General features: G+C 71.6%; 36 protein-coding genes and 1 tRNA gene. 23 read left to right on the top strand and 14 right to left on the bottom strand.

Going from position 1 to position 46809, the window contains the following annotated elements; all coding sequences use genetic code 11:
* Nucleotides 1-79: 79 nt before the first annotated feature.
* The 3 genes from AB0F40_RS18985 to AB0F40_RS18995 form a co-directional block, all read right to left on the bottom strand.
* A complete protein-coding gene (locus AB0F40_RS18985) occupies nt 80-3895 on the bottom strand; it encodes a multifunctional oxoglutarate decarboxylase/oxoglutarate dehydrogenase thiamine pyrophosphate-binding subunit/dihydrolipoyllysine-residue succinyltransferase subunit (protein WP_357470941.1) in 3816 nt (1271 codons plus the stop codon).
* Nucleotides 3896-4321: 426 nt separating this feature from the next.
* Complete coding sequence (locus AB0F40_RS18990) at nt 4322-5527, bottom strand: HAMP domain-containing sensor histidine kinase (RefSeq protein ID WP_357470944.1); 1206 nt, start codon at nt 5525-5527, stop codon at nt 4322-4324.
* A gap of 4 nt (nt 5528-5531) precedes the next feature.
* Nucleotides 5532-6305 carry a response regulator transcription factor gene (locus AB0F40_RS18995; RefSeq protein WP_357470946.1) on the bottom strand — a complete coding sequence of 258 codons (774 nt, stop codon included), beginning with the start codon at nt 6303-6305 and terminating at the stop codon, nt 5532-5534.
* Nucleotides 6306-6524: 219 nt separating this feature from the next.
* On the opposite strand from AB0F40_RS18995, the gene AB0F40_RS19000 reads away from it, so the two are divergent.
* The 3 genes from AB0F40_RS19000 to AB0F40_RS19010 all read left to right on the top strand — a co-directional run bounded on the left by AB0F40_RS19000 (nt 6525) and on the right by AB0F40_RS19010 (nt 10103).
* Nucleotides 6525-8018 carry a hemolysin family protein gene (locus tag AB0F40_RS19000; RefSeq protein WP_357470949.1) on the top strand — a complete coding sequence of 498 codons (1494 nt, stop codon included), beginning with the start codon at nt 6525-6527 and terminating at the stop codon, nt 8016-8018.
* Entirely contained in the window at nt 8015-9061 is a 1047-nt protein-coding gene (locus AB0F40_RS19005; RefSeq protein ID WP_357470952.1) for a hemolysin family protein, read from the top strand. Before AB0F40_RS19000 ends, AB0F40_RS19005 begins: the two co-directional genes overlap by 4 nt.
* A 160-nt stretch (nt 9062-9221) precedes the next feature.
* Nucleotides 9222-10103, top strand: a complete 882-nt coding sequence (locus tag AB0F40_RS19010) for a M15 family metallopeptidase (protein ID WP_357470955.1) — start codon at nt 9222-9224, stop codon at nt 10101-10103.
* A 13-nt stretch (nt 10104-10116) separates the two neighbouring features.
* Here the strand turns inward: AB0F40_RS19010 and AB0F40_RS19015 are convergent, their stop codons facing one another.
* Together AB0F40_RS19015 and AB0F40_RS19020 are read right to left on the bottom strand one after the other, a co-directional pair.
* On the bottom strand, nt 10117-10782 hold the full coding sequence (locus AB0F40_RS19015) for a CYTH domain-containing protein (RefSeq protein WP_357470958.1): 666 nt from the start codon (nt 10780-10782) through the stop codon (nt 10117-10119).
* 82 nt (nt 10783-10864) lie between these two features.
* A complete protein-coding gene (locus AB0F40_RS19020) occupies nt 10865-11425 on the bottom strand; it encodes an STM3941 family protein (RefSeq protein ID WP_357470960.1) in 561 nt (186 codons plus the stop codon).
* Nucleotides 11426-11507: 82 nt separating this feature from the next.
* On the opposite strand from AB0F40_RS19020, the gene AB0F40_RS19025 reads away from it, so the two are divergent.
* Together AB0F40_RS19025 and AB0F40_RS19030 are read left to right on the top strand one after the other, a co-directional pair.
* Nucleotides 11508-12131, top strand: a complete 624-nt coding sequence (locus AB0F40_RS19025; protein ID WP_357470963.1) for a TetR/AcrR family transcriptional regulator — start codon at nt 11508-11510, stop codon at nt 12129-12131.
* A complete protein-coding gene (locus tag AB0F40_RS19030; RefSeq protein ID WP_357470966.1) occupies nt 12128-14452 on the top strand; it encodes an arylsulfatase in 2325 nt (774 codons plus the stop codon). Before AB0F40_RS19025 ends, AB0F40_RS19030 begins: the two co-directional genes overlap by 4 nt.
* A 157-nt stretch (nt 14453-14609) precedes the next feature.
* On the opposite strand, the gene AB0F40_RS19035 is transcribed toward AB0F40_RS19030, so the two are convergent.
* Both AB0F40_RS19035 and AB0F40_RS19040 read right to left on the bottom strand, forming a co-directional pair.
* Nucleotides 14610-15029, bottom strand: a complete 420-nt coding sequence (locus AB0F40_RS19035; RefSeq protein WP_357470968.1) for a hypothetical protein — start codon at nt 15027-15029, stop codon at nt 14610-14612.
* Between the two features lie 165 nt (nt 15030-15194).
* Nucleotides 15195-15270: transfer RNA gene (locus AB0F40_RS19040), tRNA-Arg, on the bottom strand.
* A 177-nt stretch (nt 15271-15447) separates the two neighbouring features.
* On the opposite strand from AB0F40_RS19040, the gene argS reads away from it, so the two are divergent.
* Both argS and lysA read left to right on the top strand, forming a co-directional pair.
* Nucleotides 15448-17109 carry an arginine--tRNA ligase gene (gene argS / locus AB0F40_RS19045; RefSeq protein ID WP_357470971.1) on the top strand — a complete coding sequence of 554 codons (1662 nt, stop codon included), beginning with the start codon at nt 15448-15450 and terminating at the stop codon, nt 17107-17109.
* Nucleotides 17106-18467 (top strand): diaminopimelate decarboxylase, encoded by a 1362-nt coding sequence (gene lysA, locus AB0F40_RS19050; protein ID WP_357470974.1) that lies wholly within the window; start codon nt 17106-17108, stop codon nt 18465-18467. The genes argS and lysA overlap by 4 nt, the downstream gene beginning before the upstream one ends.
* A gap of 80 nt (nt 18468-18547) precedes the next feature.
* Here the strand turns inward: lysA and AB0F40_RS19055 are convergent, their stop codons facing one another.
* The 3 genes from AB0F40_RS19055 to AB0F40_RS19065 all read right to left on the bottom strand — a co-directional run bounded on the left by AB0F40_RS19055 (nt 18548) and on the right by AB0F40_RS19065 (nt 22554).
* Nucleotides 18548-20158 (bottom strand): D-alanyl-D-alanine carboxypeptidase family protein, encoded by a 1611-nt coding sequence (locus tag AB0F40_RS19055; protein ID WP_357470977.1) that lies wholly within the window; start codon nt 20156-20158, stop codon nt 18548-18550.
* Nucleotides 20159-20246: 88 nt separating this feature from the next.
* Complete coding sequence (locus AB0F40_RS19060; protein ID WP_357470980.1) at nt 20247-20810, bottom strand: hypothetical protein; 564 nt, start codon at nt 20808-20810, stop codon at nt 20247-20249.
* Between the two features lie 82 nt (nt 20811-20892).
* Nucleotides 20893-22554 (bottom strand): PHP domain-containing protein, encoded by a 1662-nt coding sequence (locus AB0F40_RS19065; protein WP_357470983.1) that lies wholly within the window; start codon nt 22552-22554, stop codon nt 20893-20895.
* Between the two features lie 410 nt (nt 22555-22964).
* Between AB0F40_RS19065 and AB0F40_RS19070 the strand changes: the two genes are divergently transcribed.
* Nucleotides 22965-24446, top strand: a complete 1482-nt coding sequence (locus AB0F40_RS19070) for a DUF222 domain-containing protein (protein ID WP_357470986.1) — start codon at nt 22965-22967, stop codon at nt 24444-24446.
* A gap of 118 nt (nt 24447-24564) precedes the next feature.
* On the top strand, nt 24565-25137 hold the full coding sequence (locus AB0F40_RS19075; RefSeq protein WP_357470989.1) for a GNAT family protein: 573 nt from the start codon (nt 24565-24567) through the stop codon (nt 25135-25137).
* 109 nt (nt 25138-25246) lie between these two features.
* Here AB0F40_RS19075 and aceB read toward each other — a convergent pair whose 3' ends face one another.
* Both aceB and aceA read right to left on the bottom strand, forming a co-directional pair.
* Nucleotides 25247-27067, bottom strand: coding sequence for a malate synthase A (aceB, locus tag AB0F40_RS19080; protein ID WP_357470992.1), 1821 nt, complete (start codon nt 27065-27067; stop codon nt 25247-25249).
* Nucleotides 27067-28416 (bottom strand): isocitrate lyase, encoded by a 1350-nt coding sequence (aceA, locus tag AB0F40_RS19085; protein WP_357470995.1) that lies wholly within the window; start codon nt 28414-28416, stop codon nt 27067-27069. Before aceA ends, aceB begins: the two co-directional genes overlap by 1 nt.
* A gap of 279 nt (nt 28417-28695) precedes the next feature.
* Between aceA and AB0F40_RS19090 the strand changes: the two genes are divergently transcribed.
* The gene (locus AB0F40_RS19090; protein ID WP_357471039.1) at nt 28696-30174 is read left to right on the top strand and encodes a helix-turn-helix domain-containing protein; all 1479 of its coding nucleotides are present in this window, start codon (nt 28696-28698) and stop codon (nt 30172-30174) included.
* 16 nt (nt 30175-30190) lie between these two features.
* Here AB0F40_RS19090 and AB0F40_RS19095 read toward each other — a convergent pair whose 3' ends face one another.
* The gene (locus tag AB0F40_RS19095; RefSeq protein WP_357470998.1) at nt 30191-31483 is read right to left on the bottom strand and encodes a PHB depolymerase family esterase; all 1293 of its coding nucleotides are present in this window, start codon (nt 31481-31483) and stop codon (nt 30191-30193) included.
* A gap of 245 nt (nt 31484-31728) precedes the next feature.
* Between AB0F40_RS19095 and AB0F40_RS19100 the strand changes: the two genes are divergently transcribed.
* From AB0F40_RS19100 to AB0F40_RS19135, 8 genes are read left to right on the top strand one after another with little or no spacing between them, the layout of a single operon-like run.
* Nucleotides 31729-32931: a substrate-binding domain-containing protein gene (locus AB0F40_RS19100; protein ID WP_357471000.1), complete on the top strand. Its 1203-nt coding sequence runs from the start codon at nt 31729-31731 to the stop codon at nt 32929-32931.
* An 11-nt stretch (nt 32932-32942) separates the two neighbouring features.
* Nucleotides 32943-33728 carry an ABC transporter ATP-binding protein gene (locus AB0F40_RS19105; protein ID WP_357471003.1) on the top strand — a complete coding sequence of 262 codons (786 nt, stop codon included), beginning with the start codon at nt 32943-32945 and terminating at the stop codon, nt 33726-33728.
* Entirely contained in the window at nt 33725-34525 is an 801-nt protein-coding gene (locus AB0F40_RS19110; RefSeq protein ID WP_357471006.1) for an ABC transporter ATP-binding protein, read from the top strand. The genes AB0F40_RS19105 and AB0F40_RS19110 overlap by 4 nt, the downstream gene beginning before the upstream one ends.
* A complete protein-coding gene (locus tag AB0F40_RS19115) occupies nt 34522-35397 on the top strand; it encodes a branched-chain amino acid ABC transporter permease (protein WP_357471009.1) in 876 nt (291 codons plus the stop codon). The genes AB0F40_RS19110 and AB0F40_RS19115 overlap by 4 nt, the downstream gene beginning before the upstream one ends.
* On the top strand, nt 35394-36470 hold the full coding sequence (locus AB0F40_RS19120; RefSeq protein ID WP_357471012.1) for a branched-chain amino acid ABC transporter permease: 1077 nt from the start codon (nt 35394-35396) through the stop codon (nt 36468-36470). Before AB0F40_RS19115 ends, AB0F40_RS19120 begins: the two co-directional genes overlap by 4 nt.
* Nucleotides 36467-38032 carry an AMP-binding protein gene (locus AB0F40_RS19125; RefSeq protein ID WP_357471015.1) on the top strand — a complete coding sequence of 522 codons (1566 nt, stop codon included), beginning with the start codon at nt 36467-36469 and terminating at the stop codon, nt 38030-38032. Before AB0F40_RS19120 ends, AB0F40_RS19125 begins: the two co-directional genes overlap by 4 nt.
* A 50-nt stretch (nt 38033-38082) precedes the next feature.
* Nucleotides 38083-38691, top strand: a complete 609-nt coding sequence (locus tag AB0F40_RS19130) for a TetR/AcrR family transcriptional regulator (RefSeq protein ID WP_357471042.1) — start codon at nt 38083-38085, stop codon at nt 38689-38691.
* Nucleotides 38688-39632, top strand: coding sequence for an alpha/beta hydrolase (locus AB0F40_RS19135; protein ID WP_357471018.1), 945 nt, complete (start codon nt 38688-38690; stop codon nt 39630-39632). The genes AB0F40_RS19130 and AB0F40_RS19135 overlap by 4 nt, the downstream gene beginning before the upstream one ends.
* A gap of 736 nt (nt 39633-40368) precedes the next feature.
* Here the strand turns inward: AB0F40_RS19135 and AB0F40_RS19140 are convergent.
* A complete protein-coding gene (locus tag AB0F40_RS19140) occupies nt 40369-41286 on the bottom strand; it encodes a LysR family transcriptional regulator (protein ID WP_357471021.1) in 918 nt (305 codons plus the stop codon).
* Between the two features lie 293 nt (nt 41287-41579).
* On the opposite strand from AB0F40_RS19140, the gene AB0F40_RS19145 reads away from it, so the two are divergent.
* The 5 genes from AB0F40_RS19145 (at nt 41580) to AB0F40_RS19165 (ending at nt 46682) form a co-directional block, all read left to right on the top strand.
* Nucleotides 41580-42329 (top strand): 3-hydroxybutyrate dehydrogenase, encoded by a 750-nt coding sequence (locus AB0F40_RS19145; RefSeq protein ID WP_357471024.1) that lies wholly within the window; start codon nt 41580-41582, stop codon nt 42327-42329.
* Nucleotides 42330-42446: 117 nt separating this feature from the next.
* A complete protein-coding gene (locus tag AB0F40_RS19150) occupies nt 42447-43817 on the top strand; it encodes a TIGR00366 family protein (protein WP_357471027.1) in 1371 nt (456 codons plus the stop codon).
* Between the two features lie 25 nt (nt 43818-43842).
* On the top strand, nt 43843-44709 hold the full coding sequence (locus AB0F40_RS19155) for a CoA transferase subunit A (protein WP_357471030.1): 867 nt from the start codon (nt 43843-43845) through the stop codon (nt 44707-44709).
* A 3-nt stretch (nt 44710-44712) separates the two neighbouring features.
* Nucleotides 44713-45363, top strand: a complete 651-nt coding sequence (locus AB0F40_RS19160) for a CoA transferase subunit B (RefSeq protein WP_357471033.1) — start codon at nt 44713-44715, stop codon at nt 45361-45363.
* A 59-nt stretch (nt 45364-45422) separates the two neighbouring features.
* Nucleotides 45423-46682, top strand: a complete 1260-nt coding sequence (locus AB0F40_RS19165; protein WP_357471036.1) for an acetyl-CoA C-acyltransferase — start codon at nt 45423-45425, stop codon at nt 46680-46682.
* The last annotated feature ends 127 nt before the right edge of the window (nt 46683-46809 follow it).

Consider the following 46809-nt stretch of genomic DNA (forward strand, 5'->3'; position numbering starts at 1 on the left):
CTCGGCCAGGACCTCGAAGACCGGCGAGATCAGCGCTCCGGCCCCAGTTCTATCTCGCCCCAGTTCTACCTCGGCAAGCTCAGCGCGTGAAGGCCTGCTCCAGGAGCGTCTGCTGCTGGGCCGCGTGCAGCTTCGCGGTACCGGCGGCCGTCGATGCCGACGCCGGGCGCGAGACCACCTTGACGTAGGGCACGTCCACCGGCAGCGCCAGGTGGATGAAGCTCCAGGCGCCCTGGTTCTGCGGCTCGTCCTGGACCCAGACCACCTCGGCGTCGCCGTACTTGGCGATCTCCTCACGGAGCTGCGCCTCCGGGAACGGGTAGAGCTGCTCGAGGCGAACGATGGCCACGCCCTCGTCGCCGCGCTTGGCGCGCTCCGCGAGGAGGTCGTAGTACACGCGTCCCGTGCACAGGAGCACCCGGTCGACCTTCGCAGGGACCGCCGTCGGGTCGGTGATGACCTCCTGGAAGGTGCCCGAGGTGAAGTCGTCCACCGAGGAAGCGGCCGCCTTGAGGCGCAGCAGCTGCTTCGGCGTGAAGACCACCATCGGGCGGCGCGGGCGGGCGTAGGCCTGACGGCGCAGCAGGTGGAAGTACGACGCCGGGGTGGACGGCTGCGCGATCGTCAGGTTGTTCTCGGCGCCGAGCTGGAGGAACCGCTCGATGCGAGCCGACGAGTGGTCCGGCCCCTGACCCTCGTAGCCGTGCGGCAGGAGCATGACGACCGAGGACGACTGGCCCCACTTCTGCTCGGCGGACGAGATGAACTCGTCGATCACCGTCTGGGCGCCGTTGACGAAGTCGCCGAACTGCGCCTCCCAGAGCACCAGGGCGTCCGGGCGCTCCACCGAGTAGCCGTACTCGAAGCCGAGCGCCGCGTACTCCGACAGCGAGGAGTCGTAGATCCAGAACTTGGCCTGGTTGCCGGACATGTACAGGATCGGGGTCCACTCGGCGCCGGTCTCCCGGTCGTGGAGCACCGCGTGCCGCTGCACGAAGGTGCCACGGCGTGAGTCCTGGCCGGCGAGGCGCACCGGGGTGCCCTCCGCGAGCAGCGAGCCGAAGGCCACGAGCTCGCCGAAGCCCCAGTCGATGCCGCCTTCCTTCGCCATGAGCTGGCGCTTCTCGAGCAGCTGGGCGAGCTTGGGGTGGACCGTGAAGCCCTCCGGCGGCGAGGTGTGCACGTCGCCGACCCGCTGCAGCAGCTCCGGCGAGATCGCCGTCTGCCAGCCCACCATCGTCCCGGCGTCCTCACGCTGGGACTCGGGGCGCTCCAGGCCGGCGATCTGCTCGGTCTGCGGCGCCGGGGTGAACCCGCCCTTGGTCTCGGTGAAGACCCGCTCGAGCTGCGACTGATAGTCCTGTAGCGCGCCCTCGGCCTCCTCCACGGTGATGTCACCGCGCGCGACCAGGTTCTCGGTGTAGAGCTTGCGCACCGAGCGCTTGGTCTCGATGAGGTTGTACATGAGCGGCTGCGTCATCGACGGGTCGTCGCCCTCGTTGTGCCCGCGGCGGCGGTAGCAGATGAGGTCGATGATGACGTCCTGGCCGAACTGCTCGCGGAACGCGAAGGCGAGCTCGGCGGTCCGCACGACGGCCTCGGGGTCGTCGCCGTTCACGTGCATCACCGGGACCTGGTAGCCCTTGGCGACGTCCGTCGCGTACGTCGTCGAGCGGGACGCCGTCGGACCGGTGGTGAAGCCCACCTGGTTGTTCACGACCACGTGGATGGTGCCGCCGGTGCGGTACCCGCGCAGCTGCGACAGGTTCAGCACCTCGGGAACCACGCCCTGGCCCGCGAACGCCGCGTCGCCGTGCACCAGGATCGGCAGCACGGAGAAGCCGTCCCCACCGAGGTCGATGCGGTCCTGCTTGGCGCGGACGATGCCCTCGAGCACCGGGTCGACGGCCTCCAGGTGCGACGGGTTGGCCGCGAGGTATACGCGTGTGGTGGCGCCGGACTCCGACGTGAACGTGCCCTCGGTGCCGAGGTGGTACTTCACGTCGCCGGAGCCCTGGACGCTCTTCGGGTCGAGCTGGCCCTCGAACTCCTTGAAGATCTGGCCGTAGCTCTTGCCCGCGATGTTCGCCAGCACGTTCAGGCGGCCACGGTGGGCCATGCCGATGCCGACCTCGTCGAGGCCGCCCTCGGCGGCACGGGACAGGATCGCGTCGAGCAGCGGGATCAGCGACTCGCCGCCCTCCAGCGAGAAGCGCTTCTGCCCGACGAACTTGGTCTGCAGGAACGTCTCGAACGCCTCGGCGGAGTTGAGCCGGCGCAGGATGCGGAGCTGGTCCTCCCGCGGCGTCTTGGCGTAGCCCGCCTCGAGGCGCTCCTGGAGCCACTTGCGCTGGGCCGGGTCCGCGATGTGCATGTACTCGATGCCGATGGTGCGGCAGTACGAGTCGCGCAGCAGGCCGAGCACGTCGCGGAGCGTCGCCTTCGCCTTGGGGCCGAAGCCCGCCGTCGGGAACGTGCGGTCCAGGTCCCAGAGCGTGAGGCCATGGGTCTGGATGTCCAGGTCCGGGTGCTTGCGCTGGCGGTAGGCGAGCGGGTCGGTGTCGGCCATGAGGTGGCCACGCGAGCGGTACGCCTGGACGACCTCGGCGATCTTGGCCGGCTTGGCGGCCTCGACGTCGGCGTCGACCGTGTTGTCACGAACCCAGCGGACGGGCTCGTACGGGACGCGCAGCGCCGCGAAGACTCGGTCGTAGAACCCGTCCAGGCCGAGCAGCTTCTCCGAGATGATCTTGAGGAACTCGCCGGACTGCGCGCCCTGGATGATGCGGTGGTCGTATGTCGACGTGATCGTCATGACCTTCGAGACGCCCATCCGGGCGAGCTGCTCCTCGGACGCGCCGGCGAACTCCGCCGGGTAGTCCATGGCGCCGACGCCGACGATGGTGCCCTGGCCCTGCATCAGCCGCGGCACCGAGTGCACGGTGCCGATGCCGCCTGGGTTGGTCAGCGAGATCGTGGTGCCCTGGAAGTCGGGCACGCCGAGCTTGCCGCCGCGGGCCTTGCGGACCAGGTCCTCGTAGGCGGCCCAGAACTCGGCGAAGTCGAGCTCCTCCGCCTTCTTGATGCTCGGCACGAGCAGCTGGCGGGAGCCGTCCGGCTTGGCGAGGTCGATGGCGAGACCGAAGCCCACGTGCGCGGGCTGGTTCACGCCCGGCTTGCCGTCGATCGGCTCGTAGTGCGCGTTCATGACCGGCATGTCCGCCAGCGCCTCGATCAGCGCGAAGCCGATGAGGTGCGTGAACGAGATCTTGCCGCCGCGGCCGCGCTTGAGGTGGTTGTTGATGACGATGCGGTTGTCGACCATCAGCTTGGCGGGCACGGCGCGCACGGAGGTGGCGGTGGGGACCTCGAGCGAGGCCTCCATGTTCGTGACCACCCGCGCGGCGGGGCCGCGCAGCTTCTGGATGTCGTCGACGGCGTCCGGGTGCGCCACGGGGCGCTCGAACGTGTCCGCGTAGTGCGTGGTGGGTGGTGTGGCGATCGGGTTGGCCGGGTTGACCTTCGGGTCGGCCGGCAGGACCTTCTCGCGTACCGGCTGCACAGCCTCCGAGGCGGCGGTGCCGCCCGTCACCGGTGGGGCTGTCTGCGGGGGAGCGGCCGGAGCAGGCGCCGGCCGAGCGGGCGCCTGCTGAGCAGGTGCCGCCGGGGCGGAGGCTGGGCTCGCCGTGGCCTTGCCCGTGTCACCGGAAGCCTTGTCGGCGGTAGCCTTCGGGGCGGCCTCAGCAGTGCCGTCCTTGGTGGAACCGTTCTCGCTCGGGGTGTAGTCGGCGAAGAAGTCCCACCACGCGGGGTCTACCGCGTTCTTGTCCTTCAGGTACTGCTGGTAGAGCTCGTCCACAAGCCATTCGTTGGCTCCGAATGACGAGCTCGCCACGCTGATCGACTCTGAACCAGCCTTAGCTGACACGCGCGGATCGCCCACCTTCACCACAGTTGCGTTCTCAGCGCGCCACCCTTGTCGCAGCGCGCACAGCCCGAATGTTTTCGGACCCTCCAAGGGTAGGCCCTTCGGGCCCCTCGGTGGGCGTGATCCTGCGGGTGCCGCGGACCGTCCGGGCGCCAAAGAAGTTGGTTCGTCATGTTTCTCGCACCTAGAGCAAAACTCGGGCAACGTTGGGCCTGGAAGTAGCCAACGCGGCGTTACGGGGTTTGTCGTAGGGCAGACAACCTTTGGCGCGTGTGACTGAAATCACGGGACTCAGTCTCACACTCTGGCCGTCACCACCCCTAGGCTTCTCGGTTTCTCGCAGGATCCGTTCTCGGCCGCAGCTGCCGGGAGCGGGGGGCGCCGGGCGCCGGGTCAGTCCGAGTGAGTGGTCGAGACGCCCGGCGCCGGGTGTGCCCGCGCCGGGAGGGTGACCCGCATCGTCGCGCCGCGCTCGGAGTCGACCACCTGGACGTAGCCCCCGTGCAGCTCGACCGCCCAGCGGACGATGGCGAGGCCTATCCCGGTCCCACCGCTCGAACCGACGGTGCCGCCGACGGCGCTGTCCGGCGCCTCCGAGAAGGCAGTGTGCGCGCCGCTGTCGCGCGCCCGGCCGCCGTCGCGCGCCCGGCCACCGCCGTCGCGCCCCCTGCCGTCGCCGCCCCGGTCCGCCGTCGACCCCGTGCCACGGACGAACCGCTGGAAGATCCGCTCACGGTCCGCCGCGGCGATGCCCGGGCCCTCGTCGCTGACCTCGAGCACGACGTCGGACCCCTCCGTGCCGTCCACCGGGTAGGCGTCCAGGCGGATGACGCCGCCCTGCGGCGAGTGCCGGATCGCGTTCTGCAGCAGGTTGATGACCACCTGGTGCAGGCGTTCGGCGTCGCCCTCGATGGCGAGCTCCTCCGGCGTGACGTCGACGACGTAGTGGAGGTCCTTCGCGGCGTCGACCATCGAGAGGTCCTCGGCGCAGTGCTCGAGGAAGTCGCCCACGGCGATCGTGCCGACGTTCAGCGCGGAGGCGCCCGCCTCGATGCGCGAGAGGTCCAGCAGGTAGGTGACGAGCCGCGTCAGGCGTTCCGTCTGCGCGTGTGCCTGCTCCAGGGCGCCCGGGGTGGGCTCCACGACGCCGTCGACCATGTTCTCCAGCTGGGCCTTGAGCGCGGCGACGGGGGTGCGCAGCTCGTGCGACACGTTGGCGATCAGGTCGCGGCGCGTCTGCTCGACCGAGGCCAGGTCCTCGGCCATCCGGTTGAACGCGTGCGCGAGCTGACCCACCTCGTCGCTGCTCGTCGCACGGACCCGCCGGGTGTAGTCGCCGTCGGCCATGGCCTGGACCGCCTCGGTGATCTCCCGTAACGGCGACGTCATGCCGCGGGCCAGGACCTGCGTGACCAGCAGCGACAGGATGATCGCCAGGGGGAACGTGCGGCTGGGCCCCAGGGAGGCCTGCAGGCCGAGCCAGGTGATGAGCACAGCGGCGGTCACGGTGGCCGCGACCAGCACGCCGAGCTTGATCTTCAGGGAGCGCAACGGATCGAGCGGCCGCACGTCGGGGACGCGGGGCACGTGCGGTCTCATCGGGTCACTGGTTCGCGGGCGGCTCGAACGCGTACCCGACGCCGTGCACGGTGCGGATCAGGTCCGGGCCGAGCTTGCGGCGCAGCGCTTTGATGTGGGAGTCGACGGTGCGCGTGCCGCTCGCGTCGGCCCAGTCCCAGACCTCGGCGAGCAGGCGCTCCCGCGTGAGCACGGTCTTGGGCGAGCCCGCGAGCATCACGAGCAGCTCGAACTCCGTGGGGGTCAGGTGGACCTCCTCGCCACCGCGGTAGACGCGCCGCTGAGCCCGGTCCACCGTGACGTCGCCCATCATCATGGGCGGGTCGGCGGGGGTGGTCGCCGCGGCCTGTGCCGCACGGTCCACGCGCCGCAGGAGCGCCTTGATCCGGGCCACGAGCTCGCGCATCGAGAACGGCTTGGTCATGTAGTCGTCCGCGCCGACGCCGAGGCCGACGAGCATGTCGGTCTCGTCGTCCCGCGCGGTGAGCATGAGGATCGGCGTGGGGTGCTCGGCCTGGATGCGCCGCGTGACCTCGAGCCCGTCGATGCCGGGCAGCATCACGTCGAGCACGACGAGGTCAGGGCGTAGCCGGGAGGCGGCGTCGACGCCGGACAAGCCGTCGCGCGCTACCTCGACGCGCCAACCCTCGGCGGACAGCCGCTGAGCGATTGCTGTGGCGATCGTCGGCTCGTCCTCCACCACGAGCACGGTCGCGCTCTGCTGACCGGTCGAGGCTGCGGCCGACGCCGTACCGGGCTGCTGCGGGGCCCCAGGCGACTGGGGGATACCAGATGACATAGGTCAATCATGCCTGCACCTACCTGATAAGACACTGAGGCAAGCCTGAGAGTCGGGCCAAGGATGCCTCCGTGCGGTGCTCCGCAGAGCGTTTCGACCGTGCTCCCGCAGCCGGGTGCACGCTGTTCCCGCTACGATCGTTGGCACGATGACCGAGCGATATCCCGACCGAAATCCCTGGCATGCACCGGACTCTCCCAGTGCCCCCCGGAGCGCACGATGACCGGCGACTGGATCATGGTCGCCGTCGGCGTTCTTCTCACAGCAGGTACTGCTGTCTTCGTGGCGGGGGAGTTCTCCCTCGTCACCATCGATCCCGCCGTGATCGGCGACTCCGACGACTCGGAGGGAGACAGACCCGGCCGGACCAGGTCTGATTCTCGCTCCACTTCTCGCCCCACGGTCACGAACGCTGCCCGGCCGGGTCTCGGCCAGAGCGTCCGGGACCGCAGTGTGCGCACCGCGTTGCGCCACCTCTCCACGGAGCTGAGCTCCGCCCAGGTCGGCATCACGCTGACCACGATCCTGCTGGGCTACACGGCCCAGCCGGCGCTGAACTCCCTGCTGTCCGCGGCGTTCGGCGCCTCGTCGGTACCGACCGCCGTCTCCGCGGGGCTCGCGGGCGTCCTGGCCGTCGTGCTGGTGAACGTGTTCTCGATGGTGTGCGGCGAGCTGATCCCCAAGAACTTCGCGCTCTCTGCGCCCCTGGCCACCGCGCGCGTGGTGGTGCCGGTGCAGAGGGTGTTCACGATCACCTTCAAGCCGCTGATCAGCGTCCTCAACGGTTCGGCCAACGCGCTGCTGCGCCGGATGGGCGTGGAGCCGCGGGAGGAGCTCTCCGGTGCGCGGTCCGCGTCCGAGCTGGCCTCGCTGGTGCGCCGCTCGGCAGAGGAGGGCACGCTCGAGGAGTCCGTCGCGACCCTGCTGACCAACTCGATCGAGCTCGACACGCTCAGTGCCCGCGACGTCATGACCGACCGGCTGCGCATGTCCGTGGTGGACCGGGCCGCGACGGCGGAGGACGTCGTCTCGCTCGCCCGGCGTACCGGCCACTCGCGGTTCCCGGTGATCGGCGAGGACCGGGACGACATCGTCGGCCTCGTGCACCTGCGGCGCGCGGTGGGCGTGCCGCACGACCGGCGGAGCGAGGTCCCCGCCGCTGCCCTCATGGTGGACGCGCCGCGCGTCCCCGAGACGGTGCGCCTCGGCCCGCTGCTCGTGGAGCTGCGCGGGTTCGGCCTGCAGATGGCCGTCGTCGTCGACGAGTACGGCGGAACCTCCGGCGTCGTGACGCTGGAGGACGTCGTCGAGGAGCTGGTGGGCGACGTCGCGGACGAGCACGACCCCCGCCGCGCGGGCGCGGCCCGCGCGGCCGACGGCTCCTGGATGGTGCCGGGTGTGCTGCGTCCCGACGAGCTCGACGAGTACACCGGGATCGAGGTGCCGGAGGGTGCCGCGTACGAGACGCTCGGCGGCCTGGTCATGGCCGAGCTGGGCCGGATGCCCGTCGTCGGCGACCAGGTCACGGTGGGCAGCGCGGTCGCCCGCGTGACGCTGCGCGTCGAGGCCATGGACGGGCGCCGCGTCGAGCGGGTGCGCGTCCGGCCGCTGCCCGACGACGACGGTGGCGACGGCCGGGCCGGCGACGACCGGGCAAGGAACGACCGGGCCAGGGCCGACCGGCCGCGCAGCGAGAAGGGGGCGAACCGATGAGCACGACCACAGCGCTCGTGATCGGCCTGGTGCTGCTCGCGGGCAACGCGTTCTTCGTCGGCGCGGAGTTCGCCGTCATCTCGGCGCGCCGGAGCGCCATCGAGCCGCTCGCCGCGGCGGGGGACCGGCGCGCCGTCACCGTCCTGTGGGCGATGGAGCACGTCTCGCTCATGCTGGCGTGTGCGCAGCTGGGCGTGACCGTCTGCTCCACCGGCCTCGGGATCGTGGCGGAGCCGGCACTGGCGCACCTCCTCGAGGGACCGCTGCACAGCATCGGGGTGAGCGACAGCCTCACCCACCCGATCGCGCTGGTCATCGCCCTGTCGCTCGTCGTGTACCTGCACGTGGTGCTCGGCGAGATGGTGCCGAAGAACCTGGCCGTGTCCGGCCCCGACAAGGCGGTCATGTGGTTCGGGCCGCCGCTGGTGCTCCTCGCCCGCGTGCTGCGCCCGGTGATCGGCGGCCTGAACTGGGTGGCCAACCACGCGGTGCGGCTGGCCGGCGTCGAGCCGAAGGACGAGGTCGCGTCGGCCTTCACCGCCGAGGAGGTGCAGTCCATCGTGGAGCACTCCCAGGCCGAGGGCGTGCTGCGCGACGAGCAGGGCCTCCTGACGGGCGCCATCGAGTTCTCCAACCGCACCGCGAGCGACGTCATGGTGCCGGTCGGCGGCCTGGTGGCCGTCGATGAGACGAGCACGCCCGACGACGTCGAACGGCTGGTGTCGAAGCACGGCTTCAGCCGTTTCCCCGTGGTGACCCACGACGAGGGAGGCGACGAGCTGGTCGGATACCTGCACCTCAAGGACGTCCTGTACGCGACGGGGCCGGCCCGGTTCGAGCCGGTGGCCGTGTGGCGCGTGCGCGCGCTGGCCGCCGTCGGCCCGGACGACGAGGTCGAGGACGCCCTGCGGGTCATGCAGCGTTCCGGCTCCCACCTCGCGCGGGTCGAGGGCGCCGACGGCGAGCTGCTCGGCGTCGTCTTCCTCGAGGACATCCTCGAGGAGCTCGTCGGCGAGGTGCGGGACGCCATGCAGCGTCGTTGAGCGCGGCGTCCTTGAGCAGGGACCGGCCAGGTAAGGGGCACGTGATGTGCAGGTCTGCTCAGGCACGGGCCGGGGGTTGGCAGGCGGGCCGCCCCCGGTTAGTGTCGCGTGCGACATACACGCCGCGCGGGACCACGGCACACATGACGACGGAGGACCAGTGGAGTCCACGGCTGTGACGAGCATGGAGCCTGCCCTCACGACGCGCCGTGCCCGGCGCGAGGCGGAGCAGCGCACCCAGACGACACGAGGCCGGTCCACGCGCGCGGCGACGTCGTTCGACCGGCTCGTCACGGGGTCCGTGCCGAGAGCCGCCAGGCCGACGTCCTCGGTGCCCGCCGGCCAGCGGTTCATCTCGCGGGCGACCGTGATCGGCACGCTGGCCGCCGCGACCATCGCGGCGCCCCTCACGCAGGCCATGCACCAGACCGGTGAGTCCCCGTTCGACGTCGAGGCGCCGCCCACCGGGCCGAGCACCCTGGACCTCGTGACGCAGCCGGTGGAGCGCCCCGAGACCTCCGGGTCCGTGGTGCGTGCCGAGGCGATCACGCGCACGGAGTCGGCGGCCAGCCGCTCGCTCGACCGCAGCCCCCTGCCCGAGTGTGACGTGAACGCCTCCGTCGACGGGACCAACGGCGCACTCGCGGACCACTCGCTGTGCGAGCTGTGGCAGCCGGGGGAGTACCTGCGGCCCGACGCCGCGATGTCGCTCAGCGCGCTCAACGAGGCCTTCCGGGCCTCGTTCGGGCGGGAGATGTGCCTCGTGGCGAGCTACCGCGACCTCGACACCCAGTACGAGATCAAGGCCTCGCGCGGCTACTTCGCCGCGTCACCGGGCACGTCCATGCACGGCTGGGGCCTCGCGATCGACCTCTGCTCCAAGGAGACCGGGGACAGCGAGGTCTTCTCGTGGCTCTGGGCCAACGCGCCCACCTACGGGTGGCAGAACCCCTCGTGGGCGCAGCTCGGCGGCAGCAAGTACGAGCCGTGGCACTGGGAGTTCGTGTCCGGCGTCAGCGAGAAGGGCGAGTGGCGAGGGTAGCCGGCCTGCGTGGCTACAGCCGTAGATGCGTGTTCGGCCCGAAGTCCTGGCGGAACACCGGGCCTTCGCTCGCGAGCTCGGCGGCGAACGCCGGCGCCCACGCGCTGTAGGGCTCCATGGCCAGCGACTCGTTGGAGAACCGGCGGTCGTCAGTGATCTCGGTGACGCAGAAGTCCGGTATCTGCAGGCCGGTGACCGGGCCGGAGCGCTCGCACTCTGCCACCACGAGCGGGTGGTTGGCACCACCGAACACGTCGATCGACCAGCCGTCCGCACCGAGCCACACCGCGTAGCGGATCTTGACGATGGGTGCGCCGCCGCGGCGGACCAGCTCGACGCCGACGCTCGGGTCCAGCTGGCGTTCGGCCTCGTAGCGGGTGCCGCCGATCGCCGGTCCCTTGACCGTGACGGCGGCGAAGTCGATGTCCCCGGTGTGCGCCCGGAGGATCTCAGCGGGATCAGTGACACCCGTCAGGTCGGCGTCGACGTCACCGGCCTGGACACGGACGCGGAGGGCGTAGCCGTCGTCGGCCAGGAAGTAGGACTGGACGATGAGGGCCGGTGCGTCCCGGAGCTCGGCCGGGAGGTCGCGCACGAAGAACCGGCGCTCGAACTCGAAGTCGGCGTACCCGCGGTCGGCGTCGGCCGCGCCAGGCTCGTCGAAGCGATCGTCGCTCATGAGAGATCCCTCGCCATGCTCGGCAGATGGTGCTCGGTAGGTGCTTCTCGGCAGACGTTGGTCTGCGGATGACACAAGAAGTCTACGCAACCGGCTTCGGGCGAGGAGCTCGGCCGGCCACGAACTCGCGCACCGCGGACATGACCTCGTCCGGGCGGCCGTCGATGCTCCCCGGCTTGAGGACGACGGGCGTGCCGACCAGGGCGATGTTGACGGAGGCGGCGATGCGGCGGACGAACGTGCGCTGGCGGACGACCACCGCCTTCGGGTCGTCGACGTCGATGGCGAGCACCCGCCGGAAGGCCAGCCGCGTCTCGCGGACACCCGTGACCTCGGACCAGAGCACCTGTTCGACGCCGAGGTTGGGCAGCCAGTCGACGAGGCCTTCGTCGTCGAGCGTGAGCACGGGCCACGTGGGAAGCAGCAGGCGACGCACCACGAGGAGCCCCAGGCCGGTGAAGACCAGGACTCCGATGGCGCTCGCGGACACAGCCGCCAGGGCGGCCGGCGAGCCGCTGGTCTGTGCGGCGTCGAAGCCGAGGCGAGCGGCGACCGCGCACAGCACCACGAGCGCGAGCGTGGTGAGGGCGAGCGTGAGGACGTGCGCACGGGACGGGTAGAAGTCCACGGACTCGCTGGGCATACCGGGACACTATCCGCAGGCGGCGACCGATCGGTAGTCGGGCCGAGGTTTCGATACGCGACCGTCGCGTATCGTTTCCCCGGTGCTGAACGAACAGGTCCGCGCCCCGGGACGGCCGCGGGACGTCGGGGCGGACACCGCCGTCCTCACGGCAGCGCTCGACCTGGTCGCCGAGGCCGGCGTCGACGGCGTGAGTATCGAGCAGGTGGCGAAGCGGGCAGGCGTGGCGCGCACGACCGTATACCGCCGGTACGCGACCCGCGACGACCTGGTGATCGCCGCCCTCGTGGCGAACGAGGCAGCCGTGCTCGTCACGTTCCAGATCCCCGAGCGGCCCAGCCCCGCCGACCTGGTCGCCACCTGGTCGGCGGGGCTGAGCGTGCCGCGGGCACGGCGGCTGCTGCGCCGCATGATGCCGGTGCCGCGAGACCACCCGGAGCTGTGGGCGGCCTTTCGCGAGGCGAGCGTCGACCCGCGCGACCAGAGCGTCCACGACCTGGTTGTCCGTGCGCAGGAGCGCGGCCAGCTGGCCGCGGACGCCGACCTCGAGATGGTCCAGGCCCTGCTCACGGGTGCCGTGGCGGTCCACCTCACGAACTACCCCGACGACACGCCGGCCGAGGAGATCGCCGCGTACTTCTGGCGGGTGCTGCGCACCGTCGGGTTCCGGGTCACGGCGCCGAACCATGATCACATGAGGACATGATCGACCGTACGCATCTCCCCATCGACATCCCGACACCTACCAGCGGGGCGGTCCCGCCTGGGACCCCCGTGCAGCCCGTCCGCCCTCCGTCGGGCGCCCCGCACGTGCTGCTGATCCTGGTCGACGACATGGGGTTCGGTGCGCCCAGTCCTTTCGGCGGGCCCTGCCGCATGCCCAACGCCGAGCGGCTCGCCGGCCGCGGGCTGCGGTACAACCAGTTCCACGTCACGTCGCTGTGCTCGCCGAGCCGGCAGGCGCTGATGACCGGCCGCAACCACCACTCCGTCGGCATGGGTGTGACCACGGAGATGGCGACCAGCCAGCCCGGGTACACCGGCTTCCGTCCGGCCAGCGCCGCGACCATCGCGCAGACGCTGTCCGGCAACGGGTACAGCACCGCCGCCTTCGGCAAGTGGCACCAGACGCCGCCGGCCGAGGTGAGCCCCTCCGGACCGTTCGACCGCTGGCCCACCGGCGAGGGGTTCGACCACTTCTACGGCTTCATGGGCGCCGAGATGAACCACTGGTACCCGCAGCTCTACACCGACACCACCCCGATCGAGCCCGAGCAGCGACCGGAGGACGGGTACCACCTCTCCGAGGACCTCGTCGACCGCGCGGCCGAGTGGATCCGCCGCCAGCACGAGGTCACCCCGGACAAGCCGACGTTCACCTACCTCGCCTTCGGCGCCACGCACGGCCCGTTCCACGTCTCCGAGGAGTACCGCGAGCGCTACGCGGGACAGTTCGACGACGGCTGGGACGCCCAGCGCGAGAAGACCCTCGCCGAGCAGAAGCGCCTCGGCATCGTCCCGCCCGAGACGGAGCTGGCCCCGTGGGTCGACGGTGTACCACACTGGGAAGAGCTCGACGAGCGGGAACGCCGGGTCAGTGCGCGGTTCATGGAGACGTACGCCGGGTTCGCGGAGCACACCGACGCGCAGATCGGGCGCCTGCTGGACGACCTCGACGACACGGGCGTGCTCGACGACACCGTCGTGGTCCTGATCCTCGGCGACAACGGGGCCACGGGCGAGGGAGGCATCGAGGGCACGATGCGCGAGCACCTGGTCGGGCACGGGTTCGCCGACGACGTCGCCTGGATGGACGAGCACCTCGACGAGCTGGGCGGACCGCACAGCTACGGGATCTACCCCGTCGGCTGGGCGCTCGCGATGAACACGCCGTACCAGTGGACCAAGCAGGTCGCCTCGCACTACGGCGGGACCCGGGACGGGATGGTCGTGTCGTGGCCGAACGGGATCAGCGCCCAGGGCGAGGTCCGCTCGCAGTGGCACCACCTGATCGACATCCTGCCCACGCTGCTGGACGTGGCCAGGGTGCCGGAGCCCGAGACCATGAACGGCGTTCCGCAGCAGCCCATCGAGGGCGTCAGCATGCGATACAGCTTCGACGACGCCGAGGCCGCCGACCGCCGTCGGACCCAGTACTTCGAGATGGTCGGCAACCGGGGCATCTATCACGAGGGTTGGACGGCGGTCGCCCAGCACGGCATACCGTGGCAGATGGTCGGTGGGCACGGGCCGTTCGAGGACGACAAGTGGGAGCTCTACGACACGCGGGTCGACCCCAGCCAGGCGCACGACCTGGCCGACGCCGAGCCCGAGCGGCTCGCCGAGCTGCAGCGGCTGTTCCAGTCCGAGGCCGAGCGCTACCAGGTGCTGCCGCTCGACGACCGGGTGACCGAGCGGGAGAACCCGCGGATCGCCGGCCGGCTGGACCTGCACGGTGACCGGACGGAGATGACGTTCGGCCCGGCCACGGCACGGCTGGGCGAAGAGGCAGCGCCGAACGTCAAGAACCGCAGCCACACCATCACCGCCCACATCACGTGCGCCACTGACGCCGACGACGGCGTGCTCGTCGCGCAGGGCGGCCGGTTCGGCGGCTGGTCGCTGTACTGCACGGGCGGTCGGGTCGCGTACGCGTACAACTGCTACGGCGCTGACCTCACCACGGTCGAGAGCGGGCTCGCGCTGACGCCGGGGGAGCACCGGGTGGTCGTCGAGTTCGACTACCAAGGCACGGACGCGGAGCCGGGCGGCCCGGCGGCGGTCCGGCTCGTGGTCGACGGCGTCCCGGTCGCTGCGGGGCAGGTCGACCGCACGACCGCCTACTACTTCGCGTTCGACGAGACGTTCAACGTCGGGATCGACCGTGGCACGCCCGTCACGGACGCGTACGAGGCCATCGACAACCGGTTCGCCGGGGAGATCTCGCGCGTGCACTTCGCTCTCGGGTCCGAGAGCGAGCAGGCCGAGACGCGACGGCGCCAGGCGCTGAAGCTGGCGGACGACTGAGGCGGCTGACCCCAGACCGCCCGGTAGGCACGCCATTCTCTGCGTGCCACGCCATCTTCCGCGGTCCGACCGGATCTTCGGTGGACCAGGGCGTGGCACGCGGAGGATGGCGTGGTCCGACGGCATCTCACGGTTGCCGTGGCACGGTTCACCCGACCTAGCGCGGCTCGGCGATCCAGGACCAGAACCGAGGTCCGGCGCCGGCGAGCAACCAGCCGGGCAGGAGCGTCAGGGACATGCTCGACCAGTCCGCAAGGAACGCGTCGCCGGATGCGCTCAGGAGTGCGGCTGTGCCGAAGAGGAGAACCGCACTGACCAATGAGACGATCAGCAGCTTTCGCGTCGTTCGCCGCACACTTCGCGCGCAGACCTCACCGAGTAGTGCGGTCGCGACGATGAACAAGGTCAACGGCCCGGCGAACAGGACCCATCCGAACACGATGCCGATCGGAAGGACGTCTTCTTCGGGCTGACCCGCCCGGGTCGCAGCGAGCAGCGACAGGATCGTGAGGAACGGCCCCACCACCACATAGACGACCGACGACACAACGCCCGCCACCAGGTACCTCTTCCGCATGGGCCGACAGTAGCGGCGCGGCAGGCGGAGACGTGTTCGGGCCTGGAATCGCGGGCCTGGAATCGGTGGGGTTGGAGAGGGCTCCTGTACGGCATTGCACGTGGAACGACCAGAGAACGAAACAGGCCGTGATCAGCGTTTGCGCTGGTCACGGCCTGTTTCTGTTGGTGCGCCTGAAGGGATTCGAACCCCCGACCTTCTGCTCCGGAGGCAGATGCTCTATCCACTGAGCTACAGGCGCGTGGTGTGCCGAACCGCCCGGGGGCCTACGTTCGACGCACGGAGCAGACTACCAGCACTGGCCGGGTGGGCGGGCATCGATATCGGTCAGCGGGGCGCTCGGGGGTGGCGCGGACCGGCGTCGGGCGCCTGTGGAAAAGCGGGGCGGCGGACTTGGCCCGGCCGATAGAATCGATCCGTGACACCCACTGAGCTCTCTGAAGCGCTGAGCGCTGCCCTCGCCGCGGCCGTAGCCGACGGCACACTCGCCCTGCCCGCCGACGCCGTTCCCGCGTCGGTCCACGTGGAGCGACCCCGGCAGCGAGAGCACGGAGACTGGGCGACGAACGTGGCCCTGCAGCTCGCGAAGAAGGCGGGCACCACGCCGCGCGCGCTGGCCGAGGACCTGGCCGCACGCCTCGGCGCGACGCCGGGCATCAAGTCCGTGGGCGTCGCCGGTCCCGGGTTCCTCAACATCACGCTCGACGCCGCGACGGCCGGCGAGCTGGCGCGCACGATCGTGGAGGCAGGCGCGGCCTACGGCAGGGGCAAGGCCCTGGCCGGCCAGGTGATCAACCTGGAGTACATCAGCGCCAACCCGACCGGTCCGCTGCACATCGGGCACACCCGGTGGGCAGCGCTGGGTGACTCGCTCGGGCGCATCCTCCGTGCGGCCGGCGCCGAGGTCGCCGCCGAGTACTACATCAACGACGCCGGCGCGCAGATGGACCGCTTCGGCGAGTCCGTCCTGGCACGTGCCACGGGGGGCGAGGTGCCCGAGGGCGGCTACCGCGGCGAGTACGTCAAGGAGCTCGCGGCCAAGGTGCTCGCGGACCGCCCGGACCTGCCCGAGCTGCCGCATGAGGAGGCCATCGCGGTCGCCCGCGAGGCCGGCTACACGCACCAGCTCGCCGAGATCCGTGAGGTGCTCGCGGGCTTCGGCGTCCACTTCGACGTCTGGTTCTCGGAGCGCGAGCTGCACAGCTCGGGCGCCGTCGACAAGGCGGTGGCCCGCCTGCGGGAGCAGGGCCACGTCTTCGACAAGGACGGTGCGGTCTGGCTGCGCACCACGGACTTCACGGACGACAAGGACCGCGTGATGATCCGGGCGAACGGCGAGCCCACGTACTTCGCCTCGGACGCCGCGTACTACCTGTCGAAGAAGGACCGCGGGTTCCCCGGCAAGATCTACCTGCTCGGCGCCGACCACCACGGCTACGTCAACCGGCTCAAGGCCATCGCGGCCTGCGCGGGGGACGACCCGGAGTCGAACATCGAGGTGCTGATCGGCCAGCTCGTCAACGTCGGCGGCGCCAAGCTGTCCAAGCGGGCCGGCAACATCATCGAGCTGCGCGACCTGGTCGACTGGATCGGCAAGGACGCCGTGCGCTACTCGCTGGCCCGGTACCCCGCGGACTCGCCGCTGGAGCTGCGGGGCGAGGACATGATCAAGCAGTCCAACGACAACCCCGTGTTCTACGTGCAGTACGCGCACAGCCGCACGGTCCAGATCGGGATCAAGGCCGTCGAGCGCGGCGTGCGCCGCGTGGACGGGTTCGACCCGGCGCAGCTCTCGCACGCCTCGGAGACGGCGCTGATCGGGCGTCTCACCGAGTTCCCGCGGATCGTGGCGCAGGCCGCCGAGCTGCGCGAGCCGCACCGCGTGGCCCGCTACCTCGAGGCCCTCGCCGGTGACTTCCACTCCTGGTACAACGACGACGAGAAGCTGCGCGTCACGCCGTACGCGGACGAGGAGGTCACGGACGCGCACCGTGCGCGCCTGTGGCTGAACGACGCCGTCCACACGGTCCTCGCCAACGGCCTGGACCTGCTGGGCGTGAGCGCTCCGGAGCGGATGTGACGGGCGCGCCCTGGTCGACCGGCGTCGGGCGCCTGCCGGACGGCGCACTGGCCGTTGCCGGTGTCGACGTCCGCGACCTCGCCGCTGAGCACGGCACGCCCGCGTACGTGCTGGACGAGACCGACTTCCGCCTGCGTGCCCGCGCGTACCGCACGGCGTTCGAGGCGGCGTTCGGTGCCGTCGGCGCCGGCGTGGACGTGTACTACGCCGGGAAGGCGCTGCTCACGGTTGCCGTCGCACGCTGGGCGCGCGAGGAAGGGCTGCGGGTCGACACGGCGTCGGGCGGCGAGCTCGCCGTCGCGCTGCGCGCCGAGGTACCGGGTGCCGATATCGGCCTGCACGGCAACAACAAGTCCGACGCCGAGATCCTCCGTGCCCTGGATGCCGGCGTGGGCCGCATCATCGTGGACTCGCTGGTCGAGATCGAGCGGGTCGCGCACCTCGCGGCTGAGCGCGGGGTCGTGGCGCCGGTGATGGTCCGTGTGACCACCGGCGTGCACGCCGGCGGGCACGAGTACATCGCGACCGCTCACGAGGACCAGAAGTTCGGGCTCTCGGTGAACCCGGGAGGGCGCTCCGAGAGCCCTGCGATGAACGCGCTGCTGGACGTGCTGAAGCGACCCGAGCTGAAGCTGCTCGGCATCCACTCGCACATCGGCTCGCAGATCATCGATCCCGACGGTTTCGAGGCCGCCGCCGACGTGGTGCTGCGGCTGCGCGCCGACCTGGCCGAGCGCTCCGGCATGCTGGTCGACGAGGTCGACCTCGGTGGTGGTTACGGCATCGCCTACCTGCCCGGCGAGGTCGACCTCGACCCGGAGCGGGTGGCCAAGGACATCGCGCAGTCGGTCGCCGGAGTCTGCCAGGACCTGGGTACGAGCCTGCCGCGGTTCTCGATCGAGCCCGGCCGGGCGATCGTCGGCCCGGCGGGTCTCACGCTCTACACGGTCGGCACGGTCAAGCCGGTCACGGTTTCGGGCGACGACGGCGCGGAGCTCGTCCGCACCTACGTGTCTGTCGACGGCGGCATGAGCGACAACATCCGCCCGGCTCTGTACGGGGCGGCGTACCACGCTGAGGTCGTCGGCCGGACGTCCACGGCCGAGCGGGTGCTGGCGCGTGTGGTGGGCAAGCACTGCGAGTCCGGGGACATCGTGGTGCACGAGGTCCAGCTCCCCGCCGACGTGCGGGCGGGCGACCTGCTCGCGGTCGCCGCGACCGGCGCCTACGGGCGTTCCATGGCGTCGAACTACAACATGCTGCCGCGACCGCCCGTCGTCGCGGTGACCGACGGCGCCTCGCGCGTGCTCGTGCGCCGTGAGACCGAGGCCGACCTGCTGGGCCTCGACCTGGGCTGACCCGAACCAGGGTCCCTGAAGAAGTCTGAACGCCAGTGGGCGCCGCCGGACGACCGGCGGCGCCCACTCGTACGGTGCTCCTAGCTGCCCGTGCCGTTCGTCGTCCCACCGGCGCCGAGCAGGCCGCCCACCGCGTCGCCGACGCCCGTGACGATCCCGTTGACGGTGTCGTCCACGGCCCGCACCGTGTCGTCGATGGCGTCGGAACCGCTACCCGGCTGCTTCGTGGGCGGATCGGTGGGCTCGGGCTCGGACGGCTTCGCCGTCGTGGGCTCCTCGGGAGCAGGTTTCGACGGCTCCGGCTCGGCAGGTGCCGCCGGCTCGTCGACGGGCTGTGAGCCGCCGCCCGTCCCGTGCTCGTCCGCACTGTCCTGCGCCGGCCTCGTGCTGGACGGGCTCCCCCCGGACGCCGGACGGAGCTCCGGCCTCGAGTCGCCGTGCGCTGCTGGCGCCGAGGGAGCCCACGTGCCGACGTCGGCCGGGTCGATGGCGCGGTTCGGGATGGAGCCGGCCGCGAAGAACTCGAAGTGCCAGGGCTCCGGCTTGGCGCCGTCGAGCTGGGCCCAGGACGGGTTGTCCCAGCCGTAGTCAGGCGCGTGGAGCCGGAGCCAGACGTACTCGGGGGAGCTACCGCCCGCGATGGGGTCGTCCAGGTCGATCGCGAGGCCCCAGCCGTGGTTCGAGGTGCCGGGGATCGCCGCGAGGTGTGGCTTGCTGCCCTTGACCGCAACCTGCATCGCATACGGCCGGTACGAGTCCGTCAGCGGGATCGGGTAGCCGAACTCCTTCTCGAACTCGTCGCTGAGCGCCGTCAGCCGCTCGGCGGCGTCGCAGCGCAGCAGGTGCCCGGGCGCGAACGGCAGCGGGCACAGCGCGTCGGCGGGGATGCGGCCGTTCGCGTATCCAGCGGTGGACTCGCCGTAGGCGGCGACGGTCTCCAGGAGGCTGCGGCGCAGCGACGGCTCGGCGCCGGGCAGCGTCTCGACCAGCGCGCTGGGCGACGAGGGATCGAGCATGTTCGCGAGCCGCATCGCCGCGACGGCCACCTCGTCGAAGGTGACGTACCCGGTGCCCTGCTGCTCGGGGTGGGCGTGGGCGCGGACCGGGTGGGCGGGAGCCTGCTGCGACGCCATCGCCACGACCCGCGACACCGGTTCCGCCGACAGCGCCTCGGTCGCCGGGGTCGTCCGCGCCCGGCCGGCCACCGGCGCGGTCTCCACCCGGAGGGGCTCGGCGGCCGCGGCGAGCGCGAACTGCTGGGCCTCGTACGTCGTGTAGAGCATCCCGAGCTCGGCTCCGGCCTGCGCCACCCGCGGGTTGGGCGACGAGGCCTGTCGCAGGGTGCGCTCGGCGCGGTCCAGCACCGCCAGCACCTGGCCCACCGTGACGCCGTCCGTCCCGGCCTCGGGGGCTCGCGTCTCGTGACCCCTGCTGCCCGGGCTGGACGGCGCGGCCACGGCGGACCGGCGTGCCGTCGCCGCCGTGGTGCTCTCGGCCGCGTCCAGTACTGGCAGGCCCGACGTCGCCGTGCTGGCCGACGCGCTGACGAGCACTCCACCGGTCATCGCCAGGGCGATCACCCCGGTCCACGCATGGCGGACGTGTCGGCTCTCCGCCGCCCGGCGCAGCCGTGCCCCGTGCTCGCGGACGAACGCCGCACCTGGCTTGTGCTCGCTCGGCTGTTCCGTCACTGGTCAAACGCCGCGTGACCGGCGATGGAGCTCTCGGTGGCGAGGCCCGGTCGTTGCGGCGACCGTCTGCGCTGGAGCGGGCGAGCTGCTACGAGGAGTAGTCGCCCTCCTCGTACTGGTCGAGGGCCAGCAGCCGGCGGATCGCGTCCGCAGCGGCCTGATCGTCGTGCTCCAGCGCGGCCAGCACCGCGGTGACCATGCTGTCGGACGTCGTCGCGGCAGCCGCCGCCTCCCACGATGGGACCGCCTGGTCGCCTGCGTCGGCCAGGGCCAGGGCGTGCGGCTCGACCTTGGCAGGCCACCGCACGTCGCGCAGCTCCTTGATCTCCGCGCGGAGCGCTGTCAAGGTCGCGACCGCTTGCTCCTGCTGGACATCGACGGGCTGCCCCGTGTTGATCGCCGTCTCCAGCGCCTCGAGAGCCTCGTTGTACGGGCGGACGATCTCCAGGTACCCGACGGCGGCCTCCTCGGCCCCGAGGCGCGGTGCCTCCGACGGCGCGGTGGCGGCCGGCTCTGGTGTCCGGGGCGTCGACGCGGAGGATGGCTCGGTCGTCTGCGGCGTCGATGCGGCCGGCTCAGGCGCGCCGGCCACGGTGCTCGCACACCCGCTCACGAGCAGAAGGGCCAGGGACGTGGTGATCAGGCGGTGCATCGTGCTCCATCGACAAAGGGTGGGTCGGGCACCGAAACGTAGCGCATCCGGGGTCGCGGTGGCACTGACTGGGCACCGCCGCTCAGCGCACGTCGATGTAGATCGGGTTCGTGTAGAGCCAGGTGTCCGACCACGGGTCGCCGTCGTTGTCGGCGTGCTGCAGAGGGCCCGCGGGGTCGATCGACGCTCCGAGAAATCCGGTGCCATGACGGTTGCCGTCGCTGCCGCGCAGGCGGATGTAGCAGGACTCGGTGATGCGCCCGAGCGGGATGCGCAGGTTGTAGGTGCCGTGTCGACGGCTGGTGTCGACCTGCTCGACCACGCGCGTCTCGGGCGCCCGCCAGCTGTCCCGGTTGGTCGAGGGGCCAGTGACGGTGCCCCGGATCACGTCGAGGTGAGCGAGCCGGGGGAGGACCCCGTGCGGGTTGCGCCGGTGCGCGCTGCGCACCTTGATCATCAGCTCGATCGAGGTCCCGCGCTCCACGGTGAGCCGGCCACCGAGCGTGGTCCCGTTACCGCGGCCGCCACGTCCGCCGACAAGGCGGACGTCGAGCCCGTCGACGAGGTGCCCGTGGTCCACCCAGACCCTGCCGCGGCGCAGGCCATCCATGACATCGAGGTAGCCGTGCCGCGTCACGCCGACGTGGGTGCGGCTGAACTCGCCCGGCCAGAAGTCGCTTCCGGGCTGCGGCGTCCCGGTGTCGACGGGGGACGGCTTCCAGCCCAGGGAGTCGAAGTTCTGCCCCGGTGGCATGTCGCCGTCGCGCCACGTGTCCCAGATGGTGCGGTGGTTGTCGGAGTTGGAGGTGATCGAGAACAGGGTGCCCTCGGCCAGCATCGCGTCCCACATGCCTCCGACGGTGGCGGTCATCCAGTCGAAGCCACCGAAGGTTCGGTAGGCCTCGATGGGGTAGCCGGAGTAGGAGTCCGGACGCGGCGCGTTGTTGTACTCGCCCCGCTGGGCCCCCGTGCTGCCGCGGTAGGCCACCCAGGCCGGATCGGCGTCGCCCTGGGCGCCCGGCGCGCCTTCCATACCGATGAGGACGCCGCGCGCGGCGTCGCGCCAGGCCCGGATCTCGTGCGGTGAGTCGATGCCGAGGCGGGACGGGTGGTTAGCCAGCACGAGAACGTCGTCGACGTAGCCGCTCGTCCTGCGGGCGGCGAGCCAGCGCAGTGCCTCCACGGCGCGCTGCTCGTTCTCGGGCAGATCGGCGTCCCAGCCGTTGAGCTTGGCGTCCCACCGGCGCTCGAACTCGCGCAGCAGCTCGACCTCGTGCCGGCCGGGCGCGGCGAACACCGTGCCGTGCTCAGCGGCGGGGATGTACCACTCCAGGCCCTGGAAGATGAGCTGGCGCGGGTTGCGTGCCCGGGCGGCCATGATCTCTGCGTGCTCGGCAGCGGCGCCCTTGTCGCGGTGCCCGTGGTTGCTGTGCTCGGTGAAGACCATCCAGTCCAGGCCGAGCTCCGCACCCTTCTTGGCAAGCTGGTCGAAGTCGTACTTGGCGTCGTGGCTGTAGCGCGTGTGCACGTGGTGGTCGCCGACGAGCCACGCGAGCCGCGGATCACCGGGGCGACCCGAGGCGGCGGCAGTTCCGGCGTGCGCGCCGGAGGCGAGCGCCAGCCCACCGGCCATGCCGAGGCGCAGGAAGGTGCGGCGTGAGGCGCCCTGCGGGTCCAGCGACGAGGCGGGGACCGATGGATCGGCCCAGGCAGGCAGATCGGTGGCGCGGAACGGGGTGGGCATGGTTCCTCCTGCGGCAGAGCATGGTGACGTCACAGGGTCGCGCTGCTTGAAGGCGCACGCGTGAATCTGGGGTGTCCGGCGACTGTCGGTCGGCCGTCGAGCCGTCGGCTCGGTTCCGACCCGGGCAGTCCATCGGCGAACAGGAGGGGACAGGCGTTCAAGAGGCGGATAGAACGGGTGTGCTATAGAATAATGGCATGTTCAGAGAGCGAGCAGTGGCGGGGCGACCGGCCGGCGGCAGGTTGCCCGCGGCCTCGCCTTCTGACGCTCGAGGCGGGGTCGGTGCCAGCCTGGCACTCGTCACTGACGCTGAAATCGACGCTCACACGGGTGCCGACGTCGGCGGTGGTTGCAGCGGTGCCGTCATTGCCGCCGACGTTGCCGGCCCTTCCAGCACGCTCGCCGGTGACGTGACAGCCGCCAAGGTCGCGGCCCTGCACGCGTGGCTGCTGTCCAGCTCCGCTCCGGCCGACGCCGCCTCGCGGGTCGCTACCCTGCGCGCCCTGGAGGAGCTCGCCGCTGGTGTCGTGGCCGTGCAGTCGCAGGTGCTGGTCGACCTGCGCGACGAGGAGGTCCGGGCCGCGAAAGAGGCGGCGCTCGCGTCGGGTGGCACCGCGCACGACAAGCGCGGCCGGCAGATCCCGGTCACGGTCAGGTCCGCGGCACGCGACGCGGAGACGAGCGTGGCCCAGCAGGCCGGGCTCGCGTTGCGGGTCTCGCCGCACCGGGCCCGGTCACTGCTCGGGGTAGCGACGGTCTGGTGCACCGAGATGCCCCACACCCTCAACGCCCTGCGGGAGGGACGACTGTCCCAGGAACGCGCGACGGTGCTGGTCAAGGAGACCGCCTGCCTGACCCTGGCAGACCGCCAGACCATCGACGCGGACCTCTGTGCCGACCCGGCCGTGCTGGAGGGTGTGGGTACCCGGCGGCTGGTCGCACTGATCACCGAGCACGCGGCGCGGCTCGACCCCGCCGCGCTGACCAAGCGGGCCGCGAAGGCCGTCTCCGACCGGTGCGTGACCCTGCGCCCGGCGCCGGACACGATGACGTACCTGACGGCGCTGCTCCCGGTCGCCGAGGGCGTGCAGACCTACGCGGCGCTGAAGCTCGCCGCGGAGACCGCCCGGCACACGGGCGGGGACGAACGACCCACTGGGCAGATCATGGCCGACACGCTGGTCGAACGGATCACGGGCCAAGAGAACGCCGGGGACGTCCCGGTCACGGTGCACCTGGTCGTCTCGGACGAGGCGCTGCTCGCCGGCGGGCACGAACCCGCCGTCGTGCTGGACGGTACCGGCGCGGGACACGGCCCCATCCCCGCACAGGTAGCACGCAACCTCGTCGCCAACGGACTCGACCTGAACGCTGCGTGGCTGCGCGCCGTCTACACCACCAGCACGGGCGACCTGGTGGGCACCAGCAGTAAGCAGCGCTTCTTCGTCGACGGGCTCGCCGACCTGCTCCGCGTGCGCGACCAGGGCATCTGTCGCACCTCCTGGTGCGACGCACCGATCCGGCACCTCGACCACATCACTCCGGCAGGCCGCGGTGGGGACACCACCCTGGCGAACGGCCAGGGCCTGTGTGCTGCCTGCAACCAGGCCAAAGAGACACCCGGCTGGTCCGCAGCCACGGAAGCCGATCCCCGGACCGGTAGACACACCGTCACCACCACCACACCGACCGGACAGCAGTACCGGTCGGTCGCACCCCAGCCCCCACGACCGGCACGAAGCAAACCGCCGCTCGACGGGCAGCCGCCGGGCGTGACGACGGTCGCGCGGCCTGACACGCAGTCGGGCCGAGCGACCGGCCCGGTCACCCTGTCGTGCCGGGTGCGCCAACCAGTGCGCCACCACCTACGACCGGCAGCCCGCGCAACCTGAGACGCCCGGCTCTCTCCGAGCCCGGGCCGGCACGCGGCGCCCAGCCGCATCGGCGTCGTCAGGCCGGGACCGAGTATTCGATATCCGCCACGCCCCGTCATGGCGCACGATGGCACGCATGTCCTTGGTCACTCCCCGCCTGCACACCGCTCGCCTGCGTCTGCGGCCCTTCACCGACGCCGACACCGCCCCGCTCTTCGCACTGCACAGCAGCGCCCTCGTGATGCGCTACTGGGACTCTCCACCGTGGACCGAACAGACTCGTGCGGAGCGCTTCATCGCGATGTGCCGGAAGATGGCCGACGAAGGGACAGGGGCACGAGTGGCCATCGACCGTGCTTCTGACGGAGCCTTCGTCGGCTGGTGCGGTCTGACCGGGTGGAACCCGGAGTACCGCAGCGCGTCGTTGGGCTACTGCCTCGACGACGCGATGTGGGGCCACGGCTACGCGACAGAAGCCGCGCACGCCCTGCTGCAGTGGGCGTTCGACACGCTGGACCTCAACCGAGTTCAGTCCGAGACCGACACGCGCAACGTGGCGTCTGCCCGGGTCCTGGAGAAGGCCGGATTCGTCCGTGAGGGGACGCTGCGGGAAGAGTGCGTCGTGAACGGCGAAGTCTCGGACACGTGGGTGTTCGGGTTGATCAGGCGAGAGTGGAGGCCGCCGATCACGCCGGGCGCAGCCCGCTAAGGGCCAGTGCCACACCCGACGCCGGGCCGGTCAGACCCCCAGGGGTGGTGGGGCCGAAGAGAGAACGGCGACCGGCGCGGCGTCGGGCAGCTTGTGGAGGGGGCGAACCTCAGGCCTGGTCGGCCGGCGATCCCACCAGGTGCCCCTGGTAGGCGGGGCTCGTCAGGAACGGCGGGAACGCGTCCCGCAGGGCGACCTCGCGGAAGATCGCCGCCGCTTCCTCGATGCGGTTGCCGTGGTCGGGCGGCAGCGAGGCGACGACGTCGAGCAGCAGCGCCTCGACCCGCTCCCGGGTGACCGGCAGCTGGTCGTCGTCGGTCACGGTGCCCGAGGCGATCCACTGCCAGACCTGTGACCGGGAGATCTCGGCGGTCGCGGCGTCCTCCATGAGGTTGTCGAGCGCCGCGGCTCCGGTACCGCGCAGCCAGGCGTCGAGGTAGCGCACGGCCACCGAGACGTTCGACCGCAGGCCGGCGGACGTCACCGTGGCACCCGCCCGGCGGGCCGACGCGATGTCGAGCAGCTCGTGCTGACCCACGACGACGTCGGGCCGCAGTCGGCCGACCTGGTTCGACGCGTCCCCCAGCACCGCATCGAACTCGGCCTCGGCCACGGGGATGAGGTCGGGGTGCGCCACCCAGGTGCCGTCGAAGCCGTCCCCGGCCTCGCGCTTCTTGTCCGCGGCGACCCGCTGGAACGCCTCCCGGGTGACCTCGGGGCTGCGGCGGTCCGGGATGAACGCGCTCATGCCGCCGATGGCGTGCGCCCCCCGCTTGTGGCAGGTGGCAACGAGGAGCTCGGTGTACGCACGCATGAACGGCGCCGTCATGGTGACCTGCGCGCGGTCGGGCAGCACGTACGAGTCACCGCGCGTGCGGAAGCACTTGATCACCGAGAACAGGTAGTCCCAGCGGCCGGCGTTCAGCCCCGCGCAGTGGTCGCGCAGCTCGTACAGGATCTCCTCCATCTCGAACGCCGCGGGCAGCGTCTCGATGAGCACGGTGGCGCGGATGGTCCCGCGGGGGATGCCGAGCGCGTCCTGCGCGACCTCGAACACCTCGTTCCAGAGCCGTGCCTCCTTGTAGCCCTCGAGCTTGGGCAGGTAGAAGTACGGCCCGCGACCCCGCGCGATCAGCTCGGCGGCGTTGTGGAAGAAGTAGAGACCGAAGTCCACGAGCCCGCCGAGGGCGCTGCTCGTGATGCCGTTCGAGTCCGTGTAACGCAGGTGGGCCTCGTCGAGGTGCCAGCCACGCGGCCGGAACACGATGGTCGGCAGGTCGGCGATGTCCGACGACCGCAGCGTGTACTCCTTGCCCGCCTCGTTCGTGAAGCTGAGCGTGCCGCGGATCGCGTCGTGCAGGGCGAGCTGCCCCTCCACGACGTTGGGCCAGGTCGGGCTGGACGCGTCCTCGGCGTCGGCCAGCCAGCACCGGGCGCCGGAGTTGAGCGCGTTGATGGTCATCTTCGGGTCGGTGGGACCCGTGATCTCGACGCGCCGGTCCTCCAGGCCCGGTGCGCCCCGGGAGCCCGCGACGCGCCAGTCCGGGTCGTCGCGAACCGGCCGGGTGGAGGCCCGGAAGTCGGGGTCGCTGCCGTCGGCGATGTCCTGGCGGCGGAGCTGGCGCTGCGCGATCAGCTCGTCGCGGGCGGCGTCGAACCGGTCGTGCAGCAGGGCCAGGAACTGGAGCGCCTCGGTGGTCAGGATCTCGCCGTAGCGCGGGCCGACGGCGCCGGTCACGGTGATCACGCCCCGGCGGGCACCGGTCCTCGAGGCGCCCACCCCGCCGCTCGGCAGCGTGCTCGGTGCCGAGCTCCGCACCGCCGGGACAGAGCCGGTACGTGCGGCCGGCGGGGTGCCGATGCCGGCGAGGCCGGCGTCGGGGTCGAAGGGGTTCGCGCCCTGTGGGCGGGTGTCGATGGTCGCGGTCATCAGAACTGCGCCGCCTCGGTCGAGCCGGCCAGGGCAGTGGTGGCGGAGTCCGGGTTGAGCGCCGTCGCCACACGGTCGAAGTAGCCGGTGCCCACCTCACGCTGGTGCTTGGTGGCGGTGTAGCCGCGCTCCTCGGCGGCGAACTCCGCCTCCTGCAGCCGCACGTACGCCGACATCTGCTCGCGGGCGTAGCCGTGGGCGAGGTCGAACATCGAGTAGTTCAGGGCGTGGAAGCCGGCCAGGGTGATGAACTGGAACTTGAAGCCCATGGCGCCCAGCTCGCGCTGGAACTTCGCGATGGTGTCGTCGTCCAGGTGCTTCTTCCAGTTGAACGACGGCGAGCAGTTGTAGCTCAGCATCTGGTCGGGGAAGTCCGCCTTGACGGCCTCGGCGAACTTGCGCGCGAGCTCGAGGTCGGGCGTGCCGGTCTCCATCCAGATGAGGTCGGAGTACGGCGCGTAGGCCTTGGCCCGGGCGATGCACGGCTCGATGCCGTTGGTCACCTTGTAGAAGCCCTCGGCGGTGCGCTCACCCGTGATGAACGGGAGGTCCCGCTCGTCGACGTCGGACGTGATCAGGGTCGCGGCCTCCGCGTCGGTCCGGGCGATCACGATCGAGGGCACGTCGGCGACGTCGGCCGCCAGCCGGGCGGCGTTCAGCGTGCGCACGTGCTGCTGCGTCGGGATGAGCACCTTGCCGCCGAGGTGGCCGCACTTCTTCTCCGAGGCGAGCTGGTCCTCCCAGTGCACGCCGGCGGCGCCCGACTGGATCATCGACTTCATCAGCTCGTAGGCGTTGAGCGGGCCGCCGAAGCCTGCCTCGGCGTCGGCCACGATCGGGGCCAGCCAGTCGCGGGTCGGGGTGCCGTTCTCCGAGACGTCGATCTGGTCGGCGCGCAGGAGCGCGTTGTTGATGCGACGGACCACGGCGGGCACCGAGTTGGCGGGGTAGAGCGACTGGTCGGGGTAGGTCTGTCCCGAGAGGTTCGCGTCACCGGCGACCTGCCAGCCGGACAGGTAGACGGCCTGGAGGCCGGCCTTGACCTGCTGCACGGCCTGGTTTCCGGTCAGCGCCCCGAGGGCGTTGATGTAGTCCTCCTCGTGCAGCTGCCGCCACAGGCGCTCGGCGCCGCGGCGGGCGAGCGTGCTCTCCTCGCCGACCGAGCCGCGCAGCGCGACGACGTCCTCGGGAGTGTAGGTGCGCTCGATGCCGGCCCAGCGCGGGTCGGAGTCCCAGGACTGCTGCAGCTCCGCGGCCGTCTGCACCTGGTCGCCGGTGCGCACGGGCTTCGACGCGGTCGTCGCGGACACAGTCGCCTCGTCCGTTGAATCGATGGTGGGTGCGCTCATGGCGATCTCCTTCTCGGTGGAACGTCGTCACCGCGCTGCCGGGTGACGTGTTACGACCTTCTGCCCTGCGCAACCCACTTCTCAAGCAGATCTGAGTAGAAGAAAGCTGGTTCTTCTGTTGAACGGAAGCCTCTTCGTATGTCACCCTCGGGCATGGCAGGAACCACCGGCAATGGCAGAACCGCGCGAAACGTGACTTCTTCGCGTCCCACGCAGAACGGGGCAGGCCAGGCGACGGGTCGGCCACGCGGCAGGGTGCCCGGTCAGGCGCTCGGCCAGGTGCCCGGTCACGCGTCGGTGCCGGCGGGCGGCCCGGTAGACACCGAGCCGGATGCCCTCACGATCGGCCGGCGCATCCGGCACCTGCGGACCAGCAGGGGAATGACGCTCGACGACCTGGCCTCGGCGATCGACCGGGCACCGTCGCAGGTCAGCACGCTGGAGAACGGCAAGCGGGAACCGAAGTTCTCGCAGCTGCAGGCCATCGCCAGGGCGCTCGGCACCGGCGTCGACGACCTGCTGTCGGCGGAGGCGCCGTCGGAGCGGGACGCGCTGGAGATCGAGCTCGAGCGTGTGCAGCGCGGGCCGCTGTTCGCGTCGCTGGGGATCGAGGGCGTGCGCATCGGCAAGTCGCTGCCGCACGACGCGCTCTCGACCATCCTGGCGCTGCACCGCGAGCTGGAGCGGCTGCACACCGAGCGCGCGGCAACGCCCGAGGAGGCCCGCCGGGCCAACGGCGAGCTTCGCGGCGACATGCGCGCCAAGGACAACTACCTGCCCGAGCTGGAGCAGGTCGCCAAGGGCCTGCTCGCGGACGTCGGGCACACGTCCGGGCCGCTGCCGCAGCGCATGGCGGCCGAGATCGCCGCGCACCTCGGCTTCACGCTGCACTACGTCAGCGACCTGCCGCACTCGACGCGATCGGTCATCGACACGCGGAACCGGCGCCTCTACCTGCCGTCCAAGGGCTTCCGCGGCCGCTCCAACACCCGGTCGGCGCTGCTCCAGGCGCTCGCCTCGCACGTGCTCGACCACACCGAGCCGGGCGACTACGGCGAGTTCCTGCGCCAGCGCGTCGAGGCGAACTACCTCGCGGCGGCCCTCATGGTCCCGGAGAAGCCGGGCGTGAAGTTCCTGCGCGACGCCAAGGACGATCGGTCCATCGCCATCGAGGACCTGCGCGACGCCTTCGGGGTGTCGTTCGAGACCGCGGCGCACCGGTTCACCAACCTCGCGACGCGCCACCTCGGCATCCCGGTGCACTTCATGAAGGTCCACGAGTCGGGGATCCTGCACAAGGCGTACGAGAACGACGGCGTGCGGTTCCCGTCCGACGCCCTCGGCGCCGTCGAGGGTCAGCACGTGTGCAAGCAGTGGACCGCGCGTCGGGTGTTCGACGTCGAGGACCGGTTCAACCCGTACGCGCAGTACACCGACACGCCGTCGGGCACCTACTGGTGCACCTCCCGCGTGGAGAACACGTCGGACGGCGCGTTCTCCGTGTCGGTCGGCGTGCCGTTCGCGGACGTCAAGTGGTTCGAGGGACGCGAGACGACGGAGCGGAACACCTCGCTGTGCCCCGACGAGTCGTGCTGCCGGCGTCCGCCGGAGGAGCTGTCCGCGAAGTGGGGCGACTTCGCCTGGCCCTCGGCGCGGCCCCACGCCTCGATGCTGGCGGCGATGCCCTCGGGCGCGTACCCGGGCGTGGAGACCACGGAGGTCTACCGGTTCCTGGAGCAGCACGCCCCCGAGGGCTGAGCGGCGCACGTGCTGGTCAGCAGGCCGTGACCAGGTCGAACCTGCCCTCCGTGGTCTCCCGCAGCGTCGTCACCGTCGCATCGCCCTGCCCGAGGTAGTCGAGCGAGCCGATCGCGTAGAACGGGTTGTACGGGTCCACGCCGTACGACGTCGCCCGGCCCGCTGCCTGGTGCTCCGCGTTCGAGGCCGCGCCACAGTACGGCTCGGTGGGCGGGTCGGTCGGCGGGTCCGTCGGGGGATCCGTCGGTGGGTCCGTCGGCTCGCCCGACCGGTCCACCCGCCGGTTGTGCTCGAAGAAGAAGTCCGTCACGTACGCCGGGTAGCTCACCGAGCTCGTCGAGATGTACGGACCACCCGGGCCGCCCCCAGCGGGCCACGCGTGGCCCACGTTCGAGTTGGCGACGAGCGACACGCGTGGCCCGGCGACGTCGGACCACAGGGTGCCGGTGCCCGCCGTGTTGGTGCCCTCCAGGCCCGACAGGGAGAACGTCGACCGGGCCGTCGCACCGTAGATCCCGGCCATGACCTGCGCGTTCAGCGTGTTGTAGCCCGTCGCGACGGTCGTGTCGGACGATCCGTACACCACTGAGGTCACCTGCGTGTCGAAGCTCGGCGCAGCGGTCGAGGCGAAGCCGCGGCACGTGGACGTGGCCTGCGCCTGGGTGGTCGCCACGTACCCGATCTGGCCCGACGTCGTACCGACCGTGGGCCCTGCGTCGATGCCGATCCCGGCGAAGACGTCCGGCGCGAGGCAGCCCAGCACCATCGTCTCGCCGCCGCCGGACGAGAGCCCCGATACGTACACCTGGTTCGGGTCGATCCCGAGTGAGGCGTCGCCGAGCAGGTTGTCGACGAGCCGCAGCAGGTTGTCGTCGTGCCGCGCGGGGTTCGACCGCGAGTGGGACGTGTCGTAGTAGTCCCAGCACCCGAGGATCACTCCGCCGTTCGGTGCCGCCGGCACGGCGACGACCATGCCGTGCTCGTCGGCCGTCGTCGCCCAGTTGCCCCCGTTCCTCAGGTCGGTCGAGGTCTGCACGCACCCGTGCAGGTTGACCATCAGCGCACGGCCGGCCGCCAGCGCGGGCTCCGACGTCGGCACGTACAGCTGGGTGGCCATGCCGCCGGCGGTGCGGGACGACCACGCGCCGGCGGCCGCGACGTCGCTGGTGACAGGGGTTCCGGTGGCGGTGGCGGGCCCGGCCAGGGCGACCACGGCGGGTGCGGTGAGCACCAGGGCGACGGCGGCGAGCCAGCCGTATGCGCGCCGGCGGGCCCGGTCTCGGGGCAAACGCGGGGACGGGTGTGTCATGCGAACCTCCACGGTGAGGTCGTGCCGCCCGGGCGCTCCGTTGCGCTCGCGGCGGTCGGACATCGGGGACATTAGGTGGGACCTGAATCACCTGTCAAGAGTGCGTACACCTCAGTTCGCCGCTGCGGGGGTTGACACCGGGCATCCATCTCGTCCACTATTCCCACCACCTGAATCGCCTCTCAGGTCTGGGCATCGAAGCCCACACCGGACGAGTGGCGACCACCCCGAAGAAGGGCAGAGTCATGCGGACGAGGAAGTCCCTCATGGCCGTCGCCGCCGCAGCGGTGGGCCTGGCGCTCGCGGCGTGCGCGCCGACCGGCGCCGGTGCCACCGGCGGCAGTGACAGCAGCGGCGAGAGCACCGCGCCGATCGACGTCGGCATCGTCTACTCGGAGTCCGGACCGCTCGCCGCGTACGGAGCGGCCTACAAGGACGGGTTCGAGGCCGGTATCGACCACGCGACGGGCGGCACCGGCGAGGTCGACGGCCGCGCGCTCAACGTGACCTTCCACGACGACGCGGGCGACCCGGAGAAGGCCGTGTCGCAGGCCAAGGACCTGATCGGCAAGGGCTACCAGATCCTGGCCGGGACCGTCGTCTCGGGCGTGGCGCTCCCGCTGGCCGAGCAGGCGGAGCAGAACAAGGTCCTGTACATCTCGGGCCCGGCCGCCGTGGACACGCTCACCGGCATCAACCGGTACACCTTCCGCAGCGGGCGGCAGTCGCTGCAGGACGTCGCGACGGCGGGCACGTTCGTCGAACCGGACGGCGCGAAGGTCGTCGTGTTCGCGCAGGACAACGCCTTCGGCCAGGGCAACCTCGCCGCCGTCGAGGGCGTGCTCGGCGGCCAGGGCGCCGACGTCACCTCGGTCCTGGTGCCCGAGGACGCCACCGAGTTCACGCCCTTCGCCAAGAAGGTGCTCGACGCCGACGCCGACATGGTGTTCGTGGCCTGGGCCGGCGCCACGACCGGCGCCATGTGGCAGGGCCTCGACCAGCAGGGCGTCCTGGACCGGACCACCGTGGTGACGGGCCTCGGCGACGTCGCGACGTACGGCGCGTACGGGGACGCCGCCGAGAAGGTCAGCTTCCTCAACCACTACTTCCCGGGTGCGGCAGGCACCGAGACCGAGACCGCGATGCTGGATGCCGTTGAGGCGGCCGGCGGGACGCCCGACCTGTTCACGCCGGACGGTTTCGTGGCGGCCCAGATGATCGTGCACGCGGTGCAGGAGGGCGCGGGCGACGTCGAGGCCATGGTGGACGCGCTCGAGGGGTACTCGTTCGAGGGTCCCAAGGGGCAGACCACGGTCCGGGCCGCTGACCACGCGCTGATCCAGCCGATGTACCAGGCCAGGCTGGTCAAGGAGGGTGACACCTGGACGCCAGAGCTGGTCGAGGTCGTCGACGGCGAGGCCATCGCCCCCGCCGAGGCGACCGAGTAGTGGAGGCGGGTATGGGGTCGAGTACGGCAGCGGGTGGCGAGCCGGTGCTCGAGGCCGCCGGCCTGGGACTGACGATCGGCGGGGCACGGATCCTGGCCGACGTCGACCTCCGGGTGGGCCGCGGCGAGCTGTTGGGTGTGATCGGGCCGAACGGCGCGGGCAAGACCACGCTCTTCAACCTGGTCAGCGGGATCCACCGGCCCACGAGCGGCCGGGTGCTCCTGGACGGCAGGGACGTGACGACGGCGTCGGTCGCGGCGCGGGCCCGAGCCGGCCTCGGCCGCACCTTCCAGACGTCGAGCCTGTTCCCGCGGCTGTCCGTCGTCGAGAACGTCCGGCTCGCCACCCAGCGCCGTCTCGGCGGCAGCCTCTCGGTCCTGAGCTTCCCCCGGCGCGGCGACGCCGCGTCGAAGGAGGCCGCCGAGCACCTCGGCACGGTCGGGCTGACGCACCGGGCGGACCTCGCCGCGGGGGACCTCTCCCACGGCGACAAGCGCAAGGTCGAGATAGCGGTGCTCCTCGCGATGGACTCGTCGGTGGTGCTGCTGGACGAGCCGATGGCCGGCGTCGCGACCGGCGACGTCGCCGGGCTCGTCGAGGTGATCCGGACGATCAACCGGACCGGCCGGACCGTGCTCATGGTCGAGCACCACATGGACGTGGTGCTCGGCCTCGCTGACCGCGTGGCGGTGATGCACCACGGCGAGCTGCTCGTGTGCGACACCCCGGAGCGGGTCATGGCGGACGAGACGGTGCAGTCCGCCTACCTCGGCACGACGGTCGGGAGCATGGCATGAGCGGGCCGGTGCTGGAGGTGCGCGGCCTGACGGCATGCATCGCGGGCCAGGAGGTGGTGCACGACGTGTCGTTCGAGGTGCCCGCCTCCGGCGTCACCGCGGTGCTGGGCCGCAACGGCGTCGGCAAGACGTCCACGCTCAAGGCGATCCTCGGCCTGGTCGAACGGTCGGGTGAGGTACTGCTCGACGGCGTGCGGGTGGACGCCGAGCGGACGGACCGCATAGTCCGCCGCGGCGTCGGCTACGTGCCGGAGGACCGCGAGGTGTTCGCCGGCCTGACCGTCGCCGAGAACCTCCGGCTCGCGGAACGTCGCGCCACGGGCGGCCGCGGCAGGAGCGGAACGGACAGCAGGGGGACGACGGCGCAGCACCGCGAGCTGGTCGCCGCCCTGTTCCCGGAGCTCGCCCGGCGCGCCGCGCAGCGGGCGGGCACGCTCTCGGGCGGACAGCAGCAGATGGTCTCGCTCGCACGGGCGCTGCTCAACGAGAACCGGATCCTGCTGGTCGACGAACCCACCAAGGGGCTCGCCCCGAAGATCGTCGGCGAGGTCGCCGAGACGCTGGCGGCCGCCGCGCAGACCGTCCCGGTCCTGCTCGTGGAGCAGAACCTCCAGGTCGTCGAGCGGCTGGCCGAGCGGGTGGTCGTGATCGACGCGGGCCGGGTGGTGCACACCGGTCCGGCGCGCGAGCTGCTGGACGACCCCGAGGCCGTGCAGCGGTTGCTGGGGGTCTCGACAGGCTCGACCACCGGGGCGGGCTCGACCATCTCGACCGCAGAGGCGGAGGCCGACCGATGAGCACCCTGATCCTCCTGCTCGCGACCGGCCTCGGGCTGGGCGGGCTGTACTTCCTCGTCGCGTCGGGCCTGTCCCTGATCTACGGCCTGATGGGGGTGCTCAACTTCGCGCACGGCTCGTTCCTCACGCTCGGCGCGTTCGTGGGCCTGGCGGCGGCGAACACGGTCGGCGCGGACACGTGGGGCGGCCTCGCGCTGGGCCTCGTCGTCGGCTCGCTGACCGGCGCCGCCGCGGCGGCCCTCACCGAGCTGGGCCTGATCCGGCCCCTGTACGACCGGCACATCGAGCAGGTGCTCGTCACCGTGGGCCTCTCGCTCGCGAGCGTCGCCCTGTTCGAGGGCATCTGGGGCCCCAACCCGCGGAACATCACCCGCACCGACTGGCTGACCTCGACCACCGAGGTGCTGGGTGCGCGCGTGCCCAACACCGCGTTCCTCAACGTCCTCGCGGCGGCCGCGGTGCTCGCAGGGATCGTCGCGTTCCTGAGGTTCACGCGCTACGGCCTGATCATCCGCGCTGGGGTGGAGAACCGGGCCATGGTCACGGCGCTCGGCATCGACGTGCGCCGTGCGTTCACGCTGGTGTTCGCCGTCGGCGGCGCGGCGGCCGGGCTGGGCGGCGTGCTGGCCACCCAGTCCCTGAACTACGTGTCGCCGCACATGGGATCGAGCCTGCTCATCTTCGCGTTCATCGTCACGGTGATCGGCGGCATGGGGTCGCTGACCGGCGCGGCGGTGGCGTCCGTCGTCGTCGCCCTGCTGCAGCAGCTCGCCAACTACTACCTGAACAACACCGGCGACCTGATCGTCGTGCTGCTCCTGGCGCTCGTCCTCCTCGTGCGTCCGTCCGGACTGATGGGGAGGCCCGCATGAACCGCACCCGCACAGGTCTGGGAGCGCTCGCGATCCTCGTGCTCCTGGGCTGCCTGCCGCTGCTGGCGCTCACCGTCCCGGGCGTCCTGCCCGGGTACACCTACGAGCCGGGGACGCTCCAGCTCCTCGCCCTCTGCTGGCTGACGGCGGCGCTCGCCCTGTCCTACCACCTGCTGTTCGGCGTCGCGGGGCTGATGAGCTTCGGGCACGCGCTCTACTTCGCGGCGGGCATCTACGGCCTCGCGATCGTGCTCGACCGTACCGACGTGCCGCTCCTGCCCGCCGCCGCGCTCGTGCTGGTCGGCGGCATCGTCCTCGCGTTCGTGGTGGGCGCCGTCTCGCTGCGCGTCACCGGCATCTCGTTCGCGATGGTCACCCTCGCGTTCGCGCAGGCGGGCAACGTGCTCGTGCGCCGTGACCAGGGCGACGTGACCGGCGGGGAGGAGGGGCTGGCGCTGGCGACCGAGGGTGTACCGGACGCGCTCATCGGCGTGGTCAACACCCGCAACCTGTACTGGCTCGCGCTCGCGGTGCTCGTGGTGGTCTATCTCGTGGTGCTGTGGATCGAGCGCACGCGCGCCGGGCACATGGCCGCGGCCGTGCGCGAGAACGAGGTCCGCGTGCGCATCATCGGCGGCCGCCCGTACGTGACCAAGCTCGTGGTGTTCGTCCTGGCGGCGTCGCTCGCGACGGTCGTCGGCATGGCCTACCTGCTGTTGCAGTCCGGTGCGTCGCCGGCGACGTCGACCGCCGACTTCACGCTCACCCTGCTGGTGATGGTGGTGCTGGGCGGCGTCGGCTCACGGTGGGGCGCCGTCGTCGGGGCGGTGCTCTATACCCTGCTGGACCAGCGCCTCGGCGAGCTGGCGCACTCGGAAGCGGTGGCCGGCCTGCCGGCCGTGCTCCGGATCCCGCTGTCCGAACCGATGTTCCTGCTGGGCACCTGCTTCGTCCTGGTCGTGGTCTTCCTGCCCGGCGGGCTCGCGGGCGCAGCGCAGCGGCTGGCTGCCCGAGGCCCGCGGCGGCGGGGCGAGCGCGCGCCCGAGCCCGCACCGGACGGAGCGGCAGCATGAGCGACCTGCACACGCTGGGGCGGTGGCCACGCGACCGGGCCCTGGCGACGCCCGACCGGGTGGCGGTCGACGACCGCGGCGTCACCCTGACCTATCGAGCCCTCGACGAACGGGCGACAGCCCTGGCGGAGCGGCTGCGGGCTGCGGGCTACGACGTCGGCGACCGGATCGCCACCGTGACCGGGAACAGCTCCGACCAGGTGGTGCTCTTCTTCGCCTGCGCCAAGGCCGGGCTGGTGCTGGCGCCGCTGTCCTGGCGGCTCTCGCCGCACGAGCTCGCCGTGCAGCTCGACCGGGCGGACCCAGCCCTCGTGCTGGTCGAGGAGGAGTGCGGCGTCGTCGCGGACGCCGCGCTCGAACGGCTGCCGCTGTCGCCGTCGCGCACGGCACTGGGGACGCACGGGGTCGAGGCGTGGGCGCCGCCGCCCACGCGCCGCCCGCGCCCGGGCGGGGCGCCCACCGAACCGGTGCCGGGCGGGCCGGGCCGCGCGGTGCGCGACGACGACCCGCTGCTGCTCGTCTTCACGTCGGGCACGGGCGGCACGCCGAGGGGTGCGCTGCTCACGCACGCGAACTGCTTCTGGAACAACCTGTCGCTGTCCCGGATCGTCGAGCTGACCAGCACGGACATCGTGCTGTCCGTGCTGCCGCAGTTCCACGCGGGCGGCTGGAACATCCAGCCGCTGCTGGCCTGGTGGACGGGCGCGACGGTGGTGCTGGAGCGCACCTTCGAGCCGGAACGGGTGCTGCGCCTGGTGGCCGACCGGCGCGTCACCACCATGATGGGCGTGCCCACCAACTACCTCCTGCTCGCGGAGCATCCCGGCTTCGCAGCGGCCGACCTGAGCTCGCTGCGCCACGCCGTCGTGGGCGGTGCGCCCATGCCGGAGCCGCTGCTGCGTGCCTGGCACCGCCGCGGCGTCGCGCTCACGCAGGGGTACGGGCTCACCGAGGCGGGCCCCAACGTGCTGTGCCTGCCCGACGACGTCGCACGGGACCGGGTCGGCTCCGCCGGCGTGCCGTACCCGCACGTCGAGGTGGCAGTCGCCGACCCGGTCACGGGGGAGCACCGCACGGGCGCCGCGACCGGCGAGCTGCTGGTGCGCGGCCCGGGAGTCTTCGCGGGCTACTTCCGCGAGCCGGAGGCGACGGCGGCGTCGTTCGCGCGTGGCTGGCTACGCACCGGCGACCTCGTGGAACGCTCCGCCGACGGGTACTACCGTGTCGTCGACCGGCTCAAGGACGTGTTCATCACGGGCGGCGAGAACGTCACGCCGGCCGAGGTCGAGGCGGCGCTGCGGCGGCACCCCGCGGTGGCCGACGCCGCCGTCGTCGGCGTCCCGGACGAGCGCTGGGGCGAGGTGGGGCACGCGTTCGTGGTGCCGCGCCGCGGCGAGCTCACCGACGCGGCGGACCTCGAGGCGTTCTGCCGCCGTGAGCTGGCCCGGTACAAGGTGCCACGGTACTTCGAGCTGGTGCCGGACCTGCCCCGTTCATCCCTGCACAAGGTGATGCGCTCCGCGCTCGCCCCACCACACCACCAGTCCGAGGAGGCCCGGTGAGCACCATCTCCCAGTCCAGCGAGACTCAGCCCAGCGAGACTCAGCCCCGTATGACCAAGGGTGAGCGCACCCGTGCCCGCATCCTCGCCGCCGCGGAGCGGGTGTTCGCCGAGCTCGGCTTCCACGACGCGTCGATAGTGAAGATCACGGAGGCGGCAGGCGTCGGGCAGGGCACGTTCTACCTGTACTTCGCCTCCAAGATCGAGGTCTTCGACGAGGTGGTCGAGGACCTGAACCGCCGCGTGCGGCACGCCATGATCGCGGCCTCCTCGCAGGCGATCGGCCGGATCGAGGCGGAGCGGGCGGGCTTCCGGGCGTTCTTCCAGTTCACGGCCGAGCACCCGGCGCTCTACCGGATCGTGCGGCAGGCCGAGTTCGTGTCACCGGGTGCGCTGCGGATGCACTACACGCGGATCGTGGAGGGCTATCGCGACGGGCTCGCGCGAGCGCAGCTGGCAGGCGAGGTCGGCGACATCGACCCGGAGGTCGCCGCATGGGCGCTCATGGGGATCGGCGAGATCGTGGGGATGCGGTGGGTCCTGTGGGGTCCGGACGTAGCGCCGGGCGGCCCGACGTCGGCGGTCCCGCCCGAGGTGTTCGACGAGGCGATGAAGTTCATCGAGCGGGCGCTGGCGCCCGGCCGGGAGGCGCGGCCATGAGCACCGTCGACCAGGTGGAGGCCACCGGCTCGCACACCTACGCGACGTACGACGTGGCCGTCGCCGGCGGCGCCCTGCGCGTCGGCGTCTGGGAGCCGACGGCGCCCGTGGCGACCGGTCCGGACGGCGCGCCCCTGCCCGCCGTCGTGCTCGTGCACGGCATCACCGCCTCGCACCGCGCCTGGCCCGCCGTCGCCGCTGCCCTGCCGGGACGTCGCGTCATCGCCCCCGACCTGCGCGGCCGGGGGCGCAGCAACGGGCTGCCCGGGCCGTACGGGATGGCCGCGCACGCCGACGACGTAGCGGCGGTGATCCGGGAGCTCGTCGGGGGCCCGGCCATCGTCGTCGGGCACTCGATGGGCGGGTTCGTGTCGCTGGTGCTCACCCACCGGTATCCCGGGCTGGTGGCGCGCCTGGTGCTGGTCGACGGCGGCCTGCCGATCCCGCTGCCGCCCGGCGTCCCGCCCGGTGCGTCGCCGGAGGAGGTGGTGCAGGTGCTGCTCGGGCCGGCCATCGAGCGGCTGACCCAGACGTTCCCGAGTGCCGAGGCGTACCGGGAGTTCTGGCGGTCGCATCCAGCCTTCTCGCGGTGGACGCCCGTGGTGGAGCAGTACGTCGACTACGACCTGGCCGAGTTCGGACCGGACCTGCGGCCGGCCGCGTCGCCGGACGCCGTCGCCCAGGACTCCGCGGACTCCGCCACCGGTGACGCCCTGCCCGGAGCGCTCGCGTGGGCCGCGGAGACCGGCCTGCCCATCACGTTCCTGCGCGCGCCGCGTGGCCTGCTCGACCAGCCGGGCGGGATGTACCCGGCCGAGACGGTCGCGGAGTGGGCGGGCCGGCTGCCGCGTCTCGCGGCGAGCGAGGTGGCGGGCGTGAACCACTACACGATCATCATGGCGGAGCCGGGCATCTCGGCGGTCGCCGCCGCGGTGGGCTGATCTGGGCGGTCTGAGCGGTCTGAGCGGTCTGGGCGGTCTGGGAGCAGCACTCGCCCACCGGCCTGCCCGGCGGGGTGCAGACTTGGTTGCGCGCGGGCTCGGCGAGTGCAGACACCGTTGCGGATACAGATCCTGTACCCGCAACCAACTCTGCACTCGGAAGTTGAGGCCGCGACCAAGTCTGCACTCGGCGCGGCACCGGTGTTGTCGCTGGTGTGTACACCGCCAGTTGCTGCGCTGCGCGCGGGCATCCGTCCACAGGCGGGTGCACGAGTGTTATGTGTCGGAACCCTTGCGATCAGAGACGATCGCTCCGATCACGCAGATCACCGCGATCGACACGCAACCGACGCCCAGGTTCGCCCACGGCCCCGGACTATCGCTGTAGGCGCGGACGATGCCGAGGACTGACAGGACGAGTCCAGGTACAGCGAAGGCGATTCCTGCCACTCGAAGTGCTCTGATCATTGCCGGCTCCAGCAAACGGGGGAGGTCGAAACCACGTATATCCGGATCCCGTGCCCCACGGGTGCGGAGGGTGGTTCGGTTGTCGGAACCGTACCGTCGGCGGGGCGTTGACTGCAGACTTGGTTGCGCGCGGGCTCGGCGAGTGCAGACATCGTTGCGGATACAGATCCTGTACCCGCAACCGACTCTGCACTCGGAAGGTGAGGCGGCGACCAAGTCTGCACTCGGCGGCGGGCGGCGGCGGGCGGCCGGGTTTCGGGGCAGCCGGTCAGGTGCCGAGCATCCGGTCCCGCTGGCGGGACATCTCCTCCGACAGTGCCTGCACGACGGCGGCCACCGCCGGCCTGCGCCAGGACTCGCTGCGGACCACCGCCCAGTAGGGCAGGCGCTCGGTCACGTCGTCGGGCAGCAGGCGCACCAGGTCGTCGTGCCGGTCGGCCATGAAGCAGGGCAGGAACCCGAGGCCCGCCCCGGCGCGCGTGGCCTCCACGTGCACGAACACGTTGGTCGAGGCCAGTGCGTCCCGCATGCCGGGTACGAGACGGCGCGGCGCGTCGAGGTCGTTCACCTGCAGCATGGAGTCGACGAAGTAGACCAGCCCGTGCTCGGACATCTCGGCGACGGTGGTCGGCGTGCCGTGCCGCGTGAGGTAGTCGCGCGCGCCGTACATGCCGAGCACGTACTCGCCCAGGCGCACGGCCTTCGCCCGCTGCACGCTCGGTTGCCCGACGACGACGTCGACGTCGACCCCCGAGCGGTGGTGCGTCGCCACCCGGGTGACCGTGACGAGCTCGACGGACAGCTCGGGGTGGGCGCCCCGCAGCCGGGCGATCGCGGGGGAGGCGACGTACGCGCTGAAGCCGTCGGTCGCCGTCATCCGCACGACGCCGGTGACGGGGTCGGCCTCGGTGTCACCGGCCACGAGCCGGTCGACGGCGTCTGACACCGCCTCGCCCGCCCGGGCCGCGCGGCGGCCGAGCGACGTGAGCTCCCAGCCGTCCGCGCCGCGCACCAGGAGACGCCCGCCGAGGGCGCGCTCCAGCGCGGTGACGTTGCGGGCGACGGTGGTGTGGTTGACGCCGAGCGCCTGCGCCGCCGTCGTGTACCGGCCGGTGCGGGCCACCTCGAGCAGCACCAGGAGCTGGTCGGCGACCTGGCCGGCCGGCGGGTCGTTGCGGGCTGGCATGCAGCGACGCTACCAAGCCGCGGGCTCCCGAGTGTGCATTCGTGCACACGGCGTCTGCCCAACTCGTCATTGCCCCGCACAGTGCTCCGCGGGAACACTCTGGCGAGTCACAGTGGAGGCCGTGCGGAGCGCACCGGCCTGCCACTCCCCGTGTCAGAGTCGGCACCAAGGAGCAGCATGTCTGCACAGCAGAACACCGGAGCGCCGGACGACCGGTCGCTGATCCGGCGCATCGTCGCCGACCTCGACGCGGCGGACCAGGCGCGCGAGCGGGCGCTCGCGGAGGGCCGGTCGTGAGCCGCGCCCTGGAGGGCCGCCGGGCACTCGTGACCGGCGGCGCGAGCGGCATCGGCGCCGCGTGCGCCCGGGAGCTCGCGGCGCGCGGCGCGCACGTGACCGTGGCCGACGTGGACGGCGCCGGCGCCAAGGCCGTCGCAGAGGAGGTCGGCGGCGAGGTCTGGGTGGTGGACCTGTCCGACACCCGGTCGCTCGACGGCCACGAGCTGGACACCGACGTGCTGGTGAACAACGCGGGCATCCAGCGGGTCAGCGCCATCCAGGACTTCGTGCCGGACGACTTCAGGCTGGTCCACCGGATCATGCTGGAGGCCCCGTTCCTGCTGGTCCGTGCGGCGCTGCCCGGCATGTACGAGCGGGGCTGGGGCCGGATCGTCAACATCTCCTCCGTGCACGGGCTGGTCGCGTCGCCGTTCAAGTCGGCTTACGTCTCGGCCAAGCATGGGCTGGAAGGGCTGTCGAAGGTGACGGCCCTCGAGGGCGGCGAGCACGGCGTCACGAGCGTCTGCGTCAACCCCGGATACGTGCGCACCCCGCTCGTGGAGAAGCAGATCGCCGAGCAAGCGAGGGCGCACGGCATCCCGGAGTCAGAGGTGATGGCTAAGGTCATGCTCGCGGAGTCAGCAGTGAAGCGGCTCGTGGAACCCCACGAGGTCGCCTCGCTGGTCGGTTGGCTCACCGGGCCGGACGGGGCGATGGTGTCCGGCGGCTCGTGGACGATGGACGGCGGATGGAGCGCGCGATGACGAAGGGTGCAGTGGAGGGTACGGGCCGAGGAACGAGGCACGTGCCCGGAACGGAACACGAGGAATCGCGCCAGGAGGTACTGCGATGACGAAGGCTGCAGCGGAGGGTACGGACCGATGACGAAGGATGCAGTGACCAAGACCAGGAACCCGTTCGCCGCTGCCATGCGCCCGGTGAACGCCGTCGTGGAGCGGTTCATCCCGAGCGCGCTGGTGTTCGCCGTGCTGCTGACGTTCGTCGTGGCGGCGCTCGCGCTCCTGCTGACCGACGCCGGGCCCACCGCCGTGCTCACCGGCTGGGGCGACGGGCTGTCGGGGCTGCTCGCGTTCATGACCCAGATGGCGCTCGTCCTGCTGCTTGGGCACATGCTCGCCAACACGCGGCTGGTGCGTCGCGGGCTGGCCCTGGTCGCCGCGCTGCCACGGAGCCCGGTGCAGGCGTACGTGTTCGTGGCGGTCCTCGCCTCGGCGCTGTCGCTGGTGCAGTGGGGGCTCGGACTGGTGGCCGGCGGCCTGCTCGCCCGGGAGGTGGCGGCCCAGATGCGGGCCAAGGGCGTACGCGTGCACTTCCCGCTGCTGGTCGCCGCAGGGTTCTCCGGCTTCGTCGTCTGGCACATGGGATACACCGGGTCGGGTCCGCTGACGGCGGCGACCGCCGACTCGTTCGTCGTAGAGCAGCTGGGGGAGACGATCCCCGTCTCCGCGACCACGTTCGCGCCGTGGAACCTGATCGCGGCAGTGGTCACGGTGGTCGTGGTCGCCGGGGCGCTCGCCCTGGTGGCCCCGCGCGGGAACGACCGCGTGGTCGAGCTCGAGGTCGACGCGCGCGCCGCAGAGGTCGAGATCGAGCAGCCGGTGACTCCGGCTGACCGCCTCGACGCGAGCCGGGTCCTGACCACCCTGACAGGCCTTGGCCTCGTCGCCTACCTGGTCGTCTACTTCGCCGACGGCGGCACGCCGACCCTCGACATCGTGAACTGGACGTTCCTCGCGCTCGTGCTCCTCCTGGTGCGGAGCCCGTTCGAGGTCGCCGCGCTGGTCAAGAACGCCGCGGCCAACGTCGGCGACATCCTCCTGCAGTTCCCGCTGTACGCGGGAATCCTCGGGATCATGGCGTCGACCGGTCTCATCCAGATCTTCAGCGACGCGATCGTCAGCGTCTCGACGCCGCAGACGTTCGGGGCGCTGGCGTTCGTCGCGGCGGGCGTCGTGAACTTCTTCGTGCCGTCGGGCGGCGGGCAGTTCGCCGTCCAGGCGCCGATCCTGCTCGACGCCGCCACCCAGCTCGGCGTCGACCCGGCGGTCGCGATCATGGCCGTGGCGTACGGCGACCAGTGGACCAACATGATCCAGCCGTTCTGGGCGCTCCCGCTGCTGGCTATCGCCGGCTTGAAGGTGCGCGACATCCTGGGATACACCACGGTGACACTGCTGGCCTCGGGGATCGTGTTCGCGGCGACCCTGCTGATCGTCGGGCCCGGGGCCTGACCTGATCCCGATCGGAATGGAGTCAATGATGACCGAAGCGACAAGCAGCGGGTTCGACAAGGTGGTCGCGAGCGCGGCCGACGCGGTAGCCGACATACCTGACGGCGCGTCCCTGGCCGTGGGCGGGTTCGGCCTCTGCGGCAATCCGATAGCGCTGATCGAGGCGCTGCTGGCGCAGGGCACGACGGGCCTGTCCGTGGTGAGCAACAACTGCGGCGTCGACGACTGGGGGCTCGGCGTGCTGCTGAACGCCCAGCGGATCCGCAAGATGACCAGCTCGTACGTGGGGGAGAACAAGGAGTTCGAGCGCCAGTTCCTCTCGGGCGAGCTCGAGCTGGAGCTCACCCCGCAGGGCACCCTCGCCGAGAAGCTCCGCGCCGGTGGCGCGGGCATCGCGGCCTTCTTCACGCGCACGGGTGTAGGCACCCAGGTGGCCGACGGCGGTCTCCCGCGCAAGTACGACGGCGCCGGTGGCATCGTGATCGCGTCGCCCGCCAAGGAGGTGCGCACGTTCACGACCGCCGCCGGCGACCCCGCCGAGTACGTGCTGGAGGACTCGATCAGCACCGACTTCGCGCTGGTGCACGCCCTGCGCGGCGACCGGCACGGGAACCTGGTGTTCAACAAGTCGGCCCGCAACTTCTCACCCCTCGCGGCGATGGCGGGGCGCGTGTGCATCGCCCAGGTCGAAGAGCTTGTCGAGCCGGGGGAGATCGACCCGGACACTGTGCACCTGCCTGGCGTGTACGTGCACCGGGTGGTGCACGTCGGCACCGACATCGAGAAGCGGATCGAGCGGCGCACGGTGTCCGCGCAGCAGACGGTGACGGCTGCCCAGGCGCCCGCCACGGCGTCGTCGGGCACCGCCGCGCCGACCAAGAAGGAGGCCTGAACCATGGCACTGACCCGACAGGAGATGGCCGCGCGCGCCGCACGCGAGCTGACCGACGGCATGTACGTGAACCTGGGCATCGGGCTGCCGACGCTCGTGCCGAACTACGTGCCGGAGGGCCGGCACCTGGTGCTGCAGTCGGAGAACGGGATCCTCGGCGTGGGGCCGTACCCCACGGAGGACAAGGTCGACCCCGACCTGATCAACGCGGGCAAGGAGACGGTGACGCTGCTGCCCGGCTCGTCGATCTTCGACTCCGCGACGTCGTTCGGGATGATCCGCGGCGGCAAGATCGACGCCGCGATCCTTGGTGGCATGCAGGTGTCGGCCACGGGCGACCTGGCCAACTGGATGATCCCGGGCAAGATGGTCAAGGGCATGGGCGGCGCCATGGACCTGGTGCACGGCGCGGGCCGCGTGATCATCCTGATGGAGCACGTGGCGCGCGACGGGTCGCCGAAGATCCTGCGCACCTGCTCGCTGCCGCTGACCGGCAAGGGTGTGGTGGACCGGATCATCACCGACCTGGCGGTGCTCGACGTGACCCCGTCCGGCCTGGTCCTGCGGGAGCTCGCGCCGGGGGTCACGGCCGACGAGGTCATCGAGAAGACGGAGCCGGAGCTGACGGTGGAGCTCGTCGAGCCGATGCTGTGAGGGCTGTGGAGCACACGACGCCGGGGGATACGCTGAGAACGACGGCCAAAGGAGGTCTCATGACTGACCCGAGCACCACTCCGGGAGGCGCCACAAGCGCAGCACCGGGTGCGGAGAACGGCGCTGACAAGAACGGCGCTGATGATGTAGTGATCGTCTCGGCGGCACGGACGCCGCAGGGACGACTGAAGGGATCGCTGGCCACGCTGAGCGCCGTCGAGCTGGGCGCCGTGGCGGCGCGCCGCGCCCTGGAGGGCGCGGGGCCGCTGGCCGCCGAGGTCGACAAGGTGGTCTTCGGCCAGGTGATCCAGGCCGGCGCGGGGCAGAACCCCGCCCGCCAGACGGCGGTCGCCGCCGGCGTCTCCTGGGAGGTGCAGGCGGTCACGGTGAACAAGGTCTGCCTCTCGGGGCTGACGGCGATCATCGACGGCGCGCGGCTGCTGCGCACGGGCGAGGCCGCCGTGGTGCTCGTCGGTGGCCAGGAGTCGATGACGAACGCACCGCACCTGCTGCCGGGGTCCCGGTTCGGGTTCGGCTACGGTCCCGCGGAGCTGCTGGACGCGACGGCGCACGACGCCCTGACCGACGCGTTCGACGACGTCTCCATGGGTATCTCGACGGAGGACCACAACTCCGGCTCGGTGTTCGTGTCCCGCCAGGAGCAGGACGCGATAGCCGCTGCCTCGCACCAGCGCGCCGCGGCCGCGGCGAAGAACGGGGTGTTCGAGGCGGAGCTCGCGCCGGTGTCGGTGCCGCAGCGCCGTGGCGAGCCGGTCGACGTGCGCACCGACGAGGGCGTCCGGCCCGACACGACGCCCGAGTCCCTCGCGAGGCTGCGCCCGGCGTTCGCGGGCGAGGGGACGCTCACGGCGGGTAACTCGTCGCAGATCTCCGACGGCGCCGCCGCGCTCGTGCTCACGACGCGCGGCCGTGCGGAGTCAGCAGGGGTCCCCGTGCTCGCGACGGTCCGCGCGCACGGTCAGGTGGCCGGTCCGGACAACTCGCTGCACTCCCAGCCTGCCCGGGCGATCGCCCAGGCCCTGGAGCGGCAGGGGTGGACGGCCGACGACCTCGACGTCGTCGAGATCAACGAGGCGTTCGCCGTGGTCGTCGGGGTGTCCGCGAAGGCGCTGGGCGTTCCGCTGGACCGCGTCAACGTGCACGGCGGCGGGATCGCGCTGGGACACCCCGTCGGGGCGTCCGGAGCACGCATCGCCGTGCACGCCGCGCACGAGCTGACGCGGCGCGGGGGCGGCCGGGCCGCCGTCGGGCTGTGCGGTGGCGGAGGCCAGGGCGAGGCGCTCCTCCTGGAGTTCTGAGGACTTCCGCTGGCCTTCGCTGGTCGAGCTTGTCGAGACCCGGTCAAGACAATCACGACCCCCCCGGGACGAACCGCCGGGGGAAGCCCCGGTGACCACCCGGCCCCAACGGGAAAACCGGGGGGGT

The organism is Promicromonospora sp. NPDC023987, from assembly GCF_040639055.1.
In the GTDB taxonomy this organism is placed as follows: domain Bacteria; phylum Actinomycetota; class Actinomycetes; order Actinomycetales; family Cellulomonadaceae; genus Promicromonospora.

Bases quoted from the DNA above. Each gene is read 5' to 3' on its own strand.
- AB0F40_RS19060 (WP_357470980.1), bottom strand. From the start codon at position 20,810: ATGCACCGCCTGATCACCACGTCCCTGGCCCTTCTGCTCGTGAGCGGG.
- AB0F40_RS19140 (WP_357471021.1), bottom strand. From the start codon at position 41,286: ATGCCAGCCCGCAACGACCCGCCGGCCGGCCAGGTCGCCGACCAGCTC.
- AB0F40_RS19000 (WP_357470949.1), top strand. From the start codon at position 6,525: ATGACCGGCGACTGGATCATGGTCGCCGTCGGCGTTCTTCTCACAGCA.
- AB0F40_RS19015 (WP_357470958.1), bottom strand. From the start codon at position 10,782: ATGAGCGACGATCGCTTCGACGAGCCTGGCGCGGCCGACGCCGACCGC.
- AB0F40_RS19125 (WP_357471015.1), top strand. From the start codon at position 36,467: ATGAGCGACCTGCACACGCTGGGGCGGTGGCCACGCGACCGGGCCCTG.
- AB0F40_RS19115 (WP_357471009.1), top strand. From the start codon at position 34,522: ATGAGCACCCTGATCCTCCTGCTCGCGACCGGCCTCGGGCTGGGCGGG.
- AB0F40_RS19030 (WP_357470966.1), top strand. From the start codon at position 12,128: ATGATCGACCGTACGCATCTCCCCATCGACATCCCGACACCTACCAGC.
- AB0F40_RS19135 (WP_357471018.1), top strand. From the start codon at position 38,688: ATGAGCACCGTCGACCAGGTGGAGGCCACCGGCTCGCACACCTACGCG.
- AB0F40_RS19035 (WP_357470968.1), bottom strand. From the start codon at position 15,029: ATGCGGAAGAGGTACCTGGTGGCGGGCGTTGTGTCGTCGGTCGTCTAT.
- AB0F40_RS19020 (WP_357470960.1), bottom strand. From the start codon at position 11,425: ATGCCCAGCGAGTCCGTGGACTTCTACCCGTCCCGTGCGCACGTCCTC.
- AB0F40_RS19155 (WP_357471030.1), top strand. From the start codon at position 43,843: ATGATGACCGAAGCGACAAGCAGCGGGTTCGACAAGGTGGTCGCGAGC.
- AB0F40_RS19120 (WP_357471012.1), top strand. From the start codon at position 35,394: ATGAACCGCACCCGCACAGGTCTGGGAGCGCTCGCGATCCTCGTGCTC.
- aceB (WP_357470992.1), bottom strand. From the start codon at position 27,067: ATGACCGCGACCATCGACACCCGCCCACAGGGCGCGAACCCCTTCGAC.
- AB0F40_RS19095 (WP_357470998.1), bottom strand. From the start codon at position 31,483: ATGACACACCCGTCCCCGCGTTTGCCCCGAGACCGGGCCCGCCGGCGC.
- AB0F40_RS18995 (WP_357470946.1), bottom strand. From the start codon at position 6,305: ATGTCATCTGGTATCCCCCAGTCGCCTGGGGCCCCGCAGCAGCCCGGT.
- AB0F40_RS19160 (WP_357471033.1), top strand. From the start codon at position 44,713: ATGGCACTGACCCGACAGGAGATGGCCGCGCGCGCCGCACGCGAGCTG.
- AB0F40_RS19150 (WP_357471027.1), top strand. From the start codon at position 42,447: ATGACGAAGGATGCAGTGACCAAGACCAGGAACCCGTTCGCCGCTGCC.
- aceA (WP_357470995.1), bottom strand. From the start codon at position 28,416: ATGAGCGCACCCACCATCGATTCAACGGACGAGGCGACTGTGTCCGCG.
- AB0F40_RS18990 (WP_357470944.1), bottom strand. From the start codon at position 5,527: ATGAGACCGCACGTGCCCCGCGTCCCCGACGTGCGGCCGCTCGATCCG.
- AB0F40_RS19100 (WP_357471000.1), top strand. From the start codon at position 31,729: ATGCGGACGAGGAAGTCCCTCATGGCCGTCGCCGCCGCAGCGGTGGGC.
- AB0F40_RS19075 (WP_357470989.1), top strand. From the start codon at position 24,565: ATGTCCTTGGTCACTCCCCGCCTGCACACCGCTCGCCTGCGTCTGCGG.
- AB0F40_RS19165 (WP_357471036.1), top strand. From the start codon at position 45,423: ATGACTGACCCGAGCACCACTCCGGGAGGCGCCACAAGCGCAGCACCG.
- AB0F40_RS19110 (WP_357471006.1), top strand. From the start codon at position 33,725: ATGAGCGGGCCGGTGCTGGAGGTGCGCGGCCTGACGGCATGCATCGCG.
- AB0F40_RS19130 (WP_357471042.1), top strand. From the start codon at position 38,083: ATGACCAAGGGTGAGCGCACCCGTGCCCGCATCCTCGCCGCCGCGGAG.
- AB0F40_RS19065 (WP_357470983.1), bottom strand. From the start codon at position 22,554: ATGCCCACCCCGTTCCGCGCCACCGATCTGCCTGCCTGGGCCGATCCA.
- AB0F40_RS19005 (WP_357470952.1), top strand. From the start codon at position 8,015: ATGAGCACGACCACAGCGCTCGTGATCGGCCTGGTGCTGCTCGCGGGC.
- AB0F40_RS19105 (WP_357471003.1), top strand. From the start codon at position 32,943: ATGGGGTCGAGTACGGCAGCGGGTGGCGAGCCGGTGCTCGAGGCCGCC.